Raw genomic sequence first — 47,631 nt, forward strand, 5'->3', positions numbered from 1 at the left:
GTGTAGGCGTAGGTGTGGGCGTGGGGCTGGAGGAGGGCTGGACCTGGGGAAGGCTGGGATCGGGCAAGGCGGAATTCGCCGCCCAAAGCGCGGCGCAGTCCTCCAGGGTCTGCTTGCTCTCGTGGAGCAGCTCCAGGCCGTATCGTCCGCCGCCGGTCACGTCCAGGGGGACCTCGTCGCGGCTCAGATAGCCCGCCTGTCCCAAATTGCCCGACATGGCCCGCAGCGCGGTCTCCACCTCCAGGCCCTCCAGGGTCAGGCCGTCCAGCAGGGCTTCGTCCTCGCCGTAGCTCGCCACGTCGGTGACGTAGCCCAGGCGGTTGACGCCCATGGTGATATCGGGGCCGTCGCCAATGCTCAGATAGGCCGCCGGCCAGAACCAGTACCACAGCCCGCCGCCCAGGGCCAGAAAGACCACCAGCAGCGCGGCGGCCACCGGCCAATAGCGGGGGCGCTTTCTTTTTCGGGGCGGGGGCACGATGCCGTCGTCGTTCAGCAGGGGATGGACCTCCGCCGTGGAGACCTGTGCCCAGAGGTCGGGGACGCTCCGGTCCACCGCACGGCGCAGCAGCCGTTCGACCTCCTGGTCATTCCACTCTTTTCCCATGCTCACCCCTCCTCGCTCAGGCGTTTGCGCAGCTTGGCCAGCGCACGCCGGTATTTGGAGAGCACCGTGGCCAGAGGCATTTCCAGGTCATCGGCGATCTCCCGGTGTTTTAGTCCGGATACCGCGTGGAGCAGTACGATCTGCCGTTCTTCCGGGCTCAGAATCCGCATGGCTTCCCGAAGCACCATCGCCTCGTCGCTCCGGTCGCTCTCCGGCAGGGCCAGTTCGCCCTCCGGCATATCTCCCATCAGCTCTTCCCGGCCGGACCGGCGCTGATGGTCCCGCACCAGATTGCGCACGATGGTAAACACCCAGGCCATGGGCTTACCGTCCGGCCGGTAGAGATGGGCCGCGCCGCGGATCTTGAGATAGGTATCCATCATCACATCCTGGGCATCATGGTGGCTGCGGGTGAGGGAGAGGGCAAAGGCATAGATGGCCCGATCCGTGACCCGGTAAAAATGCTCAAAGGCATCCTGTTTGCCCTGAGCGATCCCAGCCAGCAGCGACTCACAGTCAGTGCCGGCCAATGTCCGCCCCGCTTCCCAGGCTCCCTCCATCATGATGAACATGCGCAGGCCCCCCTTGCTTGCGGAGCGGGAAGGGGCGGTCTTTCCACCGCTCCTTCCCGCTGCTTCTACTTATTCACAGTATATCAGACAGAGGCGCCCTTCGTCCAGTTTTTCTTTCAGTCCCACTCGAAGTCCAGGATGGCGCCGGAGTTGGCGTCGATTTTATACTCGTACTCCACGCCGTTGGCCTTGAACTCCACCTCATACTCCAGGCGGCCGTCGTCATAGTCCAGCTTGGCCTCCAGATCCCATACCGCGCCGGAGGAGACCCCGGCATGCTGGAAGGCAATGTTTTTGGCCTCGCTGGCGGTGATGGAGGCGCTGCCGGAGCCGTTGCCGTAGTGGTGGCCGTTGCTGCCGGTGTAATGGTTGCCGCTGCCGGTGCAGGTGCCGTCGCAGAAGCCGTCATGCTCACGGCTCAGGATGGTGCCGTCGGCGGCCAGAATGTCGTATTCCCACTCGCAGTTCTGGTTCTGGCAGTAGAACTCCAGCTCATAGATCAGGCGGCCGTTGTCATAGTCCTGCTTGGCCTTGGTAAAGGTGGCGTTGGCGGCGTTCACGCCGGCGTCGGCCAGGGCGATCTCCTTGGCCCGGTCCAGAGTAATGCCGGCGGTGGCGCCGGTGCCGGAGCCGGTGGTGGGGGCGTCCACGTCCTTGTCCAGGATGGCGCCGTCGGAGGCGGCGATCTCATACTCATACTTGGTCTGACCCGCGTAGAACTCCACTTCATAGACCACGCGGCCGTTTTCATAATCCTGCTTGGTCTTGGTGAAGGTGACCTCAGATTCCTGCTTGCCGGCGTCGGCCAGGGCAATTTCCTTGGCCCGGTTGAGGGTGATGTTGACGCCGGTGGTGGGAATGGTGAAGTTTTCGATGTCCTGGTCCTTTTCCACGATGGTGCCGGCGGCGGCGTCGATTTCGTAGTCATACTCGGTCTTGTTTACATAGAATTCCACGTCGTAGACCAACCGGCCGTTGTCCCACTCCAGCTCCACGCCAACCATGACCACCTGGCTCTCGGTGTAGCCGGCGTCGTTGAGGGCGATCTCCTTGGCCCGGTCGCCGCTGATGTAGACGCCGGTGGTGCTGCCGGCGGCGCTGCCCACCAGGTCCACGGTCTGGGTAGCGCTGTCCCAATTGACGGTGAGGCCCATGGCCTCGCCGATGGCACGGATGGGGAGATAAGTGGTGCCGTTGTAACTGATGGCGTAGACCTCGTTGCCGTTAACGTCCTTCATGGTCTGGGGGGTACCGTTGAGCTCCACGGTAATGTCAGGGCGGAGGGAAGCGGTGATGGTCTGATAGGCGGTGGCGGCGGCGGTGCCCACAGCCAGGGCGCCCACCAGGGCGACGGCAACGATGGGCTTTCTGAGGTGGTTGAAGTGTTTCATAATAACCTTCCTTTCTTTCCGGATCAGCCGGGGGCTGATGGTTGTCACAGTGGAATGGGCTTTCCTGCCCCTTTCACCCTATTAACGGCTGAGGGGCCCATTTTATTGCATCCCCTGGAAAAATTTTTTTGATTTTTTATGTGCAACTTTTTCCCATGGGAAAGGCCGAAAAGAGTTGAAAGTTATGGGGATTTATGGCAAACTAAAAACAGGTACAAACATTGTGCAGATAAAGGAGGCATCTTTTATGGAACACTTCAACCCGGTTACCCGCAATAACACCAGTCCCCAGAAGTTTATCACCATCGGCGAGATCATGCTCCGCCTCACCCCGCCCAACTACGAGAAGATCCGTATGGCCACCAGCTTTGAGGCCAGCTACGGCGGCAGTGAGGCCAACATCGCCCTGGCGCTGGCCAACCTGGGCATCGACAGCACCTTCTTCAGCGTGGTGCCCAACAACAGCCTGGGCAAGAGCGCCATCCGGATGCTGCGCAGCAACGATGTCCACTGTACCCCCGTCATCCTCAGCACCCCCCAGGAGACCCCCACACACCGCCTGGGCACCTATTACCTGGAGACCGGATACGGCATCCGGGCCAGCAAGGTGACTTATGACCGCAAAAACAGCGCCATTACCGAATACGACTTCTCCAAGGTGGACCTGGACGCTCTGCTGGAGGGCTTTGACTGGCTCCACCTCAGCGGCATCACCCCGGCGCTCTGCCCCAGCTGCGCCAAGCTCATCCTGGACTGCCTGGAGGTGGCCCACGCCAAAGGAATGACCATCAGCTTTGACGGCAATTTCCGCAGCGCCCTTTGGACCTGGGACGAGGCCCGGGACTTCTGCACCCGCTGCCTGCCCTATGTGAACGTGCTGCTGGGCATCGAGCCCTATCACCTCTGGCGGGACGAGGAGGATCACAGCAAGGGCGACTGGAAGGACGGCGTCCCCATGCAGCCCAGCTACGAGCAGCAGGACGAGATTTTCCAGGCCTTTATCGCCCGCTACCCCAACCTCAAATGTATCGCCCGCCATGTGCGCTACGCCCACAGCGGCAGTGAGAACAGCCTAAAAGCCTTTATGTGGTATGAGGGCCACACCTTTGAGAGCAAGCTCTTTACCTTCAACATTCTGGACCGGGTGGGCGGCGGCGACGCCTTCGCCAGCGGTCTCATCTACGCCATGATGCACAACTACCGGCCCATGGATATGGTAAATTTCGCCGTGGCCAGCAGCGTCATCAAGCACACCATCCACGGCGACGCCAACATCACCGACGACGCCGAGAGCATCCGCAACCTGATGAATATGAACTACGACATCAAGCGCTGAGCCGAAAAAAGAACGAGAGGCCAGGGACCGGCGGTCCCTGGCCTCGTTTTTGCGTGCCGGACTTAAAGAGACGCCGCCAGAAGCTGGCGGGTATAGGGGTGCTGGGGGTGGTCGAAGAGGGCTTCCACCGTGTTTTCCTCCACGATGACTCCCTCCTTCATCACCATCACCCGGCTGCAAAGCTGGTAGACCACGTTGAGGTCGTGGCTGATGAACAGGTAGCTCAGATCATAGTCCCGTTGGAGCTCTACCAGCAGCCGGAGGATCTGGGCCTGGATGGTCACGTCCAGGGCGCTGACCGGCTCGTCGGCCAGGATGAGCTTGGGGTGGGTAATAACAGCGCTGGCGATGGAGATGCGCTGGCGCTGTCCGCCGGAGAGCTCGCTGGGCCGGCGTCCGGCGTAGCTCTCGTCCAGGCCGATGCGCCGCAGCATATCGGCCACCGCCGCCTTCCGCGCCGCCTTGTCCCGTATGCCGGAGGCCCGAAGCGGCTCCTCCAGAATCCACCCGATGGTCCGGGCGGGGTTCAAACTGCTGAAGGGGTCCTGAAAGACCATCTGGGGGCGCTGGGAGTGGTGGATGATTTCACCGTCGTAGTCCTTCACAATGCCCAGGATGGTGCGGGACAGGGTGGTCTTGCCGCAGCCGCTCTCGCCCACCAGCCCCACGATTTCGCCCCGGCCGATGGAAAAGCTGACGTCGTGGAGGATCTGCCGTCTGGGTCCCTTGCGGCCGAAGATGGAGGCGTTTTCCTGATAATAGCTGTTGAGGTGCCGGACTTCCAGCACGGGTTCGCCCTGCATATGATCGCCTCCTCTGGCGTTCAGGTGAGTTTATGGTCCCGGGTGGGGATGGCCGCGATGAGTTGGCGGGTGTAGTCCTGCTTGGGGGCGCGGAAGAGGTCCTCCACGGGACCCTCCTCCACCAGCTTGCCGTGCTGCATGACGATCACCCGGTTGCAGAGCCGGCGCACCACGTTGAGGTCGTGGCTGATGAAGAGCACCGCCATGCCCGATTCCCGGTTGAGCTTGCGCAGCAGCTGGAGGATCTGGGCCTGGATGGTCACATCCAGAGCGGTGGTGGGCTCGTCGGCCAGGAGGAGCTTGGGCCGGCTGATGATGGCAGCGGCGATCATCACCCGCTGGAGCATACCGCCGGAGAGCTCGTGGGGGTATTTGCGATAGACCGCCTCCGGGTCGGGGAGCTCCGCCTGGGCCAGGGCCTCCAGGGCCCGCTCTTTCCGTTCCGCCCGGGTACACCTGGTATGAATGCGCAGGCTTTCCTCCACCTGGGGACCGATGCGCATGACCGGGTCCAGGCTGGTCATGGGCTCCTGAAAGACCACCGAGAGGCCGCTTCCCTGGATGTCCCGCAGCTCCTTCTCGGTGCATTGAAGGAGTTCCCGGCCATCCAGGGTAATGCTGCCCGCCACCTGGACCTGACGGCGGGGCAAAAGGCCGCTGATGCTCATGGCGGTGACGGTTTTCCCGCTGCCGCTCTCTCCCACCAGGCCCAGGATCTCCCCCTCGTCCATGGCGAAGGACACCCCGTCCACCGCCCAGCGGTGGGGGGCGGCGTTTTGAAAGCGGACCCGCAGGTCCTGTACTGCTAAAAGCTGTCCCATATCCACCTCGTCAATTCTGCCGGGCCTGGCGCTGGAGGCCCTCGCTGAGCAGGCTGAAGCCCAAAATGAGCAGTACCATAGTTCCGCCCACACTCATGGCATACCAGGGGGCGCTTTTGAGATAAATCTGGCTGTCGCTGAGCATGGAGCCCAGGCTGGCGTTGGGGGGCTGGATGCCCAGACCCAGAAAGCTCATGCTGGCCTCGCTGAGGATGGCGTTGTTAAAGCCGATGGTAATGGCCGGCAGAAGGACGGGCAGGGTGTTGGGCAGAATGTGGCAGAACATGATGCGCGCGTCGCTCACCCCCATGAGCCGGGCGCTGCGGATATAGTTCAGGTCCCGGCAGCGGGTGAATTCCCCCCGGACGATGCGGGCAAAGCTGGGGATAAAGAGGATGCCCAGGGCGATGACCACGTTGACCGCGCCGCCCCCCACCACGCTGACAATGACCAGCGCCAGGAGGATGCTGGGAAAGGCGGTGATGGAGTCGCACACCCGGGTGAGGATCAGGTCCGCAGGGCCGCCGTAGTAGCCGCACAGGCTGCCGATGAGGATACCCGCGGCGCAGCCGATGGCCACCACGCAGAGGGCGATCCAAAAGGAGGTGCCGGCGCCGCTGAGGACCCGGCTGAAAATATCCCGGCCATAGCTGTCGGTCCCCAGCAGATGGACCAGAGACGGACTGTCAAATTTGGACCCCTCCATGGCGGTGGCGCTGTACGGCGTCCAGACATAGCCCACCAGAATGAGGGCGGTCATCACGCCGCTGATACATCCGCCGATGAGGAGAAAAGGATTGTGAATCAGCTTCTTCAAGGCAAATACCTCCTCAGCGCAGGCGGATGCGGGGGTCCACCAGCTGGTAGAGCAGATCGGCCGCGAAGTTGACCAGAACGATCCAGGCGGCCAGGATCACCACAATGGCCTGAACCACGGGAAAATCCCGGTTGGAGATGCTGGCCAGCAGCAGCTGGCCCACGCCGGGAATGGTGAATACCTGCTCGATGATGATGGTACCCGTCATGATTTCGGCGGCGGATACCGCCAGAAAGGTGATAACGGGGAGCAGCGCGTTTTTGAACACATGACGGCGGAGGACGTCTCCCCGTCCGGCGCCCCGGCTGCGGGCGGTGCGGACGTAGTCCTGCTCCAGCTCCCGATGGATGGCGCCCCGCAGCATTTTGACCGTCATGGCGATGCGGGGAATGGCGATGGACAGGGCGGGGAGGATGAGATAGCCCAGGCAGGCGCCCCAGTCCTCGGTGTAGGAGATAAAGTTGCCCGGCACGAACCAGCGCAGCGTAATGCCAAAGACAAAGCAGGCCACGATGCCGATAAAGAAGGGCGGGATGCTCATGACCACCTGGTCCAGGGCGGTGATGAGGCTGTCCAGCCACCGGATGCGGATGCTGCCGGCCAGGATGCCCAAGGGAATGGAGAGCAGAATGGTGAAGGCAAAGGAGACCAGGGTCAGCAGAAAGGTGATGACCAGCTTTTCTCCCAGCATTTCACGGACGGGCATATGGTAGCTGTAACTCTCCCCCATGTCGCCCCGGAGGAAATCGGTCAGCCAGTTCCAGTAGCGCACCGGGACGGGTTGGTCAAAGCCCAGCTCGGCCCGCAGCTCGGCCTTGGCCTCCTCGGTGGCCTCGGTGCCCAGGAGCTTGGTGGTGGGGTCGCCGGGAATGACCTGAAAGGCCAGAAAGGCGAGGAGAGAAACGATGAACAATGTAATAATGAGAGTGAAACCTTTTTTCAGGATGTATTTCATCTCCCCGCCTCCTTCTGGCATACATTCAGTACATTACTGCTCGAAATAGAGATTAGACATGTCGATCACATAGAGGGGATAGAACTCATACCCCTTGAGATCGGGATGGACGGCCACAAAGTCGGCCAGGTCCTGGAGGTAGACGTTGGCGGCGGTGTCGCTGAGGATCTGCAGGCACTCCTTGTAGTAGGCGGTCTGGGCCTCGTCGTCCACGGTGTTCTGAGCGGCGGCATAGGCGGCGTCATAATCGGCGTTGTTGAAGTTGATCATGTTCTTGCTGTTGTCGCTCACCCAGCGGGCCAGCATACCGCTGGCGTTGAGGGTGCTGGAGTCGAAGCCCACCACGGTGGCCTGGAAATTCCGGTTGCCGTACACATCCTCCACCCAGGTGTTCCAGTCTACCAGCTGGATCTCGGCGTTGATGCCCACGGCGGAGAGCTGCTCCACCAGGACGGTGGCGGTGTCCACATGGGGCTGGTAGTTGCTGGGCACCTTCACGGTAAAGCTGAAGCCGTCGGGGTAGCCCGCCTGGGCCAGCAGCTCCATGGCCTTGTCCGGGTCGTAGGGGTAGGCGTCGGCCAGGCTGGCGTCGAAGTACTTGCCGAAGGCGGGGTACATGGAGGACCCCACCTTGGTGCCGTGGCCCTCGGAGGTGATGGCCAGCATGGCGTCCACGTCCACGGCGTAGCACATGGCCTGGCGCACCAGCTCGTTGTCAAAGGGCGCAACGGCGTTGTTGAGGTACATGGCCTGCACCAGATTCATGGTGCCCTCCAGCACCTGGTAGCCGTTGGTCAGGTTGTTGACCTGGTCGATGGTCAGGTGGGCCACCAGATCCAGGGCGCCGGCGTCCAGGGCGGTGAAGAGGGCGGTGCCGTCGGCATAGATCTTATAGGTCACCTTGTCCAGATGGGCGGCCTCGCCGTAGTATTCCGCGTGCTTTTCCAGAATAATGTTCTCCTGGACGCTGCGGGAGACGAACTTGAAGGGGCCGGTGCCCACGGGCTGGGTGGCCTGCTGATCATAGTCGGCGGGCACGATGTACACGCTGGCCACATAGCTTAAAAAGTCGCTGTTGGGGGCGCTGAGGGTAAAGGCGATGTCGTTCCCCTGTACGTTGGTGGCGGTGATAGCAGAAAGCGCCTCTGCCACGGCGGAATTCACCGTGGTAGCGGCGCAGGTTTCAAAAGAGTAGAGCACGTCGTCGGTGGTGCAGGTTTTGCCGTTGTGGAAAACCACGCCGTCGCGCAGGGTAAAGACGTACGTGGTGCCGTCCTCCGAGATGTTGACATCGGAGGCGACGGCATTGACATAATTTCCGTCGGCGTCAGGCTTTACCAGCCCCTCAAAGACGTTGAACATGACCTCTCTAGTTCCTGCGGCCGTCATCTGGTACGGGTCAAGACTATCATCCAGGTCCTGGGCGATCCCCACGGTGAGTTCATTGGCGTGGGGCGCCTGGGAAGAAGGCGTAGTTTCGTCGCTGGGGGTAGTCGTCTGGGTCGTTGCTCCTCCGCTGCAAGCGCTGAGTGAACACGTCAGAGCGGCCACCGCCAGGAAAACTGCAAGAATACGTTTTTTCATTGCGGATTCTCCTTCCGCCGCCAAGGTCCGGCGGCGTTACAACAAAATAACTGCTTCTCCCATTATTAAATTGTCCTGCATTATTGTAGAGCATTCCGCCTGAAATTACAAGCACACTTTTTGGCTTTTTCTTTTTTTCTCGGCTTTGACTTCCCCACGCCGGTTTGATATAGTAGTGTCAGCAAAAATCAGTGTGGAGGTCAAGACCCTATGAACGAAAAAGAAATTGCCGAGCTGCGCCGCCGCTTCCGGCCGGAAAAAAGCGGTATTTCCCGTGTGTGCGGCTGTTATGTCAACGAAAATCGGGAGATCGTCTCCCGTTTCGACCAGTCCCTGGGCCTCATGTCCCAGGAGGAGAGCGAAAAGATCCTGGCCATCCTCAAGCGGACCCTCTCGGGCACGCCGGGCAAGAATCTGACCGATCTCACCTTTCAGACCAAGCAGGTGGTGGACAGCGACGAGCACCGCCTCCTCATGGCCCTGCGGGACTCCCGGCTTCACGACCAGGAGGCCATCGACACCCTCTTTCAGAAGGCCATCGGCGCCCTGGACCTGGAGGGCAACTATTTGATCCTCCTGGCCTATGATACATACGATGTGCCCTACCGCTCCAAGGACGGCCAGCGCCAGGACGACGCCGGCGACGAGTGCTACTCCTATATTCTCTGCTCGGTCTGCCCCGTCAAGCTGACTAAGCCGGCGCTGAGCTACTATGTGGATGAAAACGCCTTCCACAACCTGTCCGCCGACTGGATCGTGGCGCCGCCCGAGGTGGGCTTTTTGTTCCCCGCTTTTGATGACCGCACTACCAACCTCTACGGCGCCCTCTACTACACCAGAAGCGCCAAGGAAAATTACAGCGACTTTGCCGAGGCCCTCTTCCATCTCCCTCTGCCCATGCCCGGCGAGGCCCAGAAGGAGACGTTTCAGGAACTGCTCAGCGACACCCTGGAGGAGGAGTGCAGCTATGAGGTGGTGCAGGCCATGCAGGACCGGCTCTGCGCCCTCATCGAGGCCCACAAGGAGGCCCCCCAGGAGGAGCCGGCGGAGGTTTCCAGGGCGCAGGTCAGCCAGGTGCTGGCCGACTGCGGCATCTCCCAGACCCGCATGGCCGCCTTTGAGATGCAGTATGACGCCGCCTTCGGCGTGGACGCCAAGCTGGCTCCCGTCAATCTGGTGGACGCCAAACAGATGGCGGTGAGCACCCCCAATATCACCATCCGCTTTAAGCCGGAGTACAGCGACCTGGTGGAGACCCGCATCATCGACGGCGTCCGGTACATCCTCATCCGCGCCGACGACGGCGTGGAGGTCAACGGCATCCCCATCCGCTTCTGACCTTCTTTCTTTCGAGAAAGAAAGAAGGCAAAGAAAGCTTTCATCTGCCCCCAGACTGCGGTCTGGGGGCTTCCTTTTTTCTCCACCCGCTGCAAGAGCAACGTAGGGGCGCCATAGATGGCGCCCGCAGTCTGTCGAAGAGGCGAAACGTGGTGCAGGAAACGTCAAAGTGCCTGCATGGAAGCGGGCGACCACAAGGGCCGCCCCTACGAGGTGGGAGTTCCCCTCTCTGAGGGAGGTGCCCCGAAGGGGCGGAGGGAGTTACTGTTAGGAAGGATGACTCCCTCCGTCAGTTGCGCTGACAGCTCCCTCAAAGAGGGAGCCCAGGCAAACGCGGTGCAAGAAGAGCGGGAAAGAGATGCCGGACAAAAAAAGAGCTGCCGGCCCTGTCCGGACCGGCAGCTCCGCTGCTGAAAAGAGGAATTGGTTTACTTGGCCGGAGCGGCCTTGGGGGCGGCGGGCTTGATTTCAGGCACCTTGCCGTCCACGGTAATGAGCTTGCGGGGACACTTCTGGGCGCACAGACCGCAGCCGACGCATTTGTCGTAGTCGATCTTGGCCAGGTTGTTCTCCACGGTGATGGCCTCCTTGGGGCAGGCCTTGGCGCACAGGGAGCAGCCGATGCAGCCATCGGCGCAGATCTTGCGCACTTCCACGCCCTTGTCCTTGGAGGAGCAGGTGATGGCCACATGGCGCTTGGTCTTAAAGGGGACCAGGTCGATGATGTGGCGGGGGCAGATGTCGATACACTTTTTGCAGGCTTTGCACTTGTCCACGTCCACCTTGGCCACACCGTTGATCACGTGGATGGCGTCAAAGGGGCACACGCTCTCACAGGAGCCGAAGCCCAGGCAGCCAAAGGAGCAGCCGGCAGGGCCGCCGCCCGGCAGACGGGAGGCCGCCACACAGTCGGAAATACCCTCGTAAATGTAACGTTCATTGCCGCGGCAGCCGCCGGTACACTGGACCTGGGCGGCCATTTTGACGGAAGCCTCCGCCTTCACGCCCATGATCTCAGCAACCTTGGCCGCGACGGCCTCGCCGCCGGCGGCGCAGCAGTTGGTAGCGGCCTTGCCCGCCACCACGGCGGCGGCATAGCCGGAACAGCCGGGATAGCCGCAGCCGCCGCAGTTGGCGCCGGGCAGGCATTCCACAATGGCCTCTTCACGGGGGTCCTTCTCCACCGCGAAAGCCTTGGCCGCAAAGGCCAGAATTAGACCGAAGATAGCGGCCAGGACACCCAGCACCACAACGGCAGTAATCACAGTAGTCATCTTTCTTCCGCCCCCTTACGCAAACACTTTCAGGCCGGAGAAGCCCAGGAAGGCCAGGGCCAGCAGACCGGCGGTCACCAGCGCGATGGGGAAGCCTTCAAAGGACTTGGGGCACTCGGAGAACTCAAGCCGCTCCCGCACGCTGGCGAAAAGCACGATGGCCAGCAGGAAGCCGATGCCGCCGGTGACGCCATAGACCACGCTGGTGATGAAATCATAGCTGTTCTGGGTGTTCTGCAGCACCACGCCCAGCACGGCGCAGTTGGTGGTGATGAGGGGCAGGTACACGCCCAGAGCCTCATAGAGGGAGGGCATGGCCTTCTGGAGGAACATCTCCACGAACTGCACCAGGGAGGCAATGACCAGGATGAAGGTCACAGTCTGCATAAAGTCCAGCTCAAGGTCGCCCAGCAGCCGGTTGATGGGATAACACACTGCGCTGGCCACGCCCATGACGAAGATAACCGCCATGCCCATGCCCAGGGAGGTGTCGACCTTCTTGGACACGCCCATAAAGGGGCAGATGCCCAAAAATTGCGAGAAGATAAAGTTGTTGACCAGAATCGCGCCCAGCGCGATGCTGAAAAGCTCGGTAAAGTCAAGCATTACTTGGACACCTCCTCAGACTCCCCGTCCTTCTTGGGACGGTTGAGGAAATACTGCATGGCGGCGATGACCACCGCCAGGGTCAGGAAGCCGCCCACCGGCAGGATCATGCCCAGCGCGGGGATGCCGGAGGGGAGGATCTGAATGCCCTTGGGGCTGATGACGCCGGCGCCGAAGGTGCCGCCGCCCAGGAACTCACGGATGACGCACATAACCACCAGAATGATGGTGTAGCCCAGACCCTGGGCAATACCGTCAATGGCGGAGGCCAGCACGCCGTTCTTGGAGGCGAAAGACTCGGCGCGGCCCAGGATGATGCAGTTTACCACGATCAGGGGGATGAACAGACCCAAGCTGGACGAGAGATCGGGCAGGTACGCCTTGAGCAGCAGATCCACGATGGTCACGAAGCCGGCGATCACCACGATGTAGCAGGCGATACGGACCTTGTTGGGGATGATTTTGCGCAGCAGGGAGATGATGATGTTGGACAGGGTCAGGATGACCAGCACCGAAAGACCCATGCCGATGCCGTTGAAGAGAGTGGTGGTGATGGCCATGGTGGAACACATGCCCAGCAGCTGCACGGTAACGGGGTTTTGGGTGATGAGACCCTCTTTGAATTGCTGTTTGATGTTCATGTCGGTCCCTCCTTAACCCATGGACGCGGCCACTTCCAGCGCCGTGGTAACGCCGGAGCAGACAGCGCGGGAGGTGATGGTGGCGCCGGTGAGGGCGTCGATGGTGCCGTTATCCTTGGTGACCTTCACGTCGCCGGAAGCGCCCTTGAACTGCTCCCGCCAGGTCTCGTCGGTGGCGTTGGCGCCCAGGCCGGAGGTTTCAGAGTGGCTGGTGATGGACACGCCGGTGCAGGCGCCGTCCGCGCCCACGCCCACGGTCATCTTCACCATGCCGCCGAAGCCGGAGGACTGAATCTCCACTACATAGCCGTCCTCGCCGGCTTTATAGACGCCCAGCACGTTGGGGTCGCCGCCGGTATACTGGTCGGTCACGTCCTCATATTCGTTCTGAGAGGGCAGCACTTCCGCCTTGGCCTCGGCGGCCACCCGCTCGTTGTTGGCGGCGATGACGGGAGCGGTGACCATGTTCACCAGACCCAGCAGCAGCGCCGTCACCACGCTGATGGCGAAGAGCACCAGTACCAGCTTGGCGCTGGAGTCCTGTTTCTTTTCGGTACTCATGCGGCCTTCCCCTCCTTTGCGGCTTTCTTTTCCGCCTTGGCCTTTTCACGCATTTCCTTGGTGACGCCGTAGCGGGCGGGCTTGCCGGCCTTATCCAGCAGCCACACGCAGATGTTCATGATGAGAATGGCGTAGCTCACGCCCTCGGGATAACCGCCAAAGTAGCGGATAAAAATGGTCAGCAGACCGCAGCCAATGCCGAAGAGGATCTCGCCGGTCTTGGTGACGGGGCTGGTGACGTAGTCGGTGGCCATGAAGATGGCGCCCAGCATCAGACCGCCGGCGCACAGGTTGTAAAGCATCCAATCCACCCGGTCGATGCCGCCCTGGGGGAAGAGGAAGCAGATGACCGCCACGGTGCCGATGAAGGCCACGGGGATGCGCAGGCGGATAACGCCCCGCCAAACCAGATAGATGCCGCCCACCAGCAGCATAAGGGCGGAGATCTCGCCGATACAGCCGCCCACGTTGCCCACGAACAGGTCCAGAACGCCGTTGGCGGTCTCGGGCAGGGTGTGGACGTTGGCATTGAGGGTCACGTCCAGGTGGCTGTGGAGGGAGGCCAGGGGAGTGGCGCCGGTGACGGCGTCGGCGGCGGAGACCACGTTGGCCCAGTTCTCGGAGCCGGGGAGCACCCAGGTGGTCATGACGATGGGGTAGCACATCATGAGGAAGGCGCGGCCGCCCAGGGCGGGGTTCATGAAGTTCATGCCCAGACCGCCGAAGAGCTGCTTAACCACCACGATGGCAAAGAAATCGCCGATGAGGATGGTCCAATAGGGGAGGGTCACCGGGCAGACAAAGGCCAGCAGCACGCCGGTGACGGCGGCGGACAGGTCGCCGTTGGCGGTGGGCTTTTTGAGGAGCTTACGGTAGCCCCACTCGAAGAACTCACAGCCCGCCACAGAGACGGCGGTGACGGTGAGGGCCCGGGGACCAAAGACATAGACCGCCATGATGAGAGCGGGGATGAGGGCCACCAGCACGTCCAGCATCAGCCGGGTGGTATTGATGGGGGAGCAGACGTGGGGAGAGGAGGCCACGGTAAGTTTGAGGTTTTTGGTGTCGATCATGCTTTCTTCGCCTCCATTTCCGCCTTGCGCTTGGCAGCCAGATTGCGGATCTCAAATTTGGCGGTGCGGAAGGACTGGACCAGGGGCACCCGGGCGGGGCAGATGTAGTTGCAGGAGCCGCACTCGATGCAGTCCATCAGGTTGAGGCCCTCGGCCTCATCCCACAGCCGTTTCTCGGCATAGAGGTGCATGTAGACGGGGGTGAGGTGCATGGGGCAGACGTTGACGCAGCGGCCGCAGCGGATGCAGGTGGGATGCTCCACGTGCTCGGCGGCCTCTTCCTTGGTCATGCACAGCATGGCGTTGTTGCCCTTGATGGTGGCCGCGTCCAGATCGTACTGGGCAATGCCCATCATGGGACCGCCCATCAGGATGCGGTTGGGGTCGGTCTTGAAGCCGCCGGCCTCCTCCACCAGGTGGGAGAGGGGCGTGCCGAAGGGGACCAGCACGTTGCGGGGCTGAGCCAGGGCGTCGCCGGTGAGGGTGACGACCCGCTGAGTCAGCGGCTTGCCCTCCACCACGGCGTCGTAGACGGCGGCGGTGGTGCCGGCGTTAAAGACGGCGCAGCCCACGGTGGCGGGCAGACCGCCGGGCGGGACCTCACGGCCGGTGATGCGCTGGATGAGCTGCTTTTCAGCGCCCTGGGGGTAGCGGGTGCGGCAGGCGACGATCTGGATGCCGTCGCAGGCCAGAGACTGCATTTTCTCGATGGCGTCGGGCTTGTTGTCCTCGATGCCGATGTAGGCCTCCTTCAGACCAAAGGTCTGCATGAGGATCTTGACGCCGGCGATGATCTTGTCGCCCTGCTCCAGCATCATGCGGTGGTCGGCGGTGATGTAGGGCTCACACTCCGCCGCGTTGACGATGAGGGTGTCCACCTTGCCCAGACCGGAGCTGATCTTGACATGGGTGGGGAAGCCGGCGCCGCCCATACCGGTGATGCCCGCCTCCTTGACGATGTCCACGATCTCCTGGGGAGAGAGCTTGGCATAGTCGGGATGGGGAGTGAGCGCGGAGGCAAAGGTGTTCTGAAAATCATTTTCAATCACCACCGAGAGCATCTTCCCACCGCCACAGTAGGGACGCGGCTCGATAGCCACCACTTTGCCGGACACACTGGCGTGGATGGGAGCACCCAAGCCGGTGGGCTGGGCGATCTTCTGCCCCACCGTCACCTGGTCTCCCACCTGCACCACAGGCGCACAGGGGGCGCCCACGTGCATGGACATGGAGAGGACGACCTGTGCCGGTGCGTTGTGGAGCGGTTCCACCGCCTTGGTGCAGGTCAGTTCCTTCCGTTCGCCGGGATGCACGCCGCCATAGAAGGATAGTTTCATAGGTCCACCTCACAAATCAGGCCCTGAAAGGGCCAGTTTCAGGCGGGAACAGTGGCATCATCCCGCCGTTTTCCGCCGTGGAAATGCACGGTCTTAAACATTCTTTATCATACCGCAATCGGCACAAAATGTCTAGTACTTCGGTAAAAAAACCAAATTCAAAGTGTTTTTCGCAGACGTACATATTAAAAAAGATATGAAATATTGTTAATTCTTTCACACAGTGCTTTGCTAACGGCAGGAAGAAAATCTAGTTGACAAATGGGAAACTGTGGAGTATGATAATCAGTAATTTCACCTGTGCCGCCGGAAAGAGGGGGGCGAAGGGGGAAATGAAGCGGGAATTTTGGAAAGAAATTTCCGCGTGAGATCGTCAAAGGCGATGACTGGGGAAGTATGGGCGGCGGGATGCGCAGAGAGGGAGCGGCAGGTGTAAGCTCCCGTGAAGGCCGCAGGCAGAACATCTCCCAGGAGCAGCCGGGCTGAAAAGGGAGCTCTCTCCACCAGTAGGTCCGGCCGGCAGGCCCGCCGTTATCAGGGCATGAGTGCGCGGCATGGTTTATCTGCCGCGAATGTAGGTGGTACCACGGAGTATGAGGCTTCGTCCTAGCATATAGGACGAAGCCTTTTTGCATATCCGGAAGGCTGCCGCACCCCAGCGTTACTACGGAACATCACCCGTGCAAGGATCGGGGAACGAGAACGAAGAAGGAGGCCAGGTCATTATGAGGATGAAGAGCCCGCAAATCTTGATGGAATGTCTGCTGGAACAGGGAGTGGATACGGTATTTGGTTACCCCGGCGGGACCATTCTGAACATTTACGACGAGCTGGAGCTTCACGGCTATAAAGAGAAGATCCGCCACATTCTCACCTCCCACGAGCAGGGCGCCTCCCATGCCGCCGACGGCTACGCCCGCTCCACCGGCCGGGTGGGCGTGTGCTTCGCCACCTCCGGCCCCGGCGCCACCAATCTGACCACCGGTATCGCCACCGCTTACATGGATTCCTCTCCCGTGGTCTTTATCACCGTCAACGTGGGCGAGAGCCTCATCGGCAAGGATTCCTTCCAGGAGGTGGACATCACCGGCATTACCATGCCCATCACCAAGTGCAACTATTTGGTCCGCCGGGCGGAGGATCTGGCCGATATCATCCGTGAGGCCTTCGCCATCGCCCGCTCCGGCCGTCCGGGCCCGGTGCTCATTGATATTCTGAAAAACGTCACCTATGACGAGGCCGACTATGAGCCCCTGCCGGTGAGCGAGCACTTCCGCCACGGCCGTCTGGCCGCCATGCTCCGCCGGGCCAGCCACGACCTGCGTACCCCTGAGCCCGACCACGGCGACATCCAGAAGCTGCTGGATATGATCGAGGAGGCGAAAAAGCCCCTGGTGCTGGTGGGCGGCGGCGTCATCCGCTCCAGAGGGGCTGTGCGGGAGTTCCGCAAGTTCTTTGAGCGGCTCAACGCCCCCGTTGCCTCCACCATTATGGGCGGCGGCGCCTGCCCGGGCAACCACCGCCTCTTTACCGGCATGATCGGTATGCACGGCTCCCACGCCTCCAACACCGCCGTGGACCAGTGCGACCTGCTCATCGCCATCGGCTGCCGCTTCTCCGACCGGGTGGCCACCCATCCGGCCACCTTTGCCTCCAACGCCAAGATCGTCCAGATCGACATCGACCGCTCGGAGATCGACAAGAACGTCCCCACCGACCACCACATCATCGGCGACGCCCGGCGGGTGCTGGAGCTTTTAAATGAAAAGCTGCCCGCCCACGACTACCCCGAGTGGAAGGAATGGGTCTTTTCCCATAAGGAGGTGCCCCTCAAGAAGGACGACATCCTCCATCCCCATGAGATCCTGGAGACCATCTCCGACGTCACCGGCGGCAAGGCCATCATCGCCACCGACGTGGGACAGCATCAGATGTGGTCGGCCCAGTATTACCACTTCTCCCGTCCCGGCCAGCTCATCACCTCCGGCGGCTTCGGCACCATGGGCTTCGGCCTGGGCGCCGCCATGGGCGCCAAGATGGGCAACCCCGACCAGACGGTGGTCCTCTGCACCGGCGACGGTTGCTTCCGTATGAACTGCCATGAGCTGAGCACCATCGAGCATTACAAGATCCCCATCATCATCGTGATCTTCGATAACCGCACCCTGGGTATGGTCCGTCAGTGGCAGCATCTCATTTACGGGGAGCGCTACTCCCAGACCGACCTGGACCGGGGACCCGATTTCGTCAAGCTGGCCGAGGCCTACGGCATCCAGGGCGCCCGGGCGGCCAATCAGGCAGAGTTTGAGGCCGCCTTCCGCCAGGCGGTGGAGAGCGGCACGTCCTGGGTCATCGACTGTGCCATCGACAAGGACGCCATGGTCCATCCCATGGTGTCGGGCGGCGCGCCGTCCACCGATTTCCTGCTGGATTGAGTAGAGGAGGGAAGAACATGAAAGAGAAAGCGACCAGACGCACCCTGTCCGTGCTGGTGGAAAACGCCGCGGGCGTCCTCTCCCAGGTCTCCCGCCTGTTCTCCCGCAAGGGCTATAACATCGAGTCTCTGGCGGTGGGCACCACCGACGACCCCGCCGTCTCCCGTATCACCATCGAGGTCATGGCCGACGGTCCCATGACCAACCAGATCATGAATCAGCTCCGCAAGCAGTTCCCCGTCTACTCCGTCCAGGAGCTGCGCCCCGAGCGGTCCATCCGCCGGGAGCTGGTCATGTTCAAGGTCAAGGCAGAGAGCCACGACATCCGCAACGAGATTATCCAGATCGCCAACATCTTCCGGGCGTCCATCATTGACGTGTCCCTGAAATCTCTGACCCTGGCCCTCATCGGCGACGAGTCCAAGGCCCAGGCCATGCAGGGCCTGCTGGAGCCCTTCGGCATTCTGGAGCTGGTGCGGACCGGCATGGTGGCCCTGGAGCGGGGCGCTTATACCATCAGCGACGAGAACAAGGAGACCACCGAGTTCAACCTGGGCAAGAGCGTCCAGTAAGGGCCGCCACGCCGCCGACGGCGGCGCGCCGCACAGCGGCGTACAAGCGTTTTGCAGCGCAAAACCTTGCCGCAGGCGGAATTCACTTCCGCCGAGGATGTCAAAGATGCCTTTGGCACCCAAACGCAATCTTGCGTTTGGGAATGGCCCTGGAGCGGGGCGCTTATACCATCAGCGACGAGAACAAGGAGACCACCGAGTTCAACCTGGGCAAGAGCGTCCAGTGAGAGAAGAGGTACGCGGAGAAATGAACCGGGAACAGAAACTGGAAGAACTTCAGGCCTTGGCCGCCCAGATGGGGGGCAGCGTCCAAGACGCCGCCCGGGAAAGCCTGATCCAATACTATGAGGCCGCCGGCTTTACCGGACCCCGGCTCACCCAGAAGCTGGACGGCATGACCTCCGAGGAGCTGGTGGAGGCCTGTCTGGATCTGGAGTTCTGAGAAAAGTTTTTTGAGATTGTATCATAGTTATCATTCTTTTCCGCTGTGATGTGCTATGATTACCACAACAGCTAGCAATAGCCGCTTTTCCCCCAGGGAAAACATAATAAGGAGTGTATTACCATGGCAAAGATGTACTACGAGAAGGACTGTGAGCTCAGCTATCTGGACGGCAAGAAGATCGCCATCATCGGCTACGGCTCTCAGGGCCACGCCCATGCCCTCAACCTGAAGGATTCCGGCTGCGACGTTTGCGTGGGCCTGCGGGCCGGTTCCAAGCGCTGGGCCGAGGCGGAGGCCGCCGGCCTGAAGGTCATGACCATCCCCGAGGCTGCCCAGTGGGGCGACATCGTGATGATGCTCATCAACGACGAGGTCCAGGCCGACGTCTACAAGAAGGACATCGCCCCCTATATGACCGAGGGCAAGGCCCTGGCCTTTGCCCACGGCTTCAACATCCGCTATCAGCAGATCGTGCCTCCCGCCGGCGTGGACGTGTTCATGGCCGCCCCCAAGGGCCCCGGCCACACCGTCCGTTCCACCTACGTGGCCGGCAAGGGCGTGCCCTGCCTGGTGGCCGTGGAGCAGAACGCTACCGGCAACGCCTATAAGATCGCCCTGGCCTACATCGCCGGCATCGGCGGCGCCCGGGCCGGCGTCATGGAGACCACCTTCCACGACGAGACCGAGACCGACCTCTTCGGCGAGCAGGCCGTGCTGTGCGGCGGCGTTGTGGACCTGATGAAGTGCGGCTTCGAGACCCTGGTGGAGGCCGGCTACGAGCCCGAGAACGCCTACTTCGAGTGCATCCACGAGATGAAGCTCATCATCGACCTCATCAACAAGGGCGGCGTGGCTGCCATGAACTACTCCATCTCCGACACCGCCGAGTTTGGCGAGTATGTCTCCGGTCCCCGCGTCCTCCCCTATGAGGAGACCAAGAAGAACATGCGCAAGGTGCTGGACGACATCCAGGACGGCACCTTCGCCGGCCGCTGGATCGCCGAGAACAAGAACGGCCGTACCTTCTTCAACTCCAAGCGCGCCCAGCTCAAGAAGCACCAGATGGAGATCGTGGGCGAGGAGCTGCGCAAGAACATGATCTGGGGCGGCGACACCGACCTGGACACCGCTTCCAACTGATTGCTCTGTTTTTTCGGACAAAAAAGGCCCGCCGCAAAACCATTCCGGTTTGCGGCGGGCTTTTTGCTGTTTGCGCACTGCGGAAAGCGGGGGACGGTCAGCAGGTAGCGCCGCCCACCACCGTCTTATTCATGACCGCTTCCTTGTCCACGGCGCCGTGGAGGAGCTTGTCCTCCACATAGTCAAAGCCCAGACGCTGGATGGTATCGGCGAAGCGCTCGCCGCTCTGGCCCTCGTCCCGGAAGAAGAGGATGGCCTTTTCGGTCAGCTCCAGCACCTCTTCCTCGCTGGTGAAGATCTTGGACAGGGGACGGCCCTCGGCGATCTTCTTGCCCCACCGGCCGCCGATAAAGACCTTGAATCCGTAGGTCCCGTCCTCGATGGCGCCGAAGGGACATTTGCTCACGCACCGGCCGCAGTGGTTGCAGACGGTGGGGTCGATGACCACCTTGCCGTCCACCACCTTGGCCACATGGATGGGACAGGTCTTTTCCACCTGGCAGACCTTACAACCCCGGCACTTGGACAGATCCACCTCGGGAATGCGCTGGCCCACGATGCCCAGGTCGTTGAGGTCGGGCTTGACGCAGTTGTTGGGACAGCCGCCCACCGCAATCTTGAACTTGTGGGGGAGGGAGACGCTATGATAGCCCACATAGAAGCGCTCGTGGAGCTTCTGACTCAGGTCAAAGGTGTCGCACAGGCCGTACTGGCAGGTGGTACCCTTGCAGGACACCACCGGGCGCACCTTGGAGCCGGTGCCGCCGGTCTCCAGGCCGTGCTGGTTGAGGAACTCCATCACTCCGTCCAGATTCTCATAGGGCACCCCCTGAATCTCCAGAGTGAGACGGGTGGTCATGGTGACCTCGCCGGAGCCGAACCGCTCGGCGGCCTCGGCCACGGTGCGCTGCTCCTCGGCGGTGATCTTGCCGTTGCGGGTGATGACGCGCACGTTGAACCGGTCGCCGTAGCGCTTATCCTGGAGGCAGCCCAGGCCCTTGACCCGCTTGATCTCCTCGGGAGGCAGAGCGCTGCCGGCGGAGCGGGGGACCTTGACCACGTTAAAGGTGGCGCCGCCCTCCAGCACCCGGGTGTTGGTGTAGCCGAAGGCTTTCAGACGGTTCTGGAGAAAATAGCCCCGCTTGCCTTTCGCGCACACCAGCAGCAGCTTTTCGTCCTTGTCCAGCCCGTCGATGGGGCCGTCCACCTTGGCCAGGTTGACCCACTTGGCCCCGGGAATGGCGGCGATGGGCTGGACATCGATGACCCGGTAGTCCTTGGCCTCGCCGGCGGCGTACTGGGCGGGGGTAAAGGTCTCGAAGGCGCCGGAGAGCTTGTTCTCCAGGATGTAGCAGGCCTGCACAAAGGGATGGATGGCGGTGGAGAAGGGAGGCGCGTAGGCAAAGTCCAGGGTGTCGAAGGCGTCCAGGGTCATTTGGGCGGCCAGGCCGGTGACGGCGATGTCCACCATCTTGTCCACCGCGCCGGCGCCCAGGACCTGGATGCCCAGCAGCTTGCGGGAAGCGCGGTCGGCGATGAGCTTGACGAAGAAGGAGGAAGCGCCGGCATAATAGTGGGCCTTGTCGTCCACCACGCACACCACGCTGACCGGATCAAAGCCGGCGGCCTTGGCCTGGACCTCGGTAAGGCCGGTCCGGCCGGCGTTCAGGTCGGGCAGCAGCTTAACCACGCCGGTGCCCATACAGCCGCCGTAGACGGCGTCATGTCCGGCCAGGCTGCGGGCCAGCACCCGCCCGGCAATGTTGGCCGTGGAGCCCATGGCGGACCACTGGCGCTGACCGGTGAGCACATTGGACACCATGGCGCAGTCGCCCACGGCATAGACGTCCGCCAGGTTGGTGCGCAGCTGCTGGTCCACCAGGATGGTGCCCTTGAACATCTCCAGGCCGGAGCCGGTCAAAAAGCCGGTGGCGGGACGGACGCCGATGGCCAGCACCACCACGTCGGCAGGCAGGGGGCCGCCGTCGGTCTGGATGCCGGCGGCCCGCTCGGCGCCGGTGACGGCCTGGATGCTCCGGCCGGTGAGGACCCGGATGCCGGCGTCCTTCAGCTTGCGGGCGGCGAAATTGGCCATTTCCACGTCAAAGGCGTTGGGCATGATCTGGGGTGCGGCGTCGATGACGGTGACCTCCAGGTTTTGGGCCTTCAGGTTTTCGGCGATTTCCAGGCCGATAAAGCCGGCGCCCACCACCACGGCGGTGCGGCAGTGGTTCTTCTCCACATAAGCGCGCAGGCCGGCGGCGTCGTCGGGAGTGCGCATACAAAAGACGCCGGGCAGGCCGGTCCCCTCCATGGGAGGCACAAAGGGTACCGCGCCGGTGGCCAGAATCAGCTTATCATAGCCCTCGATGAAGGTATCGCCTCCCTTTACGGCGGTGACCGTCTTGGCAGCGGCGTCAAGGGCGGTCACTTCGCAGCCGGTGACCACCTCTACGCCGGTGAGTCCGGCGTATTTTTCCGGCGTATTGACGATCAGCTCTTCCCGGGTGCCGATCATGCCCCCCACATAGTAGGGCAGACCGCAGCCGGCATAGGAAATGTCGGTGCTCTTGGTCAGAATTTTTACCTGGGCGCTCCGGTCCTCCCGCTTGTACTTGGCGGCGGCCTTTGTCCCGGCGGCCACGCCGCCTACAACAAGAATCTTCATAGTTTCTCCCGCTTTCCATCCATCAATTTCAGGGCCTTGGCCCCGTTGGTTTCTGCCGTAGTCTGGTCAAAGTATATCACATCTGGTATAATAAAAGAAAGTTTTTCCTTATTATCAATCAATCGTATTTCCTTATTATGGGGGGAGTTTGATGGTAGACTATCGCATCCGAACCTTTCTGACGTTATATGAGACCCTCAACTACCATCGGGCGGCGGAGCGGATGCGGCTGAGCCAGCCGGCGGTGAGCCAGCAGATCCACGGCCTGGAGCGGGAGTACGGCTGCAAGCTGTTCCACTATGACGGCCGGCGGCTGATCCCCGCCGAGGCCGCCGACCGGGTGGCGCGCTACGCCCGGGCCGCCATGTATAACCAGCAGAAGCTCTTTGCCGAGCTTGCTCGCCCCACGGTGCGGACGGTGCGCGTCGGCGCTACCAAGACCATCGGGGAATTCGTCATCGCCGACCCCCTGTGCCGCTATCTGGCCCGGTCAACGGAAAATCTCTCGGTGCTGGTGGACAACACCGAGACCCTCCTCCATAAGCTGGAGCAGGGGGAGCTGGATTTTGCGCTGGTGGAGGGGGCCTTTGACAAGGAGCGCTACGGCTACGCCCTCTACCGGCACGCGCCCTTCGTGGGCATGTGTCACCGGGACCACCCCTTTGCCGGACAGCGGGTGAGCATCACCGATCTGGCGGGAGAAAACGTCATTCTCCGGGAGCAGGGCTCCGGCACCCGGGCCATTCTGGAACAGACGCTGGCCGATTACGGCTACTCGCTCTCCCTCTTCGGCCGGGTGATCTGCGCCAGCAGCTTTTCCCTCATTGCCCGCTTTGTGGAGGAGCGGGAGGGGATCACCTTTGCCTACTCGGCGGTGGGGGAAGGGCGGGAGAAGATTTCCGTTTTTCATCTGGACTGTCTGCCCGAGCGGCACGAGTTCAACCTGGTATATATGCGCGGCGCCTGTGTGCTGCCCCTCATCCGGTCGGTGCTGGGGCCCTCTTTCTGTACGCAGGAGGAGGCGTGACGCCAAAAGGGATATAAACCTGTATCAAGGCAAAACAGAAGGGCTTGCCGCCTGTGCTTCACAGACAGCAAGCCCTTTCAGCTGCTGGAATCATGTTTTCTTTTAAGGCGCTTTCTGCTTCATGCTTCTTTCGGCAAGCGCCCGGTGTCCACCAGATGCTCCAGCACGGTCAGCACGCTTTCGCACTGTCTGGGGAAGCGCTCCTTCAATACCGGGTCGGCCTGGGCCATCAGGTAGGGATGTCCCGCCGCCTCCAGCATGGACACGTCGTTCCAGTTGTCACCAAAGGCCGCCACCTCCTCCAGCGGCACCCCCAGCGCCCGGCACAGTCCCCGCAGTCCCACGCCCTTGTCGGCCAGCGTGAAGTCCAGCCAGTCGGCCCCGGCCACCGCCATGGACATCTCCTCCCCCCAACGGGGACCCAGGGCCGCCATGGCCGGGCCGGTACCCTGAGGACAGTAGGCCGATACCTTCAAAATTTCCGCGTTCACTGAGGCGATCTCCTCCACCACCTCCACCCGGTTGCCCTTGAATCCCCGCATATGCGCCACAAAGGACGGGGAACACTGGGTCAGATAGCTGCAATTGGGTCCGGATACCAGCAGTTCGCACCTGGGCAAGGCCAAAATGTCCCGGCACAGCGCCAGGGCCGCCGCCCGGGGGAGCGGCGTCTGATGGAGCACCGGCGCCGCCTCTTCCCTGCCCGGGCCGTAGAGAATGGCGCCGTTTTCACACAGATAGGTCAGCGTTTCCTCCACCGGCCCAAAGAGACGGCGCAGCGAGTGAAATTGCCGGCCCGACGCCGGACAAAACCGGATGCCCCGCCGCTCCAATCCCCGGATGAGGGGAAAAAGCGCCTGGGGCAGCGCCGTCTCCCCATAGGGGAGCAATGTCCCGTCAATGTCGCTGACCACAAGCTTTATCATGCCGTTTCCTCCTGTCGTATCGGTCCGCGCTGCCGGCGCCCGGCAGGGGATTGGGTCGATTATACCATACGACCCGATGGAAGGCAATTTTTTTGCGGGCGGAGACCGCTTGACAAACAGGCGTTTATGGCGTATCATTTCTTCCGCTAAAAATAAATAACATTGTTAACTAATAGCGAGGTGAACCAATGGACCAGAGAGAGGATCAGGGCAGATCCCTGTTTCAGGCGCTCCACCGCCTTCTGCGGGCGGCGGGCGGCATTCCCTTGGGAGACAAGGGTCTGTCCCGCATGGAATTTTACACCCTGAGCGTGCTGCTCCACCAGGAGGAAAACAGGCCCATGCGGGTGTCGGGGCTGTCGGAGGCCCTCCAGAGCGCAAAGCCCGGCGTCTCCAGGACGCTGGGCAATCTGGAGCGGCGGGGCCTGATCCGCCGGACGGCGGACCCGGCGGACCGGCGGAGCACCCAGGTGGCCCTTACTCCGGAGGGACGGCAGCTCTTCCGCCAGACGGCGGCGGAGGTAAGCGCCTACACCGGCCGGGTCCTGGAACGGATGGGATGGGAGGAGATGGACCAGCTGCTTGGGCTGCTGGACCGGCTGTGCGGCATCATGGAGGAGGTCCGGCAGGAAAAGGAGGAAATCATATGCTGAATATCTTCCGCTATTTGAAAAAACATGTGGGAATGGTGCTGCTGATCGTGGTGCTGCTGGTGGTACAGGCCATATGCGACCTGAATCTGCCTCAGTATATGTCCCGCATCGTGGATATCGGCATCCAGCAGTCCGGCGTGGAGCGGGTCACCCCCAGCCAGATGCGCCCGGAGACGCTGGAGGCGGTGTGCCTCTTTTTGTCGGAGGAGGACGAAGCGGCGCTGCGGGCCTCCTATGAGACGGACGGACATCTTTGCCGTCTGACCGTGGCCGACGGCGAGACCCTGGACCGGATGGACCGGATGCTGGAGCTGCCTCTGGCGGCCCTCTATCAGATGGGACAGCAGGGCGTTACGCCGGAACAGCTGGCCGCGCTGGCTCAGACCGCGCCGGACCGGCAGAGCCTCAAGGAGGAGATCGCCCGTTCCCTGGCGGCCATGTCGGACCAGCTGGCCGGCGTCTCCGATACCATGCTCAGTCAGACCGCCGTGCTCTTTGTGCAGCAGGAATACGCCGCCACCGGCGTGGATCTCAACCAGCTTCAGCAGAGCTACCTCATTTCCACCGGCGCAAAAATGCTGGGTCTGACCCTGCTGATGATCGCCATGGCCATTCTGGCCGGTCTGTGCGCCTCCCGTGTGGCCGCCACAGTGGGTATGGAGCTGCGGGGCCGGGTGTTCCGCAAGGTGATCTCCTTTTCCCACGCGGAGATTGACCGCTTTTCCACCGCCTCTCTGATTACCCGGTCCACCAACGACATCCAGCAGGTGCAGATGGTGCTGGTGCTGTTGCTGCGCATGGTGATTTACGCCCCTATTCTGGGCGTGGGCGGCGTCATTCAGGTGGCCTCCACCGGCACCGGAATGGAGTGGATCATTGCTCTGGCGGTGGGCATCATCGTGGCGCTGGTGGCGGTGCTCATGCGCCTGGCCATGCCCAAATTCAAGATCATGCAGACCATGGTGGACCGGCTCAATCTGGTCTCCCGCGAGACCCTCACCGGTCTTTCGGTGATCCGGGCCTTCAGCCGGGAGCGGTACGAGGAGGAGCGGTTCGAAGGGGCCAACCGGGACCTGATGCGCACCCAGCTTTTTACCAACCGGACCATGAGCATGATGATGCCCCTGATGATGCTGGTGATGAACGGGATCTGTGTGCTGATCGTGTGGGCAGGCGCTCAGGGCATTGACCTGGGCGTCATGCAGGTGGGCGATATGATGGCCTTTATCACCTATACCATGCAGATCGTCATGTCCTTCCTGCTCATTGCGGTGGTGTCCATCATGCTGCCCCGAGCCGGCGTTTCGGCGGGCCGCATCCAGGAGGTGCTGGATACCCCGGTCTCCATCCGCGACCCGGAGGAGGAGAAAAATCAGGACGAGGCCGTCGCCCACTGGAAGGGCCAGGTGGCCTTTGAGGACGTGTCCTTCCGCTATCCCGACGCCCAGGCCGACGTGCTGGAGCACATCTCCTTTACCGCGCGGCCCGGCGAGACCACCGCCATCATCGGCTCCACCGGCTCGGGCAAGTCCACCCTCCTGAACCTCATCCCCCGGTTTTTCGACGTGAGCTATGGCCGCATTACCATCGACGGGGTGGACATCCGTCGTCTTTCCCAGCATAAGCTCCACCAGCTCATGGGCTATGTGCCCCAAAAGGGAGTGCTTTTCTCGGGGGACATCACCTCCAACCTGAAATTCGGCGGCAGGGACATCCCGGACGCCGACATGGAGCAGGCCGCCCGCATCGCCCAGGCGGAGCCCTTTATCCTGGAGAAGCCGGAAGGCTATCAAAGACCCATCGCCCAAGGGGGCTCCAACGTGTCCGGCGGTCAGAAGCAGCGGCTGTCCATCGCCCGCGCCCTGGCCAAACGGCCCAAAATCGTCCTCTTTGACGACTCCTTCTCCGCCCTGGACTATAAGACCGACGTGGCCCTCCGCCGGGCGTTGGGAGAGGAGCTCACCGACGTGACGGTCATCATTGTGGCCCAGCGCATCTCCACCATCCTCCACGCCCAGCAGATCATCGTCCTGGACGAGGGCAAGGTGGCGGGCATCGGCACCCACGAGGAGCTGATGCGGACCTGTCCCACCTATCAGGAGATCGCCCGGTCCCAGCTTTCCGAATCCGAGTTAGGAGGTGTGTCCCAATGAGCGAATCCCATCGCCAGCCGCCCCGTGGCCCCATGGGTCGGGGCCGCATGAGCGTGGAGCGGGCCAAGGATTTTAAGGGCTCCATGAAAAAGCTGCTGCGCCATATGGGAACCCATCGGCTGTCCCTCATCCTGGTGGCCATTTTTGCCGTTTGCAGCACGGTATTCAATGTGGTGGGCCCCAAAGTCCTCTCTCAGGCCACCACCGCCCTCTTTAACGGCCTGGTGGCCAAGGTCCAGGGGACCGGCGGCATTGACTTTGCCCTCATCGGCCGCATCTTGCTGATTCTGATGGGACTCTATCTCATCAGCGCCCTCTTTGCCTTTTTGCAGGGCTGGCTGATGAGCGGCGTCACCCAAAGGGTGTGCTACGGCCTGCGGCGGGACATCTCCCAAAAAATCCACCGGATGCCCATGAAATACTTTGAGTCCCGCACCGTGGGCGAGGTGCTCTCCCGCATCACCAACGACGTGGACACCCTGGGTCAGAGCCTCAACCAGTCGGTGACCACCCTCATCACCGCCACCACCACCCTGGTGGGCGTGCTGGTGATGATGCTCACCATCTCCCCGCTGATGACCGCCCTGGTGTTTCTCATGCTCCCACTGTCCGCCGTTCTGGTGGCGCTGGTGGTGCGCCGCAGCCAGAAATACTTTGTGGCCCAGCAGAAGTATTTGGGCGTCATCAACGGCCAGGTGGAGGAGTGCTATGCCGGCCACAGCGTCATCCGGGCCTTTAACCGGGAGGAGGAGACGGTGGCCGAGTTTGACGCCACCAACGCCGTGCTCTTCCGCTCCGCCTGGCTCTCCCAGTTCCTCTCCGGTCTGATGCAGCCTGTTATGACCTTTGTGGGCAACCTGGGCTATGTGACCGTGGCGGTGGTGGGCTCCATGCTGGCGGTAAGCGGCGCCATCGGCGTGGGCGACATCCAGGCCTTTATCCAGTACGTCCGTCAGTTCACCCAGCCCATCTCCCAGGTGGCCCAGGTGTTCAATATGCTCCAGTCCATGGCCGCCGCCGCCGAACGGGTTTTTGCCTTTTTGGCCGAGAAAGAGGAGGACCAGACCGCGGACCAGCCTGTCTCCCTGGAGGGCATCGCCGGCCAGGTGACCTTTGACCACGTGTCCTTTGGCTACACCCCGGAAAAAACCGTCATCCACGATTTTTCCGCCCAAGTGGAGCCGGGCAAGACGGTGGCCATCGTGGGCCCCACCGGCGCGGGCAAGACCACCATGGTCAAGCTCCTCATGCGTTTTTACGACGTGAACGGCGGCGCCATCCGCATCGACGGACACGACGTGCGGGACTTCAACCGCTCGGAGCTGCGGGAGCTGTTCGGCATGGTGCTCCAGGATACCTGGCTCTTCAAGGGCACCATTCTGGAGAACATCCGCTATGGCCGGCTGGACGCCACCGACGAGGAGGTCATCGCCGCCGCCAAGGCCGCCCACGTCCACCACTTCATCCAGACCCTGCCCGGCGGCTACCAGATGGAGCTCAACGAGGACGCCTCCAACGTCTCTCAGGGACAAAAGCAGCTTTTGACCATTGCCCGGGCCATTCTGGCCGACAACCGCATCCTGATCCTGGACGAGGCAACCTCCTCGGTGGATACCCGCACCGAACAGCTCATCCAGCAGGCCATGGGCAATCTCATGAAAGGCCGGACCTCCTTTGTCATCGCCCACCGCCTGTCCACCATCAAGGACGCGGACCTCATTTTGGTCATGCGGGACGGCGACATCGTGGAACAGGGCACCCACCAGCAGCTGCTGGCGCAAAACGGCTTTTATGCCGGTCTGTATAACGCTCAGTTTGAGGACATCGGGGAATAAGAAGCCAAATTCGTGCATACAAAATAATTTTGTGTGGAAAACGCCCGCCGACTGTGCTATAATAGATTTATACTTTTCTATTTTGGCAGAAGATTTTCTGTGTGTGGAGCTTCTGACTGTTTTTGGATCGAGGTGTCCGTTTTTGGAAGAGCTTTACCAGTGTATCAATTTCCTGCTGACGGTATCGCAGCACGCGGTGTTCCAGAACCTCCATGAGCGTCTGGACCGCTTCGGTATTACACCGGGTCAGTACGCCGTGCTCTACTGTCTTTGGAACAAGGGAGAGATCACGCCCAAGGAGATCTCTCAGGCCGTCTTTCTGGAGATGTCCACCGTATCCGGTGTGTTGGACCGGATGCAGAAAAAGGGACTGATCCAGCGGGTGGTGGACCCCAACGACCGGCGGAGCGTCCGGGTGGCGGCCACCGCAGAGGGCATGGCGCTGCAGGAAGGCGTAATGCGGGCCGTGGAGGAAATGAACCAGGATGTCCTGCGGGACTTCACGCCGGAGGAGACACAGCTCCTCCGCCGCTGTCTGGCGCGGATCGGCAATGTCTCCGCGCTGACCAGTGAAGCATAGGCAGGCGGCAAGGCCGGGCGCGCTTGATGCAGCAGCCCCAAGGAGAATATGATTCCAACAGCCGAACGGGCTTGTTGTCTGTAAAGGGCAGGCGGCAAGCCCGTTTGCTTTGCCTCGATATGGTGTTGTTTATATCTTTTTTGGCAGAAGAAAGCACCCCACTTGTTTTTCAGTACACCATTACTGTTTCACAAATGGGGTGCGGTTCTTTGCCGCGCCGGGAGAGCAGGCCTTTTGTCAGCTGTTTTCGGGAGCGGCGGAAAACGCCGCACGCCCCTGGGGGGAGAGGAAGCGCCGCCCGAATTCCTCCGCCGGAATGGGCGGAGAAAAGTAGTACCCCTGCACCAGGTCGCAGGGATGATTGATCAGAAATTGGGTCTGATGCTCACAGGTGACCCCCTCAGCCACCGTTTTGATGCCCAGCTGCCGGGCCAGACCCAGCACCGCCGCCACGATCTGCTCCGAGCGGGGACCGTCCTGCTGGGAGAGCATACCGTCAAAGAATCGTTTGTCCAGCTTGATGGTATCTACCCGCAGCCGGGAGAGGACGTTGAGGGAGGAATAGCCGCTGCCGAAATCGTCCAGCGAGCAGCGGAAGCCCAGACTGTGGATCTCCTCCACCAACCGGGCGGAGTAGTCCAGGTCTGCGCTGACCATGGTCTCGGTGAGCTCCAGCTCCAGAAGCTGGGGGGGCACCCGCCAGCGCCGCTGGATCTTTTGATAGCGCTGGAGGACCTGGGGGCGGCGCAGGGTGGCCTGGGACAGATTCACCGAAACGGGGGGAGGATTCCACCCCGCGTCCAGCCAGCGGCGCAGCCACTGGCAGGTCTGCTCGAACATGTATTGATCCAGCTGGACAATGAAGCCGTTGCGCTCCAGGGCGGGGATGAAGGCGTCTGGCCGGAGCGCGCCGTCCTCCGGGTCCAGCCAGCGGACCAGGGCTTCCGCTCCCGCCACCGCCTGGGGACAGAGGGAGACCTTGGGCTGGAGGTAAATATGGAAGTGCCTGTCGGCCAGGGCCCGCTTCATGCGGTTATAGATGGTCTGCTCCATCTGGAGGCGGCGGTGGTCCTCCAGGCTGTAAAAGCGGCAGACGCAGGGCTGGTCGCTGGCGCAGCGCTTGGCCTCCTTGCGGGCCAGGTTTGCCCGGTCCTGCAATCCCTCCAGGGGGAGCGTGGGGTCATCCACGGGACAGATGCCCACCGTCAGGGGGAGAAAGTAGGAGTCGGGCAGGGCCAGATTGAACTCATTGAAGCGCTGAGCCAGATTGGTCAGCCGGCTTTGGAGCTGCTCCGGCTGGTCCATGCGGAGGAGCAGGTCGAACCGGTCCACATAGATGCGGGCGCACAGCTCCTCCTGGGACAAGGTTCGGGTGAGGCACCGGTAGAGGTGACACAGCACCTTGTCCCCGGTCTGAATGCCGAAAGCCTGGTTGACCAGGGAGAAGGAGCGGATATCCAGGGACACCAGAGCCAGCGGCTCCTGACAGCTCCGCAGGAGCTTGGCGGCTTTGAGAGAGAAGCTGGTGGCGTTATGGCCACCGGTGAGGGGGTCCACAAAGGCCAGTCTGGACAGGGCGCGGGTGTGCTGGCGCTGGGTGCGCCGCAACAGAAGGACCAGCACCAGAAACAGCAGGAAGAGGAAGAGGGCCAGAGAGACCCCCAGGATCAGGGTAAGGGTTATGGTCTCGTTCAGGCTGGCGGTGGGGAGAGAAAAGGCCAGGCTCCAGCCCGACTGGGCGAGGGGGGCATAGACCAGCGCCAGATCCTGCCCGTTTTGGCGGTAGTAGTAGATTCCGGCCGTCCCGTCGGACAGCTGGGCCTGGGTCTGCTCCAGGGAGCTGCCCAGCAGCGGAGCGCTTTCTCCCAGATAAGAGAAAAGGCTGCCGCCGGACAGGTCCTCATGGACGGAGAGGAGGATCTGCCCGTCGGACTGAAGGAGAAAGACCTCCAGGGTTTCCGACGCGGGCAGCCAGCGCTCCAGGGTGAGATGGGTGTCCATCCATAGAATCCCCTGCTCCGCCGCTCCGTCTCCGGTGGGGAGGGGCGCGGCATAGAGGAGAACGGGCGCCTGATCGGTGGGATGGGGAAAGACCGCCACCAGGGGGGCGTCGGAGTCCAGCGTCTGATCCAGCAGCGCTTTTTCGGGAGTAAAACCGCCGCTGCCGGCAAATTGAAGGACGCCGTCCCGGGAGAAGAGCGCCGTCTCCACCGCGGCGTTGGTGCCGCTGAGGGTGGCCAGATAGTCCAGCCGGGCCTGGTCATCCGGCAGGGCGGCGCAGGCGGCGGCAGCCAGCGTCATATTTTCCTGACCGCGCCCGATCTGGGCGTCCACATAGGACGCCATACGCTGGGTGCTGCGCATCAGGTCTTGACCGGTCTCCTGGCGCATCCGGGTGAGGACAAAAAGCGTGTAGCTGACGCACAGGGCCAGAACCAGCAAAGCCAGCAGCAGAAGGAGCACCGTCATACGCCCATGGCGGGAGAGAGAACGGCGGGCAGAGGAGAGGAGAGACATGGCGGACCGCCTCCTTTGCGAAAATACAAATGGGATTGATAGACAACAGTATAGCATACTGTCGTGTAAAGTGGAAGAAAAGAAAAGAAAGGGGAAGGGGGACGGATAAAATCCCGGGGGCAGGTTGCAATTTTCCGGGGGAGAAGTTATACTGGAATCAATTCCCTCAGAACGGGAGGACGGGGGCGTGGAGCGCCCGCGAACTCGTTGAGAAACACAAAAACGGAGGTGCGACGATGAAGGGAAAACGACTGACCGCTACCATTATGGCGCTGGCGCTGACGGCGTCTTTGCTGACGGCGCCCGCCGCCGCGGCATCTTTCAGCGACCTGAAAGGTCACTGGGCCCAGAGCGATGTGGAATATCTGGCCGGCCAGGGGATCATTCAGGGGTATAATGACGGGACCTTTAAGCCGGACGCGGTCATGAGCGCGGTGGAAGCGCTGCTGTTCTGCGCCCGGGTGACCGGCCTGGAGGAGGGAGACAAGGAGGCGGTGTCCGCCCACTGGGCCGACACCCTTTCGGAGCTGCTGCCGGAGTCCATGCAGAGCTGGGCGTCGGAGGAGCTGGCCATCTGCCTGGAGACCGGCATTCTCTCCCAGGAGGAGCTGGAGACCATGGTGGAGGAGGATCTGCTCCTCAAATCCATGGAGCGGCAGGAAGTAGCCCGCTGCCTGGTCCGCGCCATCCAGATGGACCCCATGACCCGGAAGCTGGGGGAGGTCACCCTCAGCTATGACGACGAGGACCAGATCGACAGCGACCTGCGGGCATACGTCTACGTGCTGGATACCTACGGCATCGTCAAGGGCAACGACAAGAATCAATTCCTCCCCACCGGCGGCGTCACCCGGGCGGAGATGTCCACCCTGCTGCGCCGCTCCCTGGACTTTATGGAAGAGCGGGGCGTGGTGGTGGAGCTGCCCGCCTATACCGACTATGACTGGGCCGGCGGCGTCATCACCGCGGTGGAAGCGGGCAAGGAGGGGGCCGTGGTCCTCACGCTGGAGGACGAGCTGCTGGGAGAGGAGACCGTCACTATCCCCACCAGCGCCCTCATCTATGACAACAACATGGAGTCCAGCGCCTCCGCCCTGCGGACCGGTGTCTATGTGCGGGTCAACTTCGACGAGAGCGGAAAGGCGAGCACCGTTCGGGTGGGCGGCGCGCTGACCACCATCAGCGGAACGGTCACCGACTTTGACGGCGTCTATTTGACCGTCAAGGACGGCGAGAACACCGTGACCCTCAAGCTGGACCGCTTTACCGCCGTGGAGGTGGGCAATCGGATCGGCACCGTGGCCCTGCTGGACCCGGAGGGCGGCTATACCACCGCCGTCTGCCGGGTGGACGCCCTGGGGCATCCCGCCGCGGTGCAGCTCACCGGCGGCAGCCGCCAGGAGACGGGCCTGCTCACCGGCCTGACCACCGACGTCTACGGGATGGTCACCGGCGTGACCGTCACCGGCTTTGACGGGGTGCGCACCCCCTACACCCTGGCCAGCGGCGCGGAAGTCACCGTCAACGGTCTGAGCGGCGCGCTGAAGGAGAGCTACACCGGGGCCTATGTGACCCTGCGGGTGTCCAACGACCAGAGCGGCAAGGTCATGGCGGTGGGGGTGGATACCGATACCGACTACATCCAGGGCTCCGTTCAGGGCATGAGCTATTCCAGCCAGCCCAACACCGTCACCGTCCTGAATTTTGCCACCGACAAGAGCAGCGCCTATGAGCTCTCCGAAGAGGTAAAGGTGACCTATGAGGGCCGTCAGGTCCAGCTCAAGGAGCTGGGCAAGGGTGATTTTGTCACCCTGCGCCTGACCGATCTGGGCAAGGTCGATCTCATCGACGCCTGGCCCGGCTCCTCCACCGTGACCGGCACCATCACCGCCATCACCTACGGCGTGACCACCACCATCCAGGTCACCCTGGAGGACGGCTCCGTCCGCTCCTTTGACATCGACCTGAGCGACCCGCCGGACATCTATCGGGATGATCGGGTCAGCTCCATTGACAAGCTGCGCACCGGCGATGAGGTGGAGGTAACGGTGCGCTATAACCAGATCACCGAACTGGAGGCCACCGCCCAGAGCGCCAACGCCACCGGCACCATCACCGCCATTACCATGGATACCGCCGGTACCACCGTCAGCGTGAGTCTGACCGGCGGCGGAAGCAAGAATTATCTCATCACCGACGGGGTCACCGTCACCCAGGACGGCAAGGCGGCCTCGGTCTCGGTGCTCAAACCCGGCGACCAGATCGCCATGGTGGTGGAGGGGGACCAGGTCCTGTCCATTGAGGTCCAGCGCGCCGCCTCCAGCAGCACCCAGATCACCGGCGCGGTGCTCTATGTGAACACCAGCGAAAAGACCATTTTCCTCCAGCGCACCGATGAGAGCGGCATTACCACCCTTCTGACGGTGGATGCCTCCGATGCCGAGCTCCTTACCAGCACCGGCAAGGCCCTCTCCCTTAAGGATCTGACCGCCGGCGATGCGGTGCAGATTTATGGCGCTTACGACGGCGCCACCTTTGAGGCCACCATTCTCATCCGCACCTGAGCAAAACAAGAGACGACGAGGCCGGGACCCGAAAAAGGTCCCGGCCTCCATTTGCTTATTGCATCATGTATTCCAGATAGGGCGCCGGCAAAAGGGGAAGGTCCCGCTTGCAGGCGTTGCGGAAGGGCTCCCCGGCATGGTTGCCGCAGACCACAGAATCCAAATCTGCCGTCATGCGCTGGACCACCTTTCCGCCCAAAGCTTCCACCGTGGGTTTCCATTCCTCAAGGGGTGCGCCCTTCCACATTCCCTTGAGTATAAATTTCTTTCCCGCAAAGCGCCGGTCAGAGGGCGCGGGGGCACAGGACTCCGGCGCTGCGGGCAGGAAAGGCTCCACCAGCGGGAGCAATGCGTTCCGGTGGGCCTCCACAAAGGAGGAGGCGGCCTCTTCCACCTGTCCGGCGGACCAGGTCAATTGCTCCATGGGCTTCCCGAAGGGGTCATAGGCCCGGACGGCATCCTCCAGCGACAGCCGGATCAGATATTGCTCCGGTTTGTCCAAATCAGAGAAAGCATATCCGGTCAGCGCGTGGTAGATCCCATGGATGAGCGGTTCAGAGCAAGCGCCCCGGTAGCGGAAACCGGTGATACGGTTCCAGGGGAACAGGGCGCGCAGGCGGACGCCGTCACTGTACAGGAGGAAATGCCACAGCCCCTCACTGGTGCGACCCCAATTCCGGTCCAAATGGGAAATCTCGCTGATTTCCAGGTGAAGGAAGCACCGCTTCTCTCGCATGGCGGCGCACAGCGCCCGGTAGGAAGCTTCATGGGCCTGAAAATAGGGGGAGAGGAAACAATCCGGGTTTGCTCCCACCTTGGTCAGGGCAATGGAACTGCACATATCAAAATCGTAGCCTGTCTCGGTCTTTTTAATGAGATCGCCGGTCTCTTTTATATAGGGGAAGGCGTGGAGCGACTCCAGCAGCCCGTCGCTGGTGAGGGCCTGCTCCACCATCGCCTTCTCTTCGCCCCAGGAGCCCAGCGGGGTGATGCTGCCATTTGCATAGGCGAAGGGAGGGCCGGAGGGGGTAAAATGCCGCCAGCTGTACGGAATCCATGACTCGTTGGGCAGGGCGTCGCGCCGGGACTCATAGCCATAAAAGTCCTTCATATGGAGGGAACTGCTTCCGGCGGGAGAGTAGAGAAAATTGGAAAGACGGCTGTGGGTATATTCCGCATCCAGATAGACGGCCAGAATGGCCAGCGCCAGCTGGGGAAGCCGGGTATCCAGCGCGGAGAGAAAGGCGTCCATGACGCCGTGGCGGTCGTCGCCCTCCTCCTGTTCCAGCCGGCACACCGTTTCCCCGGCTTCCAGGGCCTGCTCCGCCGCATCGCAGAAAAGCTGCGCGGTCTCCCGGTAAGCCGGAGACTGGTCCCAGAACACGGTTTCGGCGTGAGCGATATACTCCTCCGCAACCTCCCGGGCCACGGCGGGAATCTGGGCCAGAAGGTCGGGAGCGCCGTTGAGGTACACCGTATAGGTCATTTCATAAGAGACACTCATGAAAGGCAACCTCCCGTTATGCCATCATGTCCTGGAGGTATTCCACCGGCAGGAAAGAAACGCCCTGCTGCAATGCCTGGGTAAAGGGTTCGCCCACGCCGGTGCCGTAGACAAAATAGTCCGTCTGAGGGGTGAGGGTATCGGCCACCGTTCCGCCGAATTTGGTGATGGTCTCCCGCAGCTCCCGGTCGGTCCATCCGGCTACGTCGCCGCCCAGACAGAAGGTCTTGCCGGCAAAGCGGCTGTCAAAGGACTGGGGCTGGTCATGGGCGGGAATGGGAGCGGAAGCCCTTTGGGCCTGGGCAAAGAGAGGGAGGAGGGCCTCCCGGTGGTCCTGGGCGTAGGCAAGGGCCTCATCTTCTTCCTCGTCCTCTTCTTCGTCCCAGTCCTCGTCGTCCCCCCACTCTTCCATCTCCATCTCCCAATCGGTCTTGCACCGGACCAGGGGAAGGGGGGCGTCGTGGCGGGCGGCATAGGTGTGGAGGGCCCACTGGGCGGCGAAATTTTCCCGCTCGTCCAGATCATCCAGGGAGGCGCCGGTCACGACCTCGTAGATCTCTTCCACGGGGACCTCGGCGGGGAGACCGTTATAAGAGGAAAAGCCGTAGGTGGCGCACCAGGTAAAGCGGGAGAGGAGTTTTTGGCCGTCGCTGGAGAGGAGAAAATGCCAGGTGCTGGAATCGGAATAGGACCAGGCGGTATTGGGATTGGAGTAGGACTCCAGCTCCAGATGGAGGAGGAGCCGCTTTTCCCGCATGGTCCGGCAGAGGGCGGCGTAGGATTCGGGGTATGTCTGGGCGTAGGGGGCCAGAGCGAGGTCCAGATACTGGGCCGCGTCCCCCAGGTTGACGGGGGCGGAGAGGGAGAAGCGGATGGTCTCTCCCTCTTTGGAAAAGACAGGCTGCGTCTCCTTTTGAGGGTCGGGCCGGAGGGCGGGCAGGGTTTTCAGCAGCTTCCCGCCCAGGAGCGCCTCTTCCACGGCGTTCCGCGCTTCCGCGCCCCAGTCGCCCAGGAAGGAGAGGACGCCCTCCGCCGTGGCGGCAGGCGGCAACTCCTTGGGATGCCGCCAGCCGTAGGGGATCCAGTCCTCGTCGGGCATGGGATCAAAATGGGCGTCCAGCCCGTAGAACGCTTTCATATTCAGGGTGCTTTTTCCGGCCGGGGAACAAAACATGCTCAGGATGTCGCCCTCCCCGTATTCCGTGTCCACATAGAGGGCGGACAGGGCGATGGTAAGGGCGGGACAGCCCTGGTCCACCGCGTCCAGGAATTCCTCAAAAATGCCGTGGGTGGCGTCGTCGTCCGAGTTGCTCAGGCGCACCATCAGCACGTCCTCCCCGTCCTCCAGCGTCGCCTCCACCTCCTGAACGATATACTGCCGCAGAGAGGTATCGTAGACCGACGTCTTTGCGATCTCCGCCATCTGCGCGATGTCCTCCCGGCCGCCCCGGAAGATCACGTCGTATTCCATGCAAAAGCCCACACTCATACCGGGCACCTCCTTCGTTTTCTGTCTATATCATAGCAGAACGAAGGAAAAAAAGGAAGAAACAATTCTGTATGGTGAAAATTCAGTCCACTTTTACGGTCATCAGCAGCTCGCCGGCCTTGACGGTGGAGCCCTCCTGGACCAGGACCTGCTCCACCGTGCCGGCCATCCGGGCCACCACGGAGGTCTCCATCTTCATGGCCTCGATGACGGCCACCACCTGGTTTTCCTCCACCTTGTCCCCCGGCTTCACGTTCACCTTGGACACCATGCCGGGGATGGAGGAGCCGATCTGGCTCTTGTCCTCCGGGTCGGCCAGCACCACATGACGCAGTTGGGACACGGCGGTCTTGTCGGGCACCGCTACCTCGCGGCGCATACCGTTGAGCTCAAACTGGACGTTGCGGGTGCCGTCCTCGTTGAGATCGCCCAGGCCGATGTATTTGATGACCAGGGTCTTGCCGTCCTCAATGTTGATCTGGGTGGTCTCGCCCAGGGCCATGCCGTTGAAGAAAACGTGGCTGCCCATGCGGGTGATGTAGCCGTATTCCTTCCGGTGGGCCCGGTACTCCTCATAGACCTTGGGATAGAGGCAGTAGGAGAGCATGGCCCGCATATTGATGGCGTCGTCTCCCATAAAACGGCTCATTTCTTGCCGGACGGCGTCAAAGTCCACCGGCGGCAGCAGCTCGCCGGGACGGCAGGTGATGGGCTTTTCGCCCTTGAGGACTACCTTCTGGAGCGCTTCGGGGAAGCCCCAGGCGGGCTGGCCCATCATGCCCTTGAAGTAGCTGACCACCGAGTCGGGGAAGGTGAGGGCCTCGCCCCGCGTTACGATGTTCTCCGGCGTCAGGTCGTTCTGCACCATGAAAATGGCCAGATCGCCCACCATCTTGGAGGAGGGAGTCACTTTGACGATGTCGCCCAGCATCCGGTTGACGGTCTGATACATCTCCTTGACTTCCTCGAAGTGGTGGCCCAGGCCGATGCTCTCCACCTGGGATTTCAGGTTGGTATACTGACCGCCAGGCATTTCGTAGCGGTAAATATCGGTGGAGGGGTTCTTGATGCCAGCCTCAAAGGAGGCATAGCGCTCCCGCACGTCGGACCAGTAGTCGGAGAGCTTCTGCAGCTTGTCCGGGTCCAGACCGGTGTCCCGCGCCTGGCCCTGGAGGGCGGTGACCACCGCGTTGAGGGAGGGCTGACTGGTGAGGGAGGCCATGGCGTCCACGGCGCAGTCCACGATGTCCACGCCGGCCTCGGCGGCCATCAGATAGGCGGCCACCTGGTTGCCCGAGGTGTCGTGGGTGTGGAGGTGGATGGGGAGCCCCACCTCCTGCTTGAGGGTGGCGACCAGCTTTTTGGCGGCGTAGGGCTTGAGGAGGCCGGACATATCCTTGATGCACAGGATATGGGCCCCTCTCTTTTCCAGCTCCTTGGCCATGTCCACATAGTATTTCAGGGTGTACTTGTCCCGCTTGGGGTCCAGAATGTCGCCGGTGTAGCAGATGGCGGCCTCGCACACCTTGTCCTGCTTCAGGACCTCGTCCATGGCCACCTCCATGCCGGGCAGCCAGTTGAGGGAGTCAAAGACCCGGAAGATGTCGATGCCGCTGCGGGCCGACTCCCGGACGAATTCCCGGATGAGGTTGTCGGGATAATTGGTGTAGCCCACGGCGTTGGCTCCCCGGAGGAGCATCTGGAAGGGGATGTTGGGGATCTTCTCCCGCAGCTGCTGGAGGCGCTCCCAGGGTGACTCGTGGAGGAAGCGATAGGCCACGTCGAAGGTGGCGCCGCCCCACATCTCCAGGGAGAAGCAGTCGTTGAGGATCTCGGCGGTGCCCGGCGCGGCGTTGAGGAGGTCGCGGGTGCGCATCCGGGTGGAGAGGAGGGACTGGTGGGCGTCCCGCATGGTGGTGTCGGTGATGAGCAGCTTTTTCTGGTCCAGCACCCAGCGCTGGAAGGCCCGGGGCCCCCGCTCGTCCAGCAGCTGCTTGAGGCCGCGGCACTGGGGGGGCGTGTGCGCGCAGGGCGGGAAACGGGGGATGTCCAGCTGGCGGCGCTCGGCGGAGGGGTTGTCCACCTGGATCTGGGCGATATAGCGCAGCACCTTGTTGGCCCGGTCCCGGCTGTCCTCAAATTCAAAGAGCTCGGGCGTCTCGTCGATGAACTTGGTGTGGCACCGACCGGAGCGGAAGGTGGGGTGGCTCAGGATGTTGGTCACAAAGGGGATATTGGTCTTGACGCCGCGGACGTGCTCTTCGGAGATGGCGCGGGTGGCCTTGCGGCACACGGCGTCAAAGGTCCGGTCCCAGGCGGTGACCTTGACCAGCAGAGAGTCATAATAGGGGGAGATGACCGCGCCGGTGTAGGCGTTGCCGCCGTCCAGACGGACGCCGAAGCCGCCGCTGGAGCGGTAGGCGGTGATCTTGCCGGTATCGGGGGCGAAATTGTTGGCCGGGTCCTCGGTGGTGACGCGGCACTGGATGGCGTAGCCGTCCATCCGCAGGTCCTCCTGGCGGCCCATGCCGATCTCAGGAGTGGAGAGGGGGTAGCCCTCGGCAATGAGAATCTGGGAGCGGACCAGATCCACGCCGGTGACCATTTCGGTGACGGTGTGCTCCACCTGAATGCGGGGGTTCATCTCGATAAAGTAATGGCTGCCGTCCTTGTCCACCAAAAACTCCACCGTGCCCGCCGACACATAGCCCACGTGGCGGGCCACCTTGACGGCGTCGGCATAGAGCTTTTCTCTGGTCTCCTTGGGGACGCTCCAGGCCGGGGCGAACTCCACCACCTTCTGATAGCGGCGCTGCAAGGAGCAGTCGCGCTCGCCCAGGTGGACCACGTTGCCGTACTGGTCGCCCAGGATCTGCACCTCGATGTGCTTGGGCTCCACCAGATACTTTTCAATAAAAATGTCCTCGTTGCCGAAGGCCTTGCGGGCCTCGTTCTTGACCAGCTCGAACTCCCGGCGCACGTCCTCCTCGTTGTCGCAGCGGCGCATACCCCGGCCGCCGCCGCCGCCGGCCGCCTTCAGAATCACCGGGAAGCCAAAGGAGACAGCCTTTTCCAGGGCGTCCTCGGCGTCCCGCAGGGGGGTGTCAGAGCCGGGAATGGTGGGGACGCCGCAGGCATGAGCGATGGCCTTGGCGGTGAGCTTGTCGCCCATCTGGGCCAGGATCTTGGAGGACGGGCCGATAAAGGCGATGCCGGCGTCCTCACAGGCCTTGGCAAAGGCGGGGTTTTCCGACAGGAAGCCGTAGCCGGGGTGGATGGCGTCCACATTGCGCCGCTTTGCCAGGTCGATGATGGCGTCAATGTCCAGATAGGCCCCCAGAGGGCTCTTATTTTCGCCGATGAGGTAGGCCTCGTCGGCCCGGGTGCGGAAGAGGGAGAAGGTGTCCTCGTGGGAATAGATGGCCACCGTATGGAGCCCCAGATCGTAGCAGGCGCGAAAAATACGGATGGCAATCTCACCGCGGTTGGCGATGAGGACCTTTCGGAAGCGAGATTCAGCCATGGATTTACGTCCGTCCTTTCAGTCAGAATTGCAGGCATTCCTGCGCGAAGAGAGAAAGCTTGCAGGGAAAACGGGCAAAACGCCGGGAAAACCCCAATTATACCCAGGGTCATTATACAATATTATAACGAATCCGGCCAAAGGGTGCAATCGTATTTCCCCCAAATTGCAACTTTGGCGGGACGCACAGGAAAGGGGAGGGAAGAAAAGCGTGTTTCGTACAAAAAAGCAAAAGTACGCCGCTGAGAGACAGGGGAAAGAGCACCCTTGCAATTTTCTGCCAGGTATGCTATACTAACGCAAACTGCTCCCAAACGGCGCAGACTTTGATGAAAAGGAGCCGGTGAGCCCTCGTGGACGAACCTCCCTTGCCTGACAATCCCAATGACCGAAGACGACGGACAGCTCTGCCCTGGAAAAAACGGGGCATAGCTGTCCTTTTGCGCATAATTTCATAAATGGATTGGGATTCCCCTACATAAAATTCTGAAATTTTGAAAATTGGAGTTGATGAGTCCCCATGTTGGACAGTGCCAGTATTGCAATGATCGTGGCCCTGGTGGCCCTGGTGGCCATGTCGGCCTATTTCTCCGCCACCGAAACCGCCTTTACTTCTCTGAATAAAGTCCGCCTCCGCAGCCGCGCCGACAACGGCGACAAGCGGGCCGCCCGCGCCCTGGCGCTGGCGGAGGACTATGATAAGCTCCTCTCCACCATCCTCATCGGCAACAACATCGTCAACAACGTGGCCACCACCATCGGCGCCGTGCTCTTCATCAAGCTCATTGACGATGTGCGGGGCCCCACGGTGTCGGCCATCGTGCTGACGGTGGTGATCCTCATTTTCGGCGAGGTCTCCCCCAAGAGCCTGGCCAAGGAATCCCCCGAGACCTTCGCCAGCTTTGCCGCGCCTTTGCTGAAATTTCTGATCATCCTTCTCACCCCGCTGAACTTCCTCTTTGGCCTTTGGAAAAAATTCCTCTCCAAGATTATCCGCAAGAGCGACGAAGGGGGCATCACCGAAGAGGAACTGGTGACCATGGTGGACCAGGCGGAGAGCGAAGGCGGCCTGGACCAGGACGAGAGCCAGCTGATCCGCTCGGCCATTGAGTTCAGCGACCTGGAGGTGGAGGAGATCCTCACCCCCCGGGTGGACATCGTGGCGGTGGAGGACACCGACTCCATGGAGGAGATCGCACGGGTCTTTGCGGAAAGCGGCTATTCCCGTCTGCCCGTCTATCACGAGTCCATGGACGACATCATCGGCGTCATTCATGAAAAAGATTTTCATTCCGCCCGCTATCACGGCCGGCAGGACGTGGCCGCCCTCATCAGCACCGTGCTCTATACCACCGGCAACACCAAAATTTCCGACCTGCTTCGTATTCTCCAGCGGGAGAAGGCCCATATGGTCATCGTGGTGGACGAATACGGCGGCACCGAGGGTCTGGTGACCCTGGAGGACATCGTGGAAGAACTGGTGGGCGAGATATGGGACGAACACGACGAAGTCATCGAAGAATTCCGCAAGCAGGAGGACGGCAGCTACATCATATCCTGCGCCGCCGATCTGGGCGATTTGTTTGATCTTTTCTCGATCAAAGGGGAGTGCGACGCCAACACGGTCTCCGGCTGGGTGATGGAACAGGTGGGCCGGGTCCCCGAGGAGGGGGACCACTTCCAGGCGGAAGGACTTGACGTCACCGTGACCAAGGTGGAGCACCGCCGGGTGATGGAGATCCGGGTGGTGGTGCTGGAGCCGGAAGAGGAAAAGTAAAAAGCCCCACCGGCTCCCGCTCAGAGGGAGCTGTCAGCGCTCTCCCCCTATTCCATACCAATCAAAAAACGGGAGGCGGAACCATTCGGTTCCGCCTCCCGCTTCTTTTGCGCGAAAGGTACTTGTCAAAAGGGAGCTTACTTCAGGTTGAAGAAAGCGTCGCCGCCCAGATACTGAGCCACGTCGCCCAGCTGCTCCTCGATGCGGAGGAGCTGGTTGTACTTGGCGACACGATCGGTACGGCTGGGAGCGCCGGTCTTGATCTGGCCGGCGTTGGTGGCCACCACGATGTCGGCGATGGTGGCGTCCTCGGTCTCGCCGGAGCGGTGAGACACGATGGCGGTGTAGCCGGCGCGGTTGGCCATCTGGATGGCGTCCAGGGTCTCGGTCAGGGTGCCGATCTGGTTGACCTTGATGAGGATGGCGTTGGCGATCTTGTTCTCCAGGCCCATCTTCAGACGCTCGGTGTTGGTGACGAACAGGTCGTCGCCAACCAGCTGGACGCGGTCGCCCAGAGCCTTGGTCAGCATCTGCCAGCCCTCGATGTCGTCCTCGCCCATGCAGTCCTCCATGGAGATGATGGGGTAGTTGTCGGCGAACTTCTTCCACATGTTGACCATCTGCTGCTTGGTCATGGACTTCTTGGCCTTGGGCAGGTCATAGCAGCCGGTCTCGGCGTTGTACCAGTCGGACACGGCGGCGTCGATGGCGATCTTGAAGTCCTCGCCGGGCTTGAAGCCGGCCTTCTCGATGGCGGCCACGATGCACTTGAAGGCGTCCTCGTCCTTCTTCAGGTTGGGGGCGTAACCGCCCTCATCGCCGACGCCGGCGGCGGGGGTGCCGTTCTCCTTGAGCACGCTCTTCAGGGTGTGGAACACCTCGGCGCACATACGGAGGGCTTCCTTCCAGCAGCAGGCGCCCACGGGCATGATCATGAACTCCTGAATATCCACGTTGTTGGTGGCGTGAGCGCCGCCGTTGAGGATGTTCATCATGGGCACGGGGAGGGTCTTGGCGTTGACACCGCCGATATAGTTGTACAGGCTGGTGCCCAGGCTCTCAGCGGCAGCCTTGGCGCAGGCCAGGGAGGCGCCCAGGATGGCGTTGGCGCCCAGGCGGCTCTTGTTGGGAGTGCCGTCCAGCGCGATCATGGCCTTGTCGATGGCGACCTGATCCAGGACGTTCATGCCCACCAGGCACTCGGCGATCTCGGTGTTGACGTTCTGCACGGCAGTCAGCACGCCCTTGCCCATATAGCGGCTCTTATCGCCGTCACGGAGCTCACAGGCCTCATGCACGCCGGTGGAGGCGCCGGAGGGCACGGAGGCGCGGCCCATGGTGCCGTCTTCCAGATAGACCTCGACCTCAACGGTGGGATTGCCACGGGAGTCGATGATCTCGCGGCCGACGACGTCGACGATTTCAATGATCTGCTTCATGATGGATCTACTCCTTTCAAAGTTGGAAGCGAAAAAAGCTTCGCTCCGCTGAACAGTAGGGGGATATGGTAAAGGCGAATAGACGCCCAATACCCAAAAACAGGGTTACTGATTGACGATGAGGGTCTCGCCGTCCATGTCGGCGGGCTTCTTGAGGCCCATCAGGTCCAGCATGGTGGGGGCGATGTCGGCCAGACGGCCGTTGCGCAGCTTCACGTCGGCGCCCACGATGTAGAAGGGCACCGGGTTGGTGGTGTGGGCGGTAAAGGGAGTCACGCCGTCATCCTCCAGCAGGCGCTCGGCGTTGCCGTGGTCGGCGGTGATGAGAGACACGCCGCCCATCTTGGAGGTGGCGTCCACCACCTGCTGCACGCAGGTGTCCACCGTCTCCACGGCCAGGCGGGCGGCCTCGTAAACGCCGGTGTGGCCCACCATGTCGCAGTTGGCAAAGTTGAGGATGATGACGTCATACTTGCCGCTCTCGATGCGCTTGACGGCCTCGTCGGCCACTTCGTGAGCGCTCATGTCGGGCTTGAGGTCGTAGGTGGCCACCTTGGGGGAGGCGATGAGGCAGCGGTCCTCGCCCTCAAAGACCTGCTCGGCGCCGCCGTTGAAGAAGAAGGTCACATGGGCGTACTTCTCGGTCTCGGCAATGCGCAGCTGCGTCAGGCCCAGCTGGCTGATATACTCGCCAAAAATGTTGCTCAGGCTCTTCTTGGGGAAGGCCACGGTCACATTGGGCATGGTGGCGTCGTACTCGGTGGTGCACACATAGGTGACGGGGAAGAAGCCCTTCTTGCGCTCGATGTCGCTGAAATCGGGGTCCACGAAGCAGCGGGTGATCTCGCGGGCACGGTCGGGGCGGAAGTTGAAGAAGATGACGCTGTCGCCCTCGTTAATGGTGCCCTCCTTGGCGCAGAGCACGGGCTCCACGAACTCGTCGGTGACCTCGGCGTCGTAGGACTTCTGGACGGCGGCCACGGGATCGGCCTCAAAGGGAGCCTCGCCGCAGGCGATGGCGTTGTAGGCCCGCTGGATGCGGTCCCAGCGCTTGTCACGGTCCATGCCGTAGAAGCGGCCCATAATGGTGCCCACCTGGCCCACGCCGATTTCCTGCATCTTGGCCACCAGCTGCTCCACGTAGCCCTTACCGGAGGAGGGGGGCGTGTCGCGGCCGTCCAGGAAGCAGTGGACGTAGACCTTGGAGAGGCCCTGACGCTTGGCCATTTCCAGCAGGCCAAAGACGTGGGTGATGTGGCTGTGAACGCCGCCGTCGGAGAGGAGGCCCATCAGGTGGAGGGCGGTGCCCCGCTCACGGCAGTTCTCCATGGCCATTTTGTAGGCCTCATTGTCGAAGAAATCACCGTCGGTGATGGCCTTGGAGATGCGGGGCAGATCCTGGAACACCACCCGGCCGGCGCCGATGTTGGTGTGGCCCACCTCGGAGTTGCCCATCTGGCCGTCGGGCAGGCCCACGTCCAGACCGGAGGCGGACAGCTGGCAGCCGGGGCAGGTGGCGAAGATCTTGTCCAGGTTGGGGGTGTGGGCGTTGGCGATGGCGTTGCCCATCGTCTCCTCCCGCAGACCAAACCCGTCCATGATGATAAGCGTAGTTGGTGTTTTATTCATAATTATCCTCGTAATCCAGTAAAATTACTCCTGATTGGCAGCGTTGATGATCTGCACGAAGTCAGGGGCCTTCAGGGAAGCGCCGCCGATGAGGCCGCCGTCCACGTCGGGCTGGGCCAGCAGCTCCTGGGCGTTCTTGGCGTTCATGGAGCCGCCGTACTGGATGGTGACGGAGCGGGCCACGCGGGCGCCGTAAAGCTTACGGATGACGGCACGGATGGCCTCGCAGACCTCGCCGGCCTGCTCGGCGGTGGCGGTCTTGCCGGTGCCGATGGCCCAGATGGGCTCGTAGGCGATGACCACATGGCGCATCTTCTCGGCGGGCACGCCGGCCAGAGCGGCCTTGACCTGGTAGGAGATGAGGTCCATGGTCACGCCCAGCTCGCGCTGCTCCAGGCTCTCGCCTACGCACACGATGGGGTAGAGGCCGGCCTCCAGGGCGGCGTGGACCTTCTTGTTGACGGTGAAGTCGGTCTCATTGTAGTACTGACGGCGCTCGGAATGGCCGATGATGACGTACTTCACGCCCATCTCCTTGAGCATGTCGGCAGACACCTCGCCGGTGTAAGCGCCGTGGGACTCATAGTGGCAGTTCTCCGCGCCGATGGCCACACGGCACTCCTTAAAGAGCCGGACGGCGGTCTGGATGTTCACGTAGGGCACGCAGAGGACGACCTCGCACCACTTGGGCTTGCCCAGCAGGGGCTTGAGCTCCTCAGCGAAGGTGCGGGTCTCGCTCAGGGTCTTGTTCATCTTCCAGTTGCCGGCGATGATGGTCTTCCGGTATCTTCTGTTCATTGGGATTGGCCTCCTCAAATTGTTGACGCAAAATAATCGATGGGGGATGATTCACCGGCGGGCGGAGAGGGCCCCGCCCGTCGGTGAAGGATGGTTCTCTTTGGCTGTTCCAGACAGCGTCCAAGCCCTGCGGCTCCGCTTCGGTCTCAGCCGCCTGCTCCGGGTGCTCCGCGCTTCTTCTGTCACGCTCCGCGCCCTCCGCGGACGGCGTCTAAGCCCTGCGACTGCGCAGTTGCCCTGC

At 61.9% G+C, this 47,631-nt stretch carries 36 protein-coding genes and 1 other annotated feature; of the genes, 13 read left to right on the forward strand and 23 right to left on the reverse strand.

Translation table 11 applies throughout. The features are described 5' to 3' along the window. From H7U37_RS05245 to H7U37_RS05255, 3 genes are all read right to left on the reverse strand, one after another. Positions 1 to 607, reverse strand: a 607-nt coding sequence (locus tag H7U37_RS05245) for an anti-sigma-I factor RsgI family protein (protein ID WP_420875792.1), incomplete at its 3' end; no start/stop codon positions are given. A 2-nt stretch (positions 608 to 609) separates the two neighbouring features. Continuing rightward, the gene (locus H7U37_RS05250) at positions 610 to 1,179 is read right to left on the reverse strand and encodes an RNA polymerase sigma factor (RefSeq protein WP_243413498.1); all 570 of its coding nucleotides are present in this window, start codon (positions 1,177 to 1,179) and stop codon (positions 610 to 612) included. Positions 1,180 to 1,295: 116 nt separating this feature from the next. Beyond that, positions 1,296 to 2,570 carry a PepSY domain-containing protein gene (locus H7U37_RS05255; protein WP_204874178.1) on the reverse strand — a complete coding sequence of 425 codons (1,275 nt, stop codon included), beginning with the start codon at positions 2,568 to 2,570 and terminating at the stop codon, positions 1,296 to 1,298. A 247-nt stretch (positions 2,571 to 2,817) separates the two neighbouring features. Here H7U37_RS05255 and H7U37_RS05260 point away from each other — a divergent pair, with 247 nt between their 5' ends. Continuing rightward, positions 2,818 to 3,906, forward strand: a complete 1,089-nt coding sequence (locus H7U37_RS05260) for a sugar kinase (RefSeq protein WP_204874180.1) — start codon at positions 2,818 to 2,820, stop codon at positions 3,904 to 3,906. A 62-nt stretch (positions 3,907 to 3,968) separates the two neighbouring features. Here H7U37_RS05260 and H7U37_RS05265 read toward each other — a convergent pair whose 3' ends face one another. Genes H7U37_RS05265 through H7U37_RS05285 form a run of 5 tightly spaced genes read right to left on the reverse strand, consistent with a single transcriptional unit; the run spans position 3,969 to position 8,886 of the window. After that, positions 3,969 to 4,709 (reverse strand): ATP-binding cassette domain-containing protein, encoded by a 741-nt coding sequence (locus H7U37_RS05265; protein ID WP_204874182.1) that lies wholly within the window; start codon positions 4,707 to 4,709, stop codon positions 3,969 to 3,971. Between the two features lie 20 nt (positions 4,710 to 4,729). Then, the gene (locus tag H7U37_RS05270) at positions 4,730 to 5,530 is read right to left on the reverse strand and encodes an ATP-binding cassette domain-containing protein (protein ID WP_204874184.1); all 801 of its coding nucleotides are present in this window, start codon (positions 5,528 to 5,530) and stop codon (positions 4,730 to 4,732) included. A gap of 10 nt (positions 5,531 to 5,540) precedes the next feature. Continuing rightward, positions 5,541 to 6,347 carry an ABC transporter permease gene (locus tag H7U37_RS05275; RefSeq protein WP_204874186.1) on the reverse strand — a complete coding sequence of 269 codons (807 nt, stop codon included), beginning with the start codon at positions 6,345 to 6,347 and terminating at the stop codon, positions 5,541 to 5,543. A 13-nt stretch (positions 6,348 to 6,360) separates the two neighbouring features. After that, positions 6,361 to 7,302, reverse strand: a complete 942-nt coding sequence (locus H7U37_RS05280) for an ABC transporter permease (RefSeq protein WP_204874188.1) — start codon at positions 7,300 to 7,302, stop codon at positions 6,361 to 6,363. Positions 7,303 to 7,335: 33 nt separating this feature from the next. Continuing rightward, positions 7,336 to 8,886, reverse strand: coding sequence for an ABC transporter substrate-binding protein (locus H7U37_RS05285; protein WP_204874189.1), 1,551 nt, complete (start codon positions 8,884 to 8,886; stop codon positions 7,336 to 7,338). Positions 8,887 to 9,096: 210 nt separating this feature from the next. On the opposite strand from H7U37_RS05285, the gene H7U37_RS05290 reads away from it, so the two are divergent. Then, the gene (locus H7U37_RS05290; RefSeq protein WP_204874191.1) at positions 9,097 to 10,224 is read left to right on the forward strand and encodes a DUF4317 domain-containing protein; all 1,128 of its coding nucleotides are present in this window, start codon (positions 9,097 to 9,099) and stop codon (positions 10,222 to 10,224) included. A gap of 428 nt (positions 10,225 to 10,652) precedes the next feature. Here the strand turns inward: H7U37_RS05290 and H7U37_RS05295 are convergent, their stop codons facing one another. The 6 genes from H7U37_RS05295 to rsxC are packed head-to-tail and all read right to left on the reverse strand — an operon-like array spanning position 10,653 to position 15,716. After that, positions 10,653 to 11,498 carry an RnfABCDGE type electron transport complex subunit B gene (locus H7U37_RS05295; RefSeq protein ID WP_204874193.1) on the reverse strand — a complete coding sequence of 282 codons (846 nt, stop codon included), beginning with the start codon at positions 11,496 to 11,498 and terminating at the stop codon, positions 10,653 to 10,655. A gap of 15 nt (positions 11,499 to 11,513) precedes the next feature. Continuing rightward, a complete protein-coding gene (locus H7U37_RS05300; RefSeq protein ID WP_204874195.1) occupies positions 11,514 to 12,104 on the reverse strand; it encodes an electron transport complex protein RnfA in 591 nt (196 codons plus the stop codon). Beyond that, a complete protein-coding gene (rsxE, locus tag H7U37_RS05305; protein ID WP_204874197.1) occupies positions 12,104 to 12,745 on the reverse strand; it encodes an electron transport complex subunit RsxE in 642 nt (213 codons plus the stop codon). The genes H7U37_RS05300 and rsxE overlap by 1 nt, the downstream gene beginning before the upstream one ends. 12 nt (positions 12,746 to 12,757) lie before the next feature. Beyond that, positions 12,758 to 13,306 (reverse strand): RnfABCDGE type electron transport complex subunit G, encoded by a 549-nt coding sequence (locus H7U37_RS05310; RefSeq protein WP_204874199.1) that lies wholly within the window; start codon positions 13,304 to 13,306, stop codon positions 12,758 to 12,760. After that, positions 13,303 to 14,379, reverse strand: coding sequence for an RnfABCDGE type electron transport complex subunit D (locus H7U37_RS05315; protein ID WP_204874201.1), 1,077 nt, complete (start codon positions 14,377 to 14,379; stop codon positions 13,303 to 13,305). Before H7U37_RS05315 ends, H7U37_RS05310 begins: the two co-directional genes overlap by 4 nt. Further along, positions 14,376 to 15,716, reverse strand: coding sequence for an electron transport complex subunit RsxC (gene rsxC / locus H7U37_RS05320; RefSeq protein WP_204874204.1), 1,341 nt, complete (start codon positions 15,714 to 15,716; stop codon positions 14,376 to 14,378). Before rsxC ends, H7U37_RS05315 begins: the two co-directional genes overlap by 4 nt. A 373-nt stretch (positions 15,717 to 16,089) precedes the next feature. Continuing rightward, positions 16,090 to 16,328 (forward strand) — a binding site (T-box leader). A gap of 113 nt (positions 16,329 to 16,441) precedes the next feature. Here rsxC and ilvB point away from each other — a divergent pair. From ilvB to ilvC, 4 genes are all read left to right on the forward strand, one after another. Continuing rightward, positions 16,442 to 18,151, forward strand: coding sequence for a biosynthetic-type acetolactate synthase large subunit (gene ilvB / locus H7U37_RS05325; protein WP_204874206.1), 1,710 nt, complete (start codon positions 16,442 to 16,444; stop codon positions 18,149 to 18,151). Between the two features lie 17 nt (positions 18,152 to 18,168). After that, positions 18,169 to 18,723, forward strand: coding sequence for an acetolactate synthase small subunit (gene ilvN, locus H7U37_RS05330; RefSeq protein ID WP_204874208.1), 555 nt, complete (start codon positions 18,169 to 18,171; stop codon positions 18,721 to 18,723). Positions 18,724 to 18,970: 247 nt separating this feature from the next. Then, complete coding sequence (locus H7U37_RS05340) at positions 18,971 to 19,165, forward strand: hypothetical protein (protein WP_204874210.1); 195 nt, start codon at positions 18,971 to 18,973, stop codon at positions 19,163 to 19,165. Positions 19,166 to 19,288: 123 nt separating this feature from the next. Next, positions 19,289 to 20,308: a ketol-acid reductoisomerase gene (ilvC, locus tag H7U37_RS05345; protein ID WP_204874212.1), complete on the forward strand. Its 1,020-nt coding sequence runs from the start codon at positions 19,289 to 19,291 to the stop codon at positions 20,306 to 20,308. A gap of 97 nt (positions 20,309 to 20,405) precedes the next feature. Here the strand turns inward: ilvC and H7U37_RS05350 are convergent, their stop codons facing one another. Then, positions 20,406 to 22,976, reverse strand: a complete 2,571-nt coding sequence (locus H7U37_RS05350; protein ID WP_204874214.1) for an FAD-dependent oxidoreductase — start codon at positions 22,974 to 22,976, stop codon at positions 20,406 to 20,408. Between the two features lie 151 nt (positions 22,977 to 23,127). Here H7U37_RS05350 and H7U37_RS05355 point away from each other — a divergent pair, with 151 nt between their 5' ends. Then, on the forward strand, positions 23,128 to 24,003 hold the full coding sequence (locus H7U37_RS05355; protein ID WP_204874217.1) for a LysR family transcriptional regulator: 876 nt from the start codon (positions 23,128 to 23,130) through the stop codon (positions 24,001 to 24,003). Between the two features lie 119 nt (positions 24,004 to 24,122). On the opposite strand, the gene H7U37_RS05360 is transcribed toward H7U37_RS05355, so the two are convergent. Beyond that, positions 24,123 to 24,929, reverse strand: a complete 807-nt coding sequence (locus H7U37_RS05360; protein WP_204874218.1) for an HAD family hydrolase — start codon at positions 24,927 to 24,929, stop codon at positions 24,123 to 24,125. Positions 24,930 to 25,117: 188 nt separating this feature from the next. On the opposite strand from H7U37_RS05360, the gene H7U37_RS05365 reads away from it, so the two are divergent. The 4 genes from H7U37_RS05365 (at position 25,118) to H7U37_RS05380 (ending at position 30,150) form a co-directional block, all read left to right on the forward strand. Continuing rightward, on the forward strand, positions 25,118 to 25,582 hold the full coding sequence (locus H7U37_RS05365; RefSeq protein ID WP_204874219.1) for a MarR family winged helix-turn-helix transcriptional regulator: 465 nt from the start codon (positions 25,118 to 25,120) through the stop codon (positions 25,580 to 25,582). Continuing rightward, positions 25,576 to 27,735 (forward strand): ABC transporter ATP-binding protein, encoded by a 2,160-nt coding sequence (locus tag H7U37_RS05370; protein ID WP_204874220.1) that lies wholly within the window; start codon positions 25,576 to 25,578, stop codon positions 27,733 to 27,735. Before H7U37_RS05365 ends, H7U37_RS05370 begins: the two co-directional genes overlap by 7 nt. Further along, positions 27,732 to 29,570 (forward strand): ABC transporter ATP-binding protein, encoded by a 1,839-nt coding sequence (locus H7U37_RS05375; RefSeq protein WP_204874221.1) that lies wholly within the window; start codon positions 27,732 to 27,734, stop codon positions 29,568 to 29,570. Before H7U37_RS05370 ends, H7U37_RS05375 begins: the two co-directional genes overlap by 4 nt. Before the next feature lie 142 nt (positions 29,571 to 29,712). Continuing rightward, entirely contained in the window at positions 29,713 to 30,150 is a 438-nt protein-coding gene (locus H7U37_RS05380; RefSeq protein WP_243413497.1) for a MarR family winged helix-turn-helix transcriptional regulator, read from the forward strand. 237 nt (positions 30,151 to 30,387) lie between these two features. Here the strand turns inward: H7U37_RS05380 and H7U37_RS05385 are convergent, their stop codons facing one another. Then, on the reverse strand, positions 30,388 to 32,667 hold the full coding sequence (locus H7U37_RS05385; protein WP_204874223.1) for a putative bifunctional diguanylate cyclase/phosphodiesterase: 2,280 nt from the start codon (positions 32,665 to 32,667) through the stop codon (positions 30,388 to 30,390). A 236-nt stretch (positions 32,668 to 32,903) separates the two neighbouring features. Between H7U37_RS05385 and H7U37_RS05390 the strand changes: the two genes are divergently transcribed. Continuing rightward, positions 32,904 to 35,231, forward strand: a complete 2,328-nt coding sequence (locus H7U37_RS05390) for an S-layer homology domain-containing protein (protein ID WP_204874224.1) — start codon at positions 32,904 to 32,906, stop codon at positions 35,229 to 35,231. Between the two features lie 55 nt (positions 35,232 to 35,286). On the opposite strand, the gene H7U37_RS05395 is transcribed toward H7U37_RS05390, so the two are convergent. The 3 genes from H7U37_RS05395 to H7U37_RS05405 all read right to left on the reverse strand — a co-directional run bounded on the left by H7U37_RS05395 (position 35,287) and on the right by H7U37_RS05405 (position 41,747). Continuing rightward, positions 35,287 to 36,735 carry a hypothetical protein gene (locus tag H7U37_RS05395; RefSeq protein ID WP_204874226.1) on the reverse strand — a complete coding sequence of 483 codons (1,449 nt, stop codon included), beginning with the start codon at positions 36,733 to 36,735 and terminating at the stop codon, positions 35,287 to 35,289. Between the two features lie 16 nt (positions 36,736 to 36,751). Next, positions 36,752 to 38,224, reverse strand: coding sequence for a BRCT domain-containing protein (locus tag H7U37_RS05400; RefSeq protein WP_204874228.1), 1,473 nt, complete (start codon positions 38,222 to 38,224; stop codon positions 36,752 to 36,754). Between the two features lie 82 nt (positions 38,225 to 38,306). Continuing rightward, complete coding sequence (locus H7U37_RS05405) at positions 38,307 to 41,747, reverse strand: pyruvate carboxylase (RefSeq protein WP_204874230.1); 3,441 nt, start codon at positions 41,745 to 41,747, stop codon at positions 38,307 to 38,309. A gap of 520 nt (positions 41,748 to 42,267) precedes the next feature. Between H7U37_RS05405 and H7U37_RS05410 the strand changes: the two genes are divergently transcribed. Next, complete coding sequence (locus tag H7U37_RS05410; RefSeq protein WP_204874232.1) at positions 42,268 to 43,524, forward strand: HlyC/CorC family transporter; 1,257 nt, start codon at positions 42,268 to 42,270, stop codon at positions 43,522 to 43,524. 137 nt (positions 43,525 to 43,661) lie between these two features. Here the strand turns inward: H7U37_RS05410 and eno are convergent, their stop codons facing one another. From eno to tpiA, 3 genes are all read right to left on the reverse strand, one after another. Further along, entirely contained in the window at positions 43,662 to 44,963 is a 1,302-nt protein-coding gene (eno, locus tag H7U37_RS05415; protein WP_204874235.1) for a phosphopyruvate hydratase, read from the reverse strand. A gap of 105 nt (positions 44,964 to 45,068) precedes the next feature. Further along, entirely contained in the window at positions 45,069 to 46,592 is a 1,524-nt protein-coding gene (gene gpmI / locus H7U37_RS05420) for a 2,3-bisphosphoglycerate-independent phosphoglycerate mutase (RefSeq protein WP_204874237.1), read from the reverse strand. 24 nt (positions 46,593 to 46,616) lie between these two features. Further along, positions 46,617 to 47,390: a triose-phosphate isomerase gene (gene tpiA, locus H7U37_RS05425; protein ID WP_204874239.1), complete on the reverse strand. Its 774-nt coding sequence runs from the start codon at positions 47,388 to 47,390 to the stop codon at positions 46,617 to 46,619. Positions 47,391 to 47,631 lie beyond the last annotated feature (241 nt).

The organism is Pseudoflavonifractor phocaeensis (assembly GCF_016901735.1).
Classification (GTDB): Bacteria; Bacillota; Clostridia; order Oscillospirales; family Oscillospiraceae; genus Pseudoflavonifractor_A.

Bases quoted from the DNA above. Each gene is read 5' to 3' on its own strand.
- H7U37_RS05250 (WP_243413498.1), bottom strand. From the start codon at position 1,179: ATGTTCATCATGATGGAGGGAGCCTGGGAAGCGGGGCGGACATTGGCC.
- H7U37_RS05255 (WP_204874178.1), bottom strand. From the start codon at position 2,570: ATGAAACACTTCAACCACCTCAGAAAGCCCATCGTTGCCGTCGCCCTG.
- H7U37_RS05260 (WP_204874180.1), top strand. From the start codon at position 2,818: ATGGAACACTTCAACCCGGTTACCCGCAATAACACCAGTCCCCAGAAG.
- H7U37_RS05265 (WP_204874182.1), bottom strand. From the start codon at position 4,709: ATGCAGGGCGAACCCGTGCTGGAAGTCCGGCACCTCAACAGCTATTAT.
- H7U37_RS05270 (WP_204874184.1), bottom strand. From the start codon at position 5,530: ATGGGACAGCTTTTAGCAGTACAGGACCTGCGGGTCCGCTTTCAAAAC.
- H7U37_RS05280 (WP_204874188.1), bottom strand. From the start codon at position 7,302: ATGAAATACATCCTGAAAAAAGGTTTCACTCTCATTATTACATTGTTC.
- H7U37_RS05285 (WP_204874189.1), bottom strand. From the start codon at position 8,886: ATGAAAAAACGTATTCTTGCAGTTTTCCTGGCGGTGGCCGCTCTGACG.
- H7U37_RS05290 (WP_204874191.1), top strand. From the start codon at position 9,097: ATGAACGAAAAAGAAATTGCCGAGCTGCGCCGCCGCTTCCGGCCGGAA.
- H7U37_RS05295 (WP_204874193.1), bottom strand. From the start codon at position 11,498: ATGACTACTGTGATTACTGCCGTTGTGGTGCTGGGTGTCCTGGCCGCT.
- H7U37_RS05300 (WP_204874195.1), bottom strand. From the start codon at position 12,104: ATGCTTGACTTTACCGAGCTTTTCAGCATCGCGCTGGGCGCGATTCTG.
- rsxE (WP_204874197.1), bottom strand. From the start codon at position 12,745: ATGAACATCAAACAGCAATTCAAAGAGGGTCTCATCACCCAAAACCCC.
- H7U37_RS05310 (WP_204874199.1), bottom strand. From the start codon at position 13,306: ATGAGTACCGAAAAGAAACAGGACTCCAGCGCCAAGCTGGTACTGGTG.
- H7U37_RS05315 (WP_204874201.1), bottom strand. From the start codon at position 14,379: ATGATCGACACCAAAAACCTCAAACTTACCGTGGCCTCCTCTCCCCAC.
- rsxC (WP_204874204.1), bottom strand. From the start codon at position 15,716: ATGAAACTATCCTTCTATGGCGGCGTGCATCCCGGCGAACGGAAGGAA.
- ilvB (WP_204874206.1), top strand. From the start codon at position 16,442: ATGAGGATGAAGAGCCCGCAAATCTTGATGGAATGTCTGCTGGAACAG.
- ilvN (WP_204874208.1), top strand. From the start codon at position 18,169: ATGAAAGAGAAAGCGACCAGACGCACCCTGTCCGTGCTGGTGGAAAAC.
- H7U37_RS05340 (WP_204874210.1), top strand. From the start codon at position 18,971: ATGAACCGGGAACAGAAACTGGAAGAACTTCAGGCCTTGGCCGCCCAG.
- ilvC (WP_204874212.1), top strand. From the start codon at position 19,289: ATGGCAAAGATGTACTACGAGAAGGACTGTGAGCTCAGCTATCTGGAC.
- H7U37_RS05350 (WP_204874214.1), bottom strand. From the start codon at position 22,976: ATGAAGATTCTTGTTGTAGGCGGCGTGGCCGCCGGGACAAAGGCCGCC.
- H7U37_RS05355 (WP_204874217.1), top strand. From the start codon at position 23,128: ATGGTAGACTATCGCATCCGAACCTTTCTGACGTTATATGAGACCCTC.
- H7U37_RS05360 (WP_204874218.1), bottom strand. From the start codon at position 24,929: ATGATAAAGCTTGTGGTCAGCGACATTGACGGGACATTGCTCCCCTAT.
- H7U37_RS05365 (WP_204874219.1), top strand. From the start codon at position 25,118: ATGGACCAGAGAGAGGATCAGGGCAGATCCCTGTTTCAGGCGCTCCAC.
- H7U37_RS05370 (WP_204874220.1), top strand. From the start codon at position 25,576: ATGCTGAATATCTTCCGCTATTTGAAAAAACATGTGGGAATGGTGCTG.
- H7U37_RS05375 (WP_204874221.1), top strand. From the start codon at position 27,732: ATGAGCGAATCCCATCGCCAGCCGCCCCGTGGCCCCATGGGTCGGGGC.
- H7U37_RS05385 (WP_204874223.1), bottom strand. From the start codon at position 32,667: ATGTCTCTCCTCTCCTCTGCCCGCCGTTCTCTCTCCCGCCATGGGCGT.
- H7U37_RS05390 (WP_204874224.1), top strand. From the start codon at position 32,904: ATGAAGGGAAAACGACTGACCGCTACCATTATGGCGCTGGCGCTGACG.
- H7U37_RS05395 (WP_204874226.1), bottom strand. From the start codon at position 36,735: ATGAGTGTCTCTTATGAAATGACCTATACGGTGTACCTCAACGGCGCT.
- H7U37_RS05400 (WP_204874228.1), bottom strand. From the start codon at position 38,224: ATGAGTGTGGGCTTTTGCATGGAATACGACGTGATCTTCCGGGGCGGC.
- H7U37_RS05405 (WP_204874230.1), bottom strand. From the start codon at position 41,747: ATGGCTGAATCTCGCTTCCGAAAGGTCCTCATCGCCAACCGCGGTGAG.
- H7U37_RS05410 (WP_204874232.1), top strand. From the start codon at position 42,268: ATGTTGGACAGTGCCAGTATTGCAATGATCGTGGCCCTGGTGGCCCTG.
- eno (WP_204874235.1), bottom strand. From the start codon at position 44,963: ATGAAGCAGATCATTGAAATCGTCGACGTCGTCGGCCGCGAGATCATC.
- gpmI (WP_204874237.1), bottom strand. From the start codon at position 46,592: ATGAATAAAACACCAACTACGCTTATCATCATGGACGGGTTTGGTCTG.
- tpiA (WP_204874239.1), bottom strand. From the start codon at position 47,390: ATGAACAGAAGATACCGGAAGACCATCATCGCCGGCAACTGGAAGATG.